This window comes from Candidatus Magnetobacterium casense, assembly GCF_000714715.1.
Lineage (GTDB): Bacteria > Nitrospirota > Thermodesulfovibrionia > Thermodesulfovibrionales > Magnetobacteriaceae > Magnetobacterium > Magnetobacterium casense.
Window position 1 is genome coordinate 1 of sequence record NZ_JMFO01000019.1, and the last position, 57,671, is coordinate 57,671.

At 50.8% G+C, this 57,671-nt stretch carries 53 protein-coding genes and 1 pseudogene (1 of these 54 running past the window's edge); 35 read left to right on the forward strand and 19 right to left on the reverse strand.

Features of this window, described 5'->3' with window-relative positions:
* Both Mcas_RS19240 and Mcas_RS16785 read left to right on the forward strand, forming a co-directional pair.
* The coding region (locus tag Mcas_RS19240; RefSeq protein ID WP_156033313.1) for a hypothetical protein at positions 1-120 on the forward strand (120 nt) is incomplete at its 5' end.
* A 16-nt stretch (positions 121-136) separates the two neighbouring features.
* Positions 137-2,827, forward strand: coding sequence for an InlB B-repeat-containing protein (locus Mcas_RS16785; protein ID WP_052567165.1), 2,691 nt, complete (start codon positions 137-139; stop codon positions 2,825-2,827).
* Between the two features lie 166 nt (positions 2,828-2,993).
* On the opposite strand, the gene Mcas_RS10495 is transcribed toward Mcas_RS16785, so the two are convergent.
* From Mcas_RS10495 to Mcas_RS10525, 7 genes are all read right to left on the reverse strand, one after another.
* Entirely contained in the window at positions 2,994-3,608 is a 615-nt protein-coding gene (locus Mcas_RS10495; RefSeq protein ID WP_040335499.1) for a UbiX family flavin prenyltransferase, read from the reverse strand.
* A 5-nt stretch (positions 3,609-3,613) separates the two neighbouring features.
* Complete coding sequence (locus tag Mcas_RS10500) at positions 3,614-3,844, reverse strand: FtsB family cell division protein (RefSeq protein ID WP_162176308.1); 231 nt, start codon at positions 3,842-3,844, stop codon at positions 3,614-3,616.
* Between the two features lie 288 nt (positions 3,845-4,132).
* A complete protein-coding gene (eno, locus tag Mcas_RS10505) occupies positions 4,133-5,416 on the reverse strand; it encodes a phosphopyruvate hydratase (protein WP_040335501.1) in 1,284 nt (427 codons plus the stop codon).
* Between the two features lie 262 nt (positions 5,417-5,678).
* Entirely contained in the window at positions 5,679-7,064 is a 1,386-nt protein-coding gene (gene lpdA, locus Mcas_RS10510) for a dihydrolipoyl dehydrogenase (protein ID WP_040335502.1), read from the reverse strand.
* Positions 7,061-7,447, reverse strand: a complete 387-nt coding sequence (gcvH, locus tag Mcas_RS10515) for a glycine cleavage system protein GcvH (RefSeq protein WP_040335503.1) — start codon at positions 7,445-7,447, stop codon at positions 7,061-7,063. Before gcvH ends, lpdA begins: the two co-directional genes overlap by 4 nt.
* 61 nt (positions 7,448-7,508) lie before the next feature.
* A complete protein-coding gene (gene glyS, locus Mcas_RS10520) occupies positions 7,509-9,647 on the reverse strand; it encodes a glycine--tRNA ligase subunit beta (RefSeq protein ID WP_040335504.1) in 2,139 nt (712 codons plus the stop codon).
* A gap of 2 nt (positions 9,648-9,649) precedes the next feature.
* Positions 9,650-10,513, reverse strand: coding sequence for a glycine--tRNA ligase subunit alpha (locus Mcas_RS10525; RefSeq protein ID WP_040335505.1), 864 nt, complete (start codon positions 10,511-10,513; stop codon positions 9,650-9,652).
* Positions 10,514-10,902: 389 nt separating this feature from the next.
* Here Mcas_RS10525 and Mcas_RS10530 point away from each other — a divergent pair, with 389 nt between their 5' ends.
* The 3 genes from Mcas_RS10530 (at position 10,903) to Mcas_RS16790 (ending at position 14,229) form a co-directional block, all read left to right on the forward strand.
* The gene (locus Mcas_RS10530) at positions 10,903-11,679 is read left to right on the forward strand and encodes a S8 family serine peptidase (protein ID WP_040335506.1); all 777 of its coding nucleotides are present in this window, start codon (positions 10,903-10,905) and stop codon (positions 11,677-11,679) included.
* The gene (locus Mcas_RS17700) at positions 11,657-12,016 is read left to right on the forward strand and encodes a S8 family serine peptidase (protein ID WP_162176309.1); all 360 of its coding nucleotides are present in this window, start codon (positions 11,657-11,659) and stop codon (positions 12,014-12,016) included. The genes Mcas_RS10530 and Mcas_RS17700 overlap by 23 nt, the downstream gene beginning before the upstream one ends.
* Before the next feature lie 155 nt (positions 12,017-12,171).
* Complete coding sequence (locus Mcas_RS16790; protein WP_435050991.1) at positions 12,172-14,229, forward strand: FG-GAP-like repeat-containing protein; 2,058 nt, start codon at positions 12,172-12,174, stop codon at positions 14,227-14,229.
* Positions 14,230-14,278: 49 nt separating this feature from the next.
* Here the strand turns inward: Mcas_RS16790 and Mcas_RS10550 are convergent, their stop codons facing one another.
* From Mcas_RS10550 to Mcas_RS10560, 3 genes are read right to left on the reverse strand one after another with little or no spacing between them, the layout of a single operon-like run.
* The gene (locus Mcas_RS10550; protein WP_052567169.1) at positions 14,279-16,057 is read right to left on the reverse strand and encodes a tetratricopeptide repeat protein; all 1,779 of its coding nucleotides are present in this window, start codon (positions 16,055-16,057) and stop codon (positions 14,279-14,281) included.
* 31 nt (positions 16,058-16,088) lie between these two features.
* The gene (locus tag Mcas_RS10555) at positions 16,089-16,811 is read right to left on the reverse strand and encodes a tetratricopeptide repeat protein (RefSeq protein WP_040335509.1); all 723 of its coding nucleotides are present in this window, start codon (positions 16,809-16,811) and stop codon (positions 16,089-16,091) included.
* A complete protein-coding gene (locus Mcas_RS10560; RefSeq protein WP_040335510.1) occupies positions 16,787-17,917 on the reverse strand; it encodes a glycosyltransferase family 39 protein in 1,131 nt (376 codons plus the stop codon). The genes Mcas_RS10555 and Mcas_RS10560 overlap by 25 nt, the downstream gene beginning before the upstream one ends.
* Positions 17,918-18,147: 230 nt before the next feature.
* On the opposite strand from Mcas_RS10560, the gene Mcas_RS10565 reads away from it, so the two are divergent.
* Positions 18,148-19,113, forward strand: coding sequence for a chemotaxis protein (locus Mcas_RS10565; protein WP_040335511.1), 966 nt, complete (start codon positions 18,148-18,150; stop codon positions 19,111-19,113).
* A 70-nt stretch (positions 19,114-19,183) separates the two neighbouring features.
* On the opposite strand, the gene Mcas_RS10570 is transcribed toward Mcas_RS10565, so the two are convergent.
* From Mcas_RS10570 to Mcas_RS10585, 4 genes are all read right to left on the reverse strand, one after another.
* Positions 19,184-21,565: a DNA internalization-related competence protein ComEC/Rec2 gene (locus Mcas_RS10570; protein WP_268748997.1), complete on the reverse strand. Its 2,382-nt coding sequence runs from the start codon at positions 21,563-21,565 to the stop codon at positions 19,184-19,186.
* A gap of 148 nt (positions 21,566-21,713) precedes the next feature.
* Positions 21,714-22,373 carry a hypothetical protein gene (locus tag Mcas_RS10575; RefSeq protein WP_040335513.1) on the reverse strand — a complete coding sequence of 220 codons (660 nt, stop codon included), beginning with the start codon at positions 22,371-22,373 and terminating at the stop codon, positions 21,714-21,716.
* Positions 22,374-22,517: 144 nt separating this feature from the next.
* The gene (gene cobU, locus Mcas_RS10580) at positions 22,518-23,039 is read right to left on the reverse strand and encodes a bifunctional adenosylcobinamide kinase/adenosylcobinamide-phosphate guanylyltransferase (RefSeq protein WP_040335514.1); all 522 of its coding nucleotides are present in this window, start codon (positions 23,037-23,039) and stop codon (positions 22,518-22,520) included.
* A 71-nt stretch (positions 23,040-23,110) separates the two neighbouring features.
* Positions 23,111-23,857, reverse strand: a complete 747-nt coding sequence (locus Mcas_RS10585; RefSeq protein ID WP_040335515.1) for a carbonic anhydrase — start codon at positions 23,855-23,857, stop codon at positions 23,111-23,113.
* Between the two features lie 114 nt (positions 23,858-23,971).
* On the opposite strand from Mcas_RS10585, the gene Mcas_RS16795 reads away from it, so the two are divergent.
* The 7 genes from Mcas_RS16795 to Mcas_RS10615 all read left to right on the forward strand — a co-directional run bounded on the left by Mcas_RS16795 (position 23,972) and on the right by Mcas_RS10615 (position 29,537).
* Positions 23,972-26,329, forward strand: a complete 2,358-nt coding sequence (locus Mcas_RS16795) for a PAS domain-containing sensor histidine kinase (RefSeq protein WP_052567171.1) — start codon at positions 23,972-23,974, stop codon at positions 26,327-26,329.
* Between the two features lie 12 nt (positions 26,330-26,341).
* Positions 26,342-26,674, forward strand: a complete 333-nt coding sequence (locus Mcas_RS10595; protein ID WP_040335516.1) for a hypothetical protein — start codon at positions 26,342-26,344, stop codon at positions 26,672-26,674.
* Positions 26,637-27,338 carry an ABC transporter ATP-binding protein gene (locus Mcas_RS10600; RefSeq protein ID WP_040335517.1) on the forward strand — a complete coding sequence of 234 codons (702 nt, stop codon included), beginning with the start codon at positions 26,637-26,639 and terminating at the stop codon, positions 27,336-27,338. The genes Mcas_RS10595 and Mcas_RS10600 overlap by 38 nt, the downstream gene beginning before the upstream one ends.
* A gap of 240 nt (positions 27,339-27,578) precedes the next feature.
* The gene (locus Mcas_RS10605; RefSeq protein WP_081853787.1) at positions 27,579-27,824 is read left to right on the forward strand and encodes an antitoxin AF2212-like protein; all 246 of its coding nucleotides are present in this window, start codon (positions 27,579-27,581) and stop codon (positions 27,822-27,824) included.
* A gap of 5 nt (positions 27,825-27,829) precedes the next feature.
* Positions 27,830-28,225, forward strand: coding sequence for a type II toxin-antitoxin system VapC family toxin (locus tag Mcas_RS19250; protein WP_353740389.1), 396 nt, complete (start codon positions 27,830-27,832; stop codon positions 28,223-28,225).
* A 138-nt stretch (positions 28,226-28,363) separates the two neighbouring features.
* Positions 28,364-28,705: a histidine triad nucleotide-binding protein gene (locus Mcas_RS10610; protein WP_040335519.1), complete on the forward strand. Its 342-nt coding sequence runs from the start codon at positions 28,364-28,366 to the stop codon at positions 28,703-28,705.
* Between the two features lie 7 nt (positions 28,706-28,712).
* Entirely contained in the window at positions 28,713-29,537 is an 825-nt protein-coding gene (locus tag Mcas_RS10615; RefSeq protein ID WP_040335520.1) for a 1,4-dihydroxy-6-naphtoate synthase, read from the forward strand.
* On the opposite strand, the gene Mcas_RS10620 is transcribed toward Mcas_RS10615, so the two are convergent.
* From Mcas_RS10620 to Mcas_RS10630, 3 genes are all read right to left on the reverse strand, one after another.
* Positions 29,534-30,301, reverse strand: coding sequence for an adenosylcobinamide-GDP ribazoletransferase (locus tag Mcas_RS10620; RefSeq protein ID WP_081853788.1), 768 nt, complete (start codon positions 30,299-30,301; stop codon positions 29,534-29,536). The genes Mcas_RS10615 and Mcas_RS10620 overlap by 4 nt on opposite strands.
* Positions 30,285-31,307, reverse strand: coding sequence for a nicotinate-nucleotide--dimethylbenzimidazole phosphoribosyltransferase (gene cobT / locus Mcas_RS10625; RefSeq protein ID WP_040335521.1), 1,023 nt, complete (start codon positions 31,305-31,307; stop codon positions 30,285-30,287). Before cobT ends, Mcas_RS10620 begins: the two co-directional genes overlap by 17 nt.
* A gap of 201 nt (positions 31,308-31,508) precedes the next feature.
* Positions 31,509-31,730 carry a DUF433 domain-containing protein gene (locus Mcas_RS10630; RefSeq protein WP_040335522.1) on the reverse strand — a complete coding sequence of 74 codons (222 nt, stop codon included), beginning with the start codon at positions 31,728-31,730 and terminating at the stop codon, positions 31,509-31,511.
* 152 nt (positions 31,731-31,882) lie between these two features.
* Between Mcas_RS10630 and Mcas_RS16800 the strand changes: the two genes are divergently transcribed.
* The 8 genes and pseudogenes from Mcas_RS16800 to Mcas_RS18220 all read left to right on the forward strand — a co-directional run.
* Positions 31,883-34,657 (forward strand): diguanylate cyclase, encoded by a 2,775-nt coding sequence (locus tag Mcas_RS16800; protein WP_052567175.1) that lies wholly within the window; start codon positions 31,883-31,885, stop codon positions 34,655-34,657.
* 106 nt (positions 34,658-34,763) lie between these two features.
* The gene (locus tag Mcas_RS10640; RefSeq protein ID WP_052567177.1) at positions 34,764-35,075 is read left to right on the forward strand and encodes a hypothetical protein; all 312 of its coding nucleotides are present in this window, start codon (positions 34,764-34,766) and stop codon (positions 35,073-35,075) included.
* The gene (locus Mcas_RS10645; RefSeq protein ID WP_156033315.1) at positions 35,014-35,487 is read left to right on the forward strand and encodes a PIN domain-containing protein; all 474 of its coding nucleotides are present in this window, start codon (positions 35,014-35,016) and stop codon (positions 35,485-35,487) included. The genes Mcas_RS10640 and Mcas_RS10645 overlap by 62 nt, the downstream gene beginning before the upstream one ends.
* Positions 35,488-35,506: 19 nt before the next feature.
* Positions 35,507-37,480 (forward strand): ferrous iron transport protein B, encoded by a 1,974-nt coding sequence (feoB, locus tag Mcas_RS10650; RefSeq protein ID WP_040335524.1) that lies wholly within the window; start codon positions 35,507-35,509, stop codon positions 37,478-37,480.
* 28 nt (positions 37,481-37,508) lie between these two features.
* Positions 37,509-39,458: a ferrous iron transport protein B gene (gene feoB / locus Mcas_RS10655; protein WP_040335525.1), complete on the forward strand. Its 1,950-nt coding sequence runs from the start codon at positions 37,509-37,511 to the stop codon at positions 39,456-39,458.
* Between the two features lie 56 nt (positions 39,459-39,514).
* Positions 39,515-40,246 (forward strand): 3-deoxy-manno-octulosonate cytidylyltransferase, encoded by a 732-nt coding sequence (gene kdsB / locus Mcas_RS10660; RefSeq protein WP_040335526.1) that lies wholly within the window; start codon positions 39,515-39,517, stop codon positions 40,244-40,246.
* Positions 40,247-40,255: 9 nt separating this feature from the next.
* The gene (locus Mcas_RS18835; protein WP_040335527.1) at positions 40,256-40,477 is read left to right on the forward strand and encodes a hypothetical protein; all 222 of its coding nucleotides are present in this window, start codon (positions 40,256-40,258) and stop codon (positions 40,475-40,477) included.
* A 24-nt stretch (positions 40,478-40,501) separates the two neighbouring features.
* Positions 40,502-40,624, forward strand: a pseudogene (locus Mcas_RS18220) (IS1 family transposase); the annotation flags it as partial.
* A 309-nt stretch (positions 40,625-40,933) separates the two neighbouring features.
* On the opposite strand, the gene Mcas_RS10670 reads toward Mcas_RS18220, so the two are convergent.
* Positions 40,934-43,507 (reverse strand): PEP/pyruvate-binding domain-containing protein, encoded by a 2,574-nt coding sequence (locus tag Mcas_RS10670; RefSeq protein ID WP_052567179.1) that lies wholly within the window; start codon positions 43,505-43,507, stop codon positions 40,934-40,936.
* 149 nt (positions 43,508-43,656) lie between these two features.
* Here Mcas_RS10670 and Mcas_RS10675 point away from each other — a divergent pair, with 149 nt between their 5' ends.
* The gene (locus Mcas_RS10675; RefSeq protein WP_052567182.1) at positions 43,657-44,328 is read left to right on the forward strand and encodes a Smr/MutS family protein; all 672 of its coding nucleotides are present in this window, start codon (positions 43,657-43,659) and stop codon (positions 44,326-44,328) included.
* A gap of 79 nt (positions 44,329-44,407) precedes the next feature.
* Here the strand turns inward: Mcas_RS10675 and Mcas_RS10680 are convergent, their stop codons facing one another.
* Complete coding sequence (locus Mcas_RS10680; protein ID WP_040335528.1) at positions 44,408-44,605, reverse strand: hypothetical protein; 198 nt, start codon at positions 44,603-44,605, stop codon at positions 44,408-44,410.
* 295 nt (positions 44,606-44,900) lie between these two features.
* Here Mcas_RS10680 and Mcas_RS10685 point away from each other — a divergent pair, with 295 nt between their 5' ends.
* The 13 genes from Mcas_RS10685 to Mcas_RS10740 form a co-directional block, all read left to right on the forward strand.
* Positions 44,901-45,278, forward strand: a complete 378-nt coding sequence (locus Mcas_RS10685; protein WP_052567184.1) for a NusG domain II-containing protein — start codon at positions 44,901-44,903, stop codon at positions 45,276-45,278.
* Positions 45,262-45,777 carry a Gx transporter family protein gene (locus tag Mcas_RS10690; RefSeq protein WP_052567186.1) on the forward strand — a complete coding sequence of 172 codons (516 nt, stop codon included), beginning with the start codon at positions 45,262-45,264 and terminating at the stop codon, positions 45,775-45,777. Before Mcas_RS10685 ends, Mcas_RS10690 begins: the two co-directional genes overlap by 17 nt.
* Positions 45,778-45,834: 57 nt before the next feature.
* Positions 45,835-46,011: a DNA gyrase inhibitor YacG gene (locus Mcas_RS19255; RefSeq protein WP_081853790.1), complete on the forward strand. Its 177-nt coding sequence runs from the start codon at positions 45,835-45,837 to the stop codon at positions 46,009-46,011.
* A 29-nt stretch (positions 46,012-46,040) separates the two neighbouring features.
* Complete coding sequence (gene dapB / locus Mcas_RS10695; protein WP_040335529.1) at positions 46,041-46,844, forward strand: 4-hydroxy-tetrahydrodipicolinate reductase; 804 nt, start codon at positions 46,041-46,043, stop codon at positions 46,842-46,844.
* A gap of 72 nt (positions 46,845-46,916) precedes the next feature.
* Positions 46,917-48,092, forward strand: a complete 1,176-nt coding sequence (locus Mcas_RS10700; protein WP_040335530.1) for a serine/threonine protein kinase — start codon at positions 46,917-46,919, stop codon at positions 48,090-48,092.
* On the forward strand, positions 48,089-48,823 hold the full coding sequence (locus Mcas_RS10705; protein ID WP_040335531.1) for an SH3 domain-containing protein: 735 nt from the start codon (positions 48,089-48,091) through the stop codon (positions 48,821-48,823). The genes Mcas_RS10700 and Mcas_RS10705 overlap by 4 nt, the downstream gene beginning before the upstream one ends.
* Positions 48,824-49,215: 392 nt before the next feature.
* Positions 49,216-50,508 carry an ammonium transporter gene (locus Mcas_RS10710; RefSeq protein ID WP_040335532.1) on the forward strand — a complete coding sequence of 431 codons (1,293 nt, stop codon included), beginning with the start codon at positions 49,216-49,218 and terminating at the stop codon, positions 50,506-50,508.
* A 215-nt stretch (positions 50,509-50,723) separates the two neighbouring features.
* Positions 50,724-52,310 (forward strand): DNA methyltransferase, encoded by a 1,587-nt coding sequence (locus Mcas_RS10715; RefSeq protein WP_040335533.1) that lies wholly within the window; start codon positions 50,724-50,726, stop codon positions 52,308-52,310.
* Positions 52,310-53,086 (forward strand): TdeIII family type II restriction endonuclease, encoded by a 777-nt coding sequence (locus Mcas_RS10720; protein ID WP_040335534.1) that lies wholly within the window; start codon positions 52,310-52,312, stop codon positions 53,084-53,086. Before Mcas_RS10715 ends, Mcas_RS10720 begins: the two co-directional genes overlap by 1 nt.
* A gap of 168 nt (positions 53,087-53,254) precedes the next feature.
* The gene (locus Mcas_RS10725; RefSeq protein ID WP_052567189.1) at positions 53,255-53,764 is read left to right on the forward strand and encodes an HDIG domain-containing metalloprotein; all 510 of its coding nucleotides are present in this window, start codon (positions 53,255-53,257) and stop codon (positions 53,762-53,764) included.
* Positions 53,749-55,443: an ABC transporter ATP-binding protein gene (locus Mcas_RS10730; RefSeq protein WP_156033316.1), complete on the forward strand. Its 1,695-nt coding sequence runs from the start codon at positions 53,749-53,751 to the stop codon at positions 55,441-55,443. Before Mcas_RS10725 ends, Mcas_RS10730 begins: the two co-directional genes overlap by 16 nt.
* A 321-nt stretch (positions 55,444-55,764) precedes the next feature.
* Positions 55,765-56,151 carry a cyclic nucleotide-binding domain-containing protein gene (locus Mcas_RS16805; protein WP_052567193.1) on the forward strand — a complete coding sequence of 129 codons (387 nt, stop codon included), beginning with the start codon at positions 55,765-55,767 and terminating at the stop codon, positions 56,149-56,151.
* 137 nt (positions 56,152-56,288) lie between these two features.
* Positions 56,289-57,671, forward strand: partial view of a HEAT repeat domain-containing protein gene (locus Mcas_RS10740; RefSeq protein ID WP_040335535.1) — the 5' portion only. Its footprint extends 903 nt past the window's final position; only the first 1,383 of its 2,286 coding nucleotides appear in the window; it begins with the start codon at positions 56,289-56,291; the stop codon falls past the right edge of the window.

The window sequence follows — 57,671 nt, forward strand, 5'->3', positions numbered from 1 at the left end:
GCCAAGCTAACCGCATCAGACGGCGCTAATAATGATTACTTAGGCAATTCCGTCTCCGTGAGTTCCGACGGTAGCACGATTGTGGCCGGGGCGTTATCAGGCAGACCCAGGAGGCAGTAACARAGGCGCTGCGTATGTGTTTGTCAAGCCCGGCGGGGGGTGGGCTAACGGTACCCAGACAGCCAAGCTGACCGCATCAGACGGCGCGAATAGTGACAACTTAGGCTATTCCGTCTCCGTGAGTTCCGACGGTAGCACGGTTGTGGCTGGGGCTTATCTGGCAGACCCAGGAGGCCTTGACGAAGGCGCTGCGTATGTGTTTGAAAAAGGTGTAGCATGGGCAGATGGTTCCGGTAATCAGACGGCCAAGCTGACCGCATCAGATGGTGCTATTATTGACAAATTAGGCAATTCCGTCTCCGTGAGTTCCGACGGTGGCACGGTTGTAGCCGGGGCTTCTGGGGCAGACCTAGGAGGCACTGACAAAGGCGCTGCGTATGTGTTTGTCAAGCCCGGCGGGGGGTGGACTAACGGTACCCAGACAGCCAAGCTAACCGCATCAGACGGCGCTAATAATGATTTCTTAGGCAATTCCGTCTCCGTGAGTTCCGACGGTAGCACGATTGTGGCCGGGGCTTATCAGGCAGACCCAGGAGGCAGTAACAGAGGTGCTGCGTATGTGTTTGTCAAGCCCGGCGGGGGGTGGGCTAACGGTACCGAGACAGCCAAGCTAACCGCATCAGATGGTGCTGATAGTGACAACTTAGGCTATTCCGTCTCCGTGAGTTCCGACGGTAGCACGGTTGTTGCCGGGGCTTATAAGGCAGCCGCAGGAGGCACTCAGCGAGGCGCAGTGTATACCTGGACAGCACCTACCCCAACGCCAACGCCAACGTCCACCCCAACGCCAACGCCACCACCGGACCCCGGTACTTATTACACCGTTACAATAACCAAGACAGGTACAGGTAGCGGCAACGTCACAGGTGCCCCCGTGCCGATAACCTGGTCAGACAACACAGGAGTTGTGAGTCGCCCCGAGTACTCTGTTGAGACCCTAACGGCAGCCGCATCGGCTGGGTCAGTCTTTGCGGGCTGGAGTGGGGACTGCTCAGGGACACTTGTAGGATGCACTATGTCTATGACAAAGAATTATAACGTAACGGCAACATTTAATCTGCCCTCAAAAACGCTCACTGTTTCCAGGTTGGGTACAGGCAACGGCAATGTAACGGTATCCCCCGGAGTGCTGACGTGGGTCGGCAATTCAACCACGGCAGAGTATCAAGACTCCACTGTGGTGACACTGACGGCAACCGCTCCTGATGATTCAACCTTTACCGGCTGGGGTGGGGACTGCAATGGGACGGAGACTACATGTACGGTAAAGATGACAACCAACCTGAGTATCACGGCAACGTTTACACTTAAACCAAGGACACTCACCGTGACAAAAACAGGCACGGGCGGTGGCACGGTAACGGTGTCCCCAGGAAATCTGCCGTGGTCTGGTGGTGCAACCACATCAGAAGTGGAGTACCCCGACGGTACGGAGGTAACCCTGACGGCGGGTGCATTTAACGGCTCGGTTTTTGGCGGTTGGAGCGGTGACTGTCAGGGTACAAACGCTACCTGCAAGGTAACGATGTCAAAGGATGTCAACGTCTCTGCCGATTTTGGTTTAACCAGGAAACTTACCATAAATATAACAGGCAAGGGCATGGTTACTGCCTCAAAAGGGATAATCCACTGGAACTTTAATACCGGTGTGGCATATTACGCCGATGGCACGGAGGAGACACTTACAGCAAAGGTTACACCGGATTCAGGTTCAACGTTCAAGGAATGGACGGGCTGCGACGCCACAGATGGCGCCAGGTGTATTGTAAAGATGACGGATTCAAAGACCGTTACCGCTAACTTTTCGCAGGGCGTCAAAAACGACTTTGACGCCGATGGCAAGAGTGACGTGTTCCTCCAAGACAGCTCTACTGGAGACACCGCTATCTGGCTTATCAATGGAATGAGTGTCTCATCTAAAGGCTATCCGGCCAAGGGGGTCTCCGGAGTCTGGCGCTTTCTGGCCAAGGGGGACTTTGACGGCGATGGCAAAACCGATGCCCTCTGGCAACACACCAACGGCGATGTTGTTGCATGGCTTATGAACGCCACCAAGATAGCGAAACAGGCTTATGTGACAAGGAAGCTGCCGGCAGAGTGGCTGTTTAAGGGCATTGGTGATTTCAACGGTGATGACAAGGCCGATATCCTCTGGCAACACACCAACGGCGATGTGAGCATCTGGCTTATGAACGGCGCAGGCATATCGACAAAGGACTATGTGGAAAAGGGCGTTCCTCCGGGGTGGCAGATCAAGGGTGTTGGAGATTTCGACGGTGATGGCAAGAACGATATCCTCTGGCAACACACCAACGGTGACGTGGCGGTCTGGTTCATGGCCGGTCTCAGCGTTAAGAGCAAGAGCGACATAAAAAAGGCAGTATCATCCAACTGGCAGATCAAGGGCGTTGGTGACTTCAACGGTGATGGTAAGACTGATATCATATGGCAGGACAGTTCAACCGGCGACGTGGTGGTATGGCTTATCGATGGAGCGACGGTAACGTCCAAGGGCGTTGTCTCTGCGGCATTGCCCGGCAACTGGAAGCTCAAGGACACAGGCGACTACGATGGAGATGGCAAGGACGATATCCTCTGGCAGGACTCCTCCACCGGTGACGTGGCGGTCTGGTTCATGGACGGTACAAGTATAGCCGGTAAAAGGGCTATCGAAAAAGCCCTCCCCGGCAACTGGATGATTAAGTAAATGGTAGAGAAGTGAAGAAAGAAGGGGGGAGGGTAGCACTCCATTCAAACGTGGACACATTGCTTAAGCATAACAACAGTGCCATATTATGTGGGTACAAAAATGGCTTAAATCCTGCTAACCGCGGTTGATTGTGGTGCTACCAGGGGGGTTGCTTTCGGGACGGTTAATCCCTGCCGTGGTGGCCGTTCCAGCGTTTGAAGAGGCTGTGCGGTATTGACATACAGTCCAGGAGCTTGCCTGTGATGAAGGCTATAACGTCGGCGAGGTCATTGGGTTGGCTGTAAAAGGCCGTAACGGGAGGGGCTATGACAACGCCAAGTCGTGACAGCTTAAGCATGTTCTCAAGGTGTATGGCGCTAAAGGGCATCTCACGCGGCGACAGCACCAGAGACCTGCCCTCCTTTATGACAACGTCGGCAGCCCTGATTATCAGGTTATCGGCATACCCGTTGGCTATCCCTGAGAGGGTCTTCATCGAACACGGCACCACGTACATGCCATCCGTTATGAACGAACCACTGGAGAGTGGACTGTGCAGACAATCGTCTTCATAGTAAAATAGCCGCTCCGTATTGAAATGCCGCCTCAATAGCTCCGTGCGATTAGTGTCGCTGCCTGTCCCTGTGGCCAAGTCTAACCCCGCCTCGTAAGCAATGATCGGTATCGCCTCCGAGGAGATGATCACATGCACCTCGGCAACCGTCACAAGCGCCTCGATCAATCTCAACGCAAACACTGAACCACTTGCCCCGGTGATTGCTACAACGTACTTTTTCAAGCGGATTACTTATCCTTATCCAACTTGTAGATGTACTCATCGGGCATTGCCAGACCCAGGTCTTCTCTGGCCTTTTTCTCGATATAGAAGGGGTCCGTTCCTATTGCCTTTATCTCATCCTTGACGGATGAGATTTCCATTTCAAGGCGGGCAATATCCTCCTCCATCCGCTGCTCCTCAGACTTCAGCCTGAAATAGTTAAACAGCCCCATCTCATCATAAAACAAATTGAACAATATTAGCACCAGCGCAAAAAAGAAAAAACACCACAAACAATCTCCCCCGATGCCTCCTCTCTTTGACTATCTGCTTCCTGAGAAGATTCCTCTTATCCATATTCGTTTGTCTTCATCTCTGGGATTTTGTTTATACTAAAATAGTGCAGTAACGATCCACGCTAAAAATCAAACTAAAGGCTACACAAGACAAAGAGCGCCTTGTGGTACCCAAGATGGGGGTCAAGGGGTCCGTGACCCCTTGCGGGGGGGGCTGGAGGGGGGGCAGGAGCCGCCCCCTTTTTTTTCCTACTTGAGGTTGTAGAATGTGTCACGTCCTTTGTATACGGCTACGGAGCCAAGCTCTTCTTCGATTCTCAGCAGCCTGTTGTACTTTGCGATGCGGTCAGACCTTGACGTTGAACCGGTCTTTATCTGTCCGGCGTTGAGCGCCACGGCTATGTCGGATATCGTGGTATCTTCCGTCTCACCGGAACGATGCGAAATGATGGCGGTGTACTTTGCCTTCTTTGCCATCTCAACGGCATCAAGCGTCTCTGTCAGAGAGCCGATCTGGTTGACCTTGACCAAGATGGCGTTGGCCAGACCCTTTTCGATACCCTCTTTGAGAATGGACGGATTGGTGACAAAGAGGTCATCGCCCACTAACTGCACCTTCTTGGAGAGTCTGTCTGTGAGCTTCTTCCAACCGTCCCAGTCATTTTCGCTCATGCCATCCTCAATGGATATGATCGGATACTTGCCGGTCAAGTACTCGTAGTAGTTGACGAGTTCTTCGGGGGTAAGCGTCTTTCCCTCACCCTCAAAGATGTACTTGCCGTCCTTGAACAGCTCCGACGATGCGACATCGAGTGCAAGCAGGAAGTCACTTCCGGCCTTGTATCCGGCAGCGGCAATGGCCTCCATGATCTCCACCAGGGCGTCTTCGTTGGACTTGAGGTTGGGAGCAAAACCGCCCTCATCGCCCACGGCCGTTGACAGGCCCTTCTTGTGGAGGGTCTTCTTGAGGCTATGAAACACCTCGGCAGACATGCGCAGCGCATCGGCAAAGCAACGCGCCCCTACCGGCATAATCATAAACTCCTGGATGTCAACGTTATTGTCGGCATGTGCCCCACCATTGACAATGTTCAGCATCGGCACGGGTAACTCCTTGCCATTGACCCCGCCCAGGTACTTGTACAGGGACAACTCCGACTCATCGGCTGCGGCCTTGGCAACCGCCAGCGATACGCCCAGGATTGCGTTTGCTCCAAGCCTTGACTTGTTGTGCGTGCCATCAAGCTCGATCATGACGCCATCAATCAGCGCCTGCGATGTTGCCTCCAGACCGATGACCTTGTCCGCGATGACGGTGTTGACGTTTTCTACGGCCTTTTTTACACCCTTGCCCAGATACCTGGCCTTGTCGCCATCTCTGAGTTCTACGGCCTCCCTCTCACCCGTTGAGGCGCCACTGGGGACGGCTGCCCTGCCCGCAGCTCCGCTTTCCAGTATGACGTCTACCTCAATGGTCGGATTGCCTCTGGAATCCATTATCTCTCTTGCGTGAACAACTTCGATTCTAGACATTATGCCCCTCCTTAAATTCTTCATATTAAAATATACCAACAGGTAAAGTTTAAACTAACCTTACCAAATAAGTCTATAGCACTGCCTTGCAGGGTGTATAAGTTTTTCATGGGAAGGCATGGATACGGGGTCAAGGGGGTCCGTGACCCCTTGTGGGTTGGTCTGAGGGAGGGGTCGGCGACCCCCTGCATAAAAGGGGCAAAGCCCTCCATTCTTTTCTTTGACGAGGCTACCCATGAGTGTATTATGCACCTGTCTGGCATTATTTCTTTGGGGAATGAATCGCCTCGCCGAAGACGTCCTCGGCTGCCTCCATCAAGCCTTCGGCCAGGGTCGGATGGGCGTGGATTGTCTCAGCGAGTGCCTTAACGCTCAACCCTGCCTTGATTGCGACCGCCGCCTCGTGGATTATGTCCGAGGCATTGTGACCCACTATGTGTACACCGAGGATCGCCTTGCCAGCCTCATCGGAGAGGACCTTGAACATGCCGGTGATTTCCCCCATGGCATGTGCCTTGCCCAGTGCCCTGTAGAGGAATTGTCCCTTTCTGTACTTGACCCCGCGCTCTTGTAGTTGGTGCTCACGCATCCCCACCGAGCCGATCTCCGGAGACGTAAATATCCCCCCCGGCACACAGGTGTAGTCCATCTCTTCCTTGTGTCCCATGATGTTTTTGACGGCTACCATGCCCTCCGTGGAGGCCACGTGCGCAAGGAGCATACCGCCTACTACATCACCAATGGCATAGACGTCGGGGTTGCTCGTCTGCATCATGGCATTGACCGATATAACGCCACCCTTGCCGGGGGTCACGCCGACCTTGTCCAACCCTATACCATCGGAGTTAAACGCCCGCCCTATGGTGACAAGGAGTTTTTCGGCCTTGAGTTCCTTGCCGTTGGAGAGAAACGCCCTGACGCCGTCGCCCTCAACGCTCACACGGTCTACCTTTACATCCGTGATGAGCTTTATTTTTTTCTTTTTGAGTTCCCGCTCCAGTATCTGTGACACCTCGGGGTCTTCCGTGGTCAGGGCGCGGGGCATCAGCTCTACCATCGTCACTTCGGTGCCAAAACTCTGGTATATGCACGCAAACTCACAACCCATCACACCGGCGCCTATGATTATCATCGAACTGGGAATGCCATCCATGTTCAGGGCATCGGAGCTGGAGATAATCCGCTTGCCGTCAAAGGGGAACGTCGGGATTTCGGCAGGACGGGAACCCGTGGCGATAATAAACTTATCACCGCTTATGACCTCCTCCTGGCCACTGCCACTTACTACCCTGACCTCTTTTTCCGAGATGAAGCTGCCCCTGCCCTCTTTGAGCTTCACCCCCCAGCTCTTAAACAACGCCCGTATCCCCTTGACCTGCGTGGAGATGACACCGTTTTTGCGAGCCATCAGCTTTTGCACATTGGGGGTGAGACTGCCGCTGAAGTCTATTCCGTATGAGTCACAGTGCAGGGCCGTGACATAGGCCTCCGCCGATGCTATGAGTGTCTTTGTGGGTATACAGCCTTCGTTGAGGCAGGTACCACCAACCTCTTTGCCCTCAATCACCGTGACATCGGCACCCATCTGCGCACCCTTGAGGGCCGCCACATAGCCCCCGGGGCCGGCACCAAGGATTACTATCTTCATCCAGCTTCCTCTTCGATGTACTTTTCGTAGTCTGAGACGTCCATCAACTCCTCAAGCTCGGACTCATCCGCCACCTCTATCACGGCTATCCAGCCCTTGCCGTAGGGGTCCTCATTGATTATCTCGGGGGCATCTTCCAACTCCTCATTTACACTCAACACCGTGCCGCTAATCGGAGCGATTACCGAAGAGGTCGCCTTGGTGGATTCAATCTCTGACATCTCAGTATTTGCCTCTACCTCTGCGCCTACCTCCAGTATGTCCAGATACACTATATCACCCAACTGTTCCTGCGCATAGTCTGTTATGCCTATAGTGGCCTTCTTGCCTGACAGACTTACCCAGGTATGTTCCTTATGATATCGTAATTCTTCAGGGTTCATGATTACCTCCGATGGTTTCTTTTCATCCGTTAAACAGATGTTTCTTTCTCTTTAGATTTTTTCATACATTTTTTGCTTTTGTCAAGTCCTGACTCTCCTGCATCCTGGACAGGTCGGCCACGGTCGCCGCTGCACTCAATATGTCCCTCAACAGGGCTAACCTGTTGACCCTCTGAGCCTCGTCCTTGTCCATGACCAACACCTTGTCAAAGAACTCGTTTATTGGCGCCACCAACTCCGTCAATAACTCCAGGGCTCGCCTGAACTCTCCGCCTGCAACAGCAGCCTCAACCCCCTGTCGTATCCGCCCAAGGGCATCGTACAACCCCCTTTCGGCAATACCCTGCATCAGATGGACGTTTACGACGTATGTGCCGTCCATCCCACGTGGTGCTATATTATATATGCGTTTAAACGCAATCAAAAACTCGTTGTATCCCTGCTGTCCCTTTAACCTCCTCAGGGCATCCATCCGTCCGACCAGGTAGTTGAGTTGCACGCACTGAAACCGCTCCATCACCGCCTGGATGACGTCGTGGGAGTATCCCATGGTCGAAAACAGCGCCTGTAGTCTCTGCCTGAAAAACGCATACAGGTCATCCAGGACAGTTACCGGTCTTTTCAGGACATCAGCTACTCCCGTGAGGATATCCTCAACCGTAACCCCAAGGCTACCCTGCAGCAGCACAGCGATCACGCCGATTGCCTGTCGCCTCAGGCCATAGGGGTCCTCCGACCCCGTGGGCGTCTGACCTATGGAGAAAAATGATACCAGATTGTCTAGTTTATCTGCAAGGCTTACGATCATGGCAAGTTTTGTTGACGGTATTTTATCCCCGGCAAAGGCCGGCAGATAGTGTTCGACGATGGCCTGGGCGACTTCCGGTTCATGGCCGTTTTTGAGGGCATAGTACTTGCCCATGACCCCCTGTAGCTCCGGAAACTGGCGTACCACTCCGGTGGTCAGGTCGGCCTTACAGAGGCGGATAGCCATCAGCAGTTGTTCTCTGTCGATTTCGATCGGGTCAAAGAGTCGCAGTCGCAGGAAGTCGCCTATGGCAGCGAGCCTCTCTACCTTGTCAAACACCGATCCGAGGGCATCCTGAAACACGATCCCTTTTAAGTGCTCCAGGCGCTGTATCAGGGGGAGCTTTAGGTCTTCGTCGTAGTAGAACCTGGCGTCTTCCAGGCGTGCCCGTATTACCCGTTGGGCACCGATGCGTACTACGTCGGCGTTGTCTGCAACCGTGTTACTGACCACGATGAAGCGGTTTAACAACCGTCCGTCCTGCGTCTCTATGGCAAAGCAGCGCTGGTGGTCCCGCATGACGGTTATCAACAATTCCCGTGGCAGGCCGAGGTAGACCTCTTCAAACTCCCCCGCTACGGCATGGGGATATTCAACCAGGTGTGTTACCTGTTGCAGCAGGGCGTCATCGGCAACGGGCAGCGCCCCAAATTCACTGGCGGCCTGTTGGCACTGTGCCCATATCAGTTGTCGGCGCTTGTCCTGATCAATAATGACGTAGTTGGCTTCCAGGGTATCGTGATACTGTGCGGCGTCGGAGACCTCAATGGCCACGTTGGCCAGGAATCGGTGGCCGTGTGTGACGTTGGAGCTTTTCACCCCGGCAAACTCAAACTCCACCGCAGCACCGTCACAGAGCGCCAGGAGCCATCTCACCGGACGGACAAACCTCGTGTCAAGGTCAGCCCAGCGCATGGCCTTTGGAAAGTGCAGCGACGTCACTATCTTCGTAAACAACGATGCGGCTATCTCTCCGATGGCACGCCCCTCTGTCCTGATGACTGCCACGACGTACTGTCCGCCCTTCTGCTTATTTTTTCCTGACTGGTTGTGTTCGGTCTTTTGTTTTATTATCAAGTCCTCTACTGCTATGCCATGCAGTTGTGCAAAGCTGATTGCAGCCCTGGTGGGTTTGCCGTCGTCGGAGAATGCTGCCTTTTGAGGTGGGCCAAAGTGTTCGGTGATGCGGTTTTTTTGATGCCCGCTGACTCCGGTTGCTATGACGGTAAGGCGTCGGGGGGTTGCGTAGGCCCTGACGTCGGAGAACTCTACCCCGTTGTCGGAGAGCACGCCTTCGGTGACGTCCTTGAGCTGTCCGATGGCGGCAGGCAGGAAGGTGGCCGGTATCTCCTCAACACCGATCTCCAGGAGAAGCGTAATGTCGTTGGCCATCTCTATAGTGCCTCCTTTTGCGTATCGGTCTGGGCTTGTATATAGGCCTCGGCACAGGGCCTGGCCAGTGCCCGCACACGGGCTATGTAGGCGGTGCGTTCGGCTACGGAGATGGCGCCTCTGGCATCAAGGATGTTAAAGACGTGTGAGCACTTGAGGCAGAACTCATAGGCCGGCCCCACCAATCCCTCCCGCAACAGGGTGGTGCACTGTTGCTCGAAGTCCTCAAACAACTGTTTGTGCAATCTGACATCCGCCCTGTCGAAGTTGAAGTGCGAAAACTCGACCTCATCCCTGTGATGTATGTCGCCGTAGGAGAAGTCCTTGTTCCAGCGCAGTGTGTAGACGTTGTCGATCCCCTGCAGGTACATGGCGATCCTCTCAAGACCGTAGGTGATTTCTACGGAGACTGGTTTAAGGTCGATGCCCCCAACCTGCTGGAAGTACGTAAACTGTGTGACCTCCATGCCGTCGAGCCAGACCTCCCAGCCCAGTCCCCAGGCGCCAAGCGTCGGGGATTCCCAGTCGTCCTCGACAAAGCGTATGTCGTGTCTGCGGGGGTCTATGCCCAGGCAGGTGAGGCTTTCCAGGTACAGCTCCTGGGACTCCACCGGTGAGGGCTTGAGGATGACCTGGTACTGGTAGTAGTGCTGGAGACGGTTGGGATTGTCGCCGTATCTACCGTCGGTGGGTCTGCGGGAGGGTTGGACGTAGGCGGTCTTCCAGTGTTTGTGGCCGAGCACCCTGAAAAACGTTGCCGGGTGGAACGTCCCCGCACCTACCTCTATGTCGTATGGCTGAAGGATAACACAGTCCTTCGCCGCCCAAAAATCCTGTAGCCTCAATATAAGTTGTTGAAAATCCAATGAACCTTCCTTTTTACAATTTATCTTTTTTTTAACAGCTTCAAAAGAAGAATAAAAAAGTTATGCAGGTTTTGTCAAATATTAAAAAAACCTTAGTCGTATATTACCTGCTCAATCGGGTAGTGCCGCAATTAATCCCGGGAACCAAGATTCAAGCCATTTTAGGTCTGATATAATACGGCATCATCACTACGCCTGTGTAATGTGATCATGCTTCGATAGTGGGGTGTTCCCCCATTTGTTGAGCTTACTACATTGGAAGTTTTTTGTCAAGTTTTTTGCCACTGAGGACAATGTGGAACTTGACAATTATGTGTGGCTAAATGCTATTATTCCCTTACCTGTTTTACAGGTCAGTGTAACTCACAAGAAGTAACATTGGAGGGTGTATGTTTGGGGAAGCCAACAATCAAGGGATGAGGTATCTCCAACTTGGTAATACGCTTGGTGTAAGGGTGTTGTTTATGCTGGCGCTATTGTTACTGCTTAACCACGTGGAGTCAGGGTTTGCCGGTGAGCCGCTTGTGCCGTTTAGCAAGGTATCAACCCCTGGTGGGTATGAACATCTGGCATCTAAGGCACAAAGCGATGGTTCGGTGAGGGTCATAGTCAAGATCAGCGGTCCATCACAGCCAATGGGGGAACTGTCCCATACAGAGGCCGCATCGCAGGTGAACATGATCGCACATGCCCAGGACAAGGTGCTGGAGCTATTATCGGGATACCGTATCAATAACTCCCACAAATACAAGTACATCCCCTACATCGCAATGACGGTTGACAAGTCTGCCCTCGATGCCATGCTTGCTATTGCTGAGATAGAAAATGTAGAAGAGGACATGCTTGTGTCCTACTACTTTGAATGGAATATGACCAAGATAGGTGCGCCTAACGTCTGGTCAACGGGCTATGATGGCTCCGGCTACACGGTGGCCATACTCGATACGGGTGTTGATAAAGACCATCCCTTTCTGGCAGGAGCCGTAGTGTCGGAGGCCTGTTATTCCACTAGTGATGCAGCCGAGAAGGCCTCCTCCCTCTGCCCTGGCGGTGTAACAAGCTCTACGGCGGCCGATTCGGCAATGCCATACGCCGGTAATTGTCCAGTCGAAAAATGTGACCACGGCACTCACGTGGCCGGCATTGCGGCAGGACGAAATAACTGATTCTTCAGATAATGTCTCAAATTTTTCAAATAGCGCCGGTTTTCTTAGTTTACTGGCTCCAGGTTCTTCCATAAACTCGTCTGTACCTGGAGGTGGTTATGATACATGGAATGGGACCTCAATGGCAGCCCCGCATGTGGCTGGAGCGTGGGTAATCCTCAAACAGTTAACCCCCTCTGCCACTGTTACAGATATCCTCAATATATTGGTAAGCACTGGTGTAACCATTACTGATGCTCGTAATGGTATCAGCAAGCCACGTATTCAAATAGACAGAGCTGATTTAACCTACACCTATGGTTTCGCACTTTCTGGATTCCTGCTTACGCAGGAATGACATAGAACAACCGAAATCGCCATTTACTGTCATTCCCGTGAAAACGGGAATCCATTTTAAAGAACTGCATAAAAGGCTGGTTTATAAAAAAGTGCGAAAGTATAGCCTACACAAAATCAGGGACTGGTTCCGGTACGGTATCGGATGGTACGGATATATGGCCTGTATCTGCCACAAAGACATATACCGTAGGAACAACCATAACCCTGACCGCAACGGCTGACCACGGTTTTACCTTTGCAGGCTGGAGTGGCGACTGTTCAGGGACGAATTCTACCTGCACGTTGACAATGTCGGCAGCAAAGAATGTGACAGCTACGTTTTCCAATCCTGTCATCATAAATCCTGGTAATAATCATTCGTATCAAAGAATTGACAAGCAAGTGGTATGGTCCACCGCAGCGGGAGATTGTAGGCAACTTGGCGGATATTTGGCAACTGTAACATCGGCTGATGAAAACACATTTCTTGTCAATAACTTATTACCGGCAAACTTTTTTAATGATACATATGATCACACCGGCAATCGAGGCAATTGTTGGATTGGGGCAAGTGATACAGAGACCGCCGGAGTCTGGAAATGGGTAACCGGTGAAGACTGGCAATTTACGGCATGGGCTGCCAGTCAACCTGATAATAAAGAAAACGATGAACATTGTCTGGCGTTTTCTGGTTCCTTCGGCTATACAAGCAATGCGTGGGATGATATTTTTTGTGCTCATCATTCGTATACCATGCTGGATTACAACCCTCTTTGCTTCATTTGCGAATGGGACCCGGTGGTGCAGCAATACACCCTCACCGTCTCCAGGTCCGGCACAGGTTTCGGCACTGTAACCGCATCACCTGGCACACTTTCCTGGCGACGCGATACCGGCACTGCATCGTACAACACAGGCACCTCCGTAACCCTGACTGCAACGGCGGATGATACTTCAACTTTTGCAGGCTGGAGCGGTGATTGCTTTGGCTCAAGTCCAACCTGCACGGTAATGATGTCTGCGGCAAGGAATGTAACGGCTACGTTTAACGAACAATCCTGCAGCTTTACGATAACCCCACAGAGTAAAAACTTTGCATCCTCCAGCGGCAGTGACAGCGTAAGCGTATCGGCTAACACCGACTGCTCCTGGACGGCAACAAGCAACACCACCTGGATAACGATCAGCGCAGGCAGTTTTGGCAGTGGTAATGGGACGGTATCGTACTCCGTATCAGCAAACACGGGCACTGCACGCACAGGCACAATGACTATCGCGCAGCAGTTGTTCACCGTAACACAGGATGCTGCCTACTCAGGCAAGGGGCACCCTAAATACGATTTTGACGGTGATGGCAACAGTGATGTGTTGTGGAAAAACGCTATAACCGGAGATGTCTATATCTGGCTGATGAGTGGGAAGTCCATAATCGGCGGTGATTATGTTGTCAGAGGCGCAGGCACGGATTGGGACATAAAGGTCGCAGGGGACTTTAACGGTGATGGTAAGGCCGACATCCTCTGGCAGCACAAGGACAAGGGCGACGTCTATGTCTATTTGATGGCCGGGACAAAGATATCCATTGAAGGTGACGCCATGCAGGGAGTACCCAGGGTGTGGGAGTTCAAGAAGGCCGGTGATTTTGATGGCGATGCCAAGACGGACATACTATGGCAAAACACCGAAACTGGAGATGTAGCCGTATGGTTGATGGACGGTAAGGACGTCAAGAGCGTGGCGTTTATCGTCAAAGGTATGAGACCGGAGTGGATGCTCAGGGCAGTGGCCGATCTCAATGGCGACGAAAAAGCCGATATCCTCTGGCAAAACGCCGACAATGGCGACGTGGTTGTCTGGTTAATGGACGGTGCGACAATCTCAAAGATGGACTATGCCTCCCGTGGTATCCCCGGCAACTGGCAGATAAAGGCGGTAGTTGACTTTGACGGTGATGGCAAGGCCGACATCCTCTGGCAGGACATTACATCAGGGGACGTTGCCATGTGGCTGATGGACGGGGTCACGATAAAGACAGGCGACTTTGCAGGTCGTGCAATACCCCTCATCTGGCAGATCATAGCAGCAGCGGATTACAACGGCGACGGTAAGGCCGACATCCTCTGGAAGAACACCACCTCCGGTGATGTCTATATCTGGCTTATGGATGGGACAGACAGGGTTGGGGAGGGCTTTGCTGCCAATGGTATACCAGCCCAATGGGAAACCCGGTAGACGTTAAGCAAGAGAGCATAAACCTGTATAGCTACTTATACTCTTCTGCTTAATAGCTTGAGTTAAGTTTTAAGATACTGCGGACGTCTTTGGAGTTGGGGTTTAGGGCGAGGGATTTTTCGAAACTTTCTCTGGCCTCTTTTTCTCTGCCCATCTTTTTGAGGATCAACCCTCTGTGGAAATACAGTTCCCAAGGGTTATTGGCCACCTTGATGCCGCTGGTGAAGTACTCAAGGGCCTCTTCAAACCTGCCCTCGGCGCTCAGGGTAAGACCCAGATAATCATAGACGACGGCATCCGTGGGGTCAAGACGCAGGGACTTCTGTAAGTACTCATAGGCCAGGGCATACTTCTTCTGCCGCATCAGGGCGTGCGAAAGCATCTTGTAAACGACGGCTTCACCGGCGTTTTGCCAAAACGGTCTGGCCCGTAAAAAGTACGGCTGTGCCTCCGTCCCCCTTCCCTCAAAGACGAGGGCGCTCCATAGGTTGAAGTTCAGGTGCGGGTTATCGGGCATCACCTCAAGCCCCCTGGAGAACTGCACAATGGCCTCCTGTACCCTGCCCTCCTTCATGAGATACATGCCATAGTCGTTGTTGGCGACATAGTTGCCGTCGGTCACCTCAACGGCGTGCTTAAAGAGCGTTCCGGAGTTTTTCCAGTATCCCACCTGCTGACGCGTCAAGAGACAGAGTACTACTAACACACACCCTGCAGTGATGGCTGTAAATATCCTGCCAAGAGGTCTGTGTTGTAACTCGCCCAATCCGTAGACCAACGCAATGAATACCCCGATCAGTGGCACATAGGCATAGCGGTCGGCCATCGGAGAGGCGCTTACCTGTACCAGTTGAAGCACGGGTACAAGTGTTACAAGATACCACAGCCAACCCACAAACAGATACGGCATCCGACGCCTCTTGTAAACAGCAACGGCAGTTACTCCAACGATGCAGACCAGAAATAGTAAAGTATGAGCGAGTTGTATGCTACCCGAATACGGATAAAAAACCGTCAATCCCTTTGGCCAGAACATCAGCTTTACGTAACCAACGTAGGAGTGTACGACGCTGTGGAGACGGAGATTTAGCGGGGCTACGGCAAAGGAGATAAGCGCCTGCTGCTGGGCAAAGATGGTCACTACGCCGGAGAGGAGCGATATGATAAAGAGCGGGATTTTTTCTATAACCAGGTCAATGAATCGTCTTGAGTTAAACCTCTGAAGCGGCCAGTAATCCAGCAACAGCAAGACAACCGGCAAGGTCACCAGCATGGGCTTTGCCATCAGCCCCAGGACAAAGCTCAGGAGGGTCAGTGCGTACCACTTGGCCCTGGGCTGTTGCACGTATCTGAGATAGGCCATCATCGTCAGTATCCACAAGAGTGTGGAGAGGACGTTTTTGCGCTCCGATGCCCAGGCCACGGATTCCACGTTGACCGGATGCAGGGCAAACAGTGCTGCCACCATGGCGCTCTGCCAGGGCAGTTGCGTCATGCGGGTCAGGCATGTGAACAGGAACATTACGCTTGCCATGTGAAACAGGAGGTTGATGAGGTGGAACCCCTTGGGGTTTAACCCAAACATGGAGACGTCCGCCAGGTATGACAGCCAGGTAAGCGGATGCCAATTGGCAAAGTAAAAGGTCTTAAACGCCCACGCTATGCTATCGGGCGTCAAACCATTCTGGATGGCGGGGTTACCGGTGAGGTAGTGGTCATCGTCAAAGCTGACAAAGTCGTTGTCGTCAATGGGTGAGTAGGCAAGCACCGTCAGTAACGTAAGAGTCAGCATGAACCACAGTGTCATTGAATTTGCGGTTTTGGTCATATATGTACGTTTTCCTTTGTCAACGCTGATGTCACCTGGACTTCATGGCATTGTGCAGGTTGTTCAGGGCGATTTTTATCTGTTGGGAATCAGGGTTGAGGGCGAGGGCCTTTTTGAATTCCGCTTGGGCCTCATCGTATCGGCTGAGTTCTTTTAAAACGAGGCCCTTGTGGTAGTAGGGCTGCCACCTGGTGGCATCAAGGGAGATGCTCTTTGACAGGGAGACGAGCGCCTGATCATACTTCTTCAGCGCACTGAGGGCGACCCCAAGTTCCTTGAATACCTCGGCGTCTTTATTGTTTTCACGGGCCGACAAGAGGAAATAGTCAACGGCTTCCCTGTAGTTCTTTTGGTTTAGAAGGTCTATGGCCATGTGCTTATACAGGGCGGCCTTGTCACCGCCAAACCACAGGGAGGCGGACTTCAACAGATAACGATTGGCCTCCTGTATCTTTCCCTGTCTGCTCAGGGCCAGCCACATGTTGTAGTTGATCTCCTCACTGAGGGGCATGACCTTGAGTCCCTCGGAGAAGTGGACGATGGCCTCATCGAGCAGGCCCGCCTTCATCAGTGCCTGACCATAGTTGTTGTGTGCCACGTAGTTGTACTGTGTGACGTTGAGTGCGTGCTCATAGAGCGTAAAGGAATCCCTCCAGTAACTGGCCTGTCTCCACGTATACATGGCAAAGGTTATGCTTACCACCACCGCAGCGGCAATAAAGACCGACCTCAGAGAACACCACTTCTCTGACAACTCCGCCCCCCCCAGGCCACGATAACAAACAACCCTATGATGGGCACATACATATATCTGTCGGCCATTGGGGCAACCCCCACCTGCACCACCTGGATGACCGGTACCAGCGTCCCCAAAAACCAGCACCAACCCATCAGGATGTATGGGGCGGTCTTTCGGTACAACACGGCAAACACCGTTACCGTCAACAGCAAAAGCACCGAAACTATCAACTCCCACGCCGGATGATTAAGATATGGATAAAATGCCGCCAGATCGGTTGGCCACACCGTCTTTCTCAGATAGCCAGCATACGAAGTAAACACGTTTAACAGCCGGGTCGTAAGCGACAACGAATTTAACGACACCACTGCCCCACCTTCCTTCTGGGCGAGGACGGTTATAACGCTCGATGCGATTGTCATGAGAAAAAACGGCAACTTCTCTACGATCAGTCTGACATAGATTGCCCATGCAGGTTTGGAGTCATCGGTCTTGAGACGTCCCAGTGGCCAGTAGTCCAGCAACAGTAGTGTAAAGGGCAACGTCACAATCATGGGTTTGGACATAATGCCAAGGGCAAAGGTCAGGATCACGGCCACGTAGCTCCAGGGATTAGGGCGACGAACGTAGGAGAGATAGCTCAACAAAGCCAGAAGCCAAAACAATGTCACCAGCAGGTTCTTGCGCTCCGACACCCAGGCCACGGATTCCACCCCAAGGGGATGCAGGGCAAACAGCAACGCAACAAAGCCACTCTGCCAGGGCATGGTCGTTGCCCTGTAGAGAAACAGATACAACAACAGCACGTTTAAGGTGTGTATAATCACGTTGGTAACGTGGTGCCCGCGGGGGTTCATCCCGTGTAGTTGGACGTCGAGCAGGTGTGACAGCCACGTGAGCGGGTGCCAATTTGAAAAGTACGTTGTCGTAAATGCCCACTTGACACTCCTAAGACTAACTCCCCCCGCTATGTCGCGATTTTCGGTGACATATTTATGGTCGTCGTAGCTTACAAAGCCATTGTCCCTAATGTTATGGTACACGGACAGGGTCGATAACATCAGTATGGCAACGATACACAGATGCAGGCGTTGCTTATCTTTTAGTAGCTGAATCCTCATAAAATATCAAGTGTTTTTATTATAGCTTATTTATGTTAATTTTTACTGACGGCTAAATTTTTGCTTTAGGGCAATTGCATTTGGTCTGAGGGGGGACAAAGTCCCCCATTCTTTTTTTTCTTCCGGTCAAATGCGATTACCCTGAAGTAGCGGTGTATATGAATTTTTTGCAACTAAGTTTTATAATAAACCAGTGTATTTTTATTTAACTATTTTGTGTGGAGGTTTATATGGCGCAGGGTATCGGTAAACTGCCGGAAGTATTGAAGGTGGGAGCAAACGAGCTGGAGCTTGTGGTGTTTAAGATGTACTGTCAGCTTCATGAAGGGGTTCAGGAGACAAGAAATTATGGCGTTAACGTGGCCAAGGTGCGAGAGATTATCCCGATGCCTCAGTTGACAACGGTACCGGATATGCCGGCCTACGCCGACTCCCTGGCAGAGGTCAGGGGAGAAGTTATACCAATAGTTGACCTCGGCCAGTGGATGAAGCTGACTGTACCGGAGGGCATCGACATAAGACATAAGGTGATCGTCCTGGAGATGCTCGGCACCACGGTGGGAATGATCGTCCATGATGTTGAGCGAATCAGGAGGATCAAGTGGGACAAGATAAAGCCACCGCCTCCTCTGCTACAGACCAAACACGGCGGTAAGATAACCGGCGTTACAAAAATCGACGATGGCAACGACCTCTTGCTCATCCTCGACCTTGAGAGCGTTATCCAGGACATAGGCGCACTTATCCCCAAAAAGACCGCTTCACTGGACGACATAAAGATGATTACCAAAAAGAAGCTCGCCGGCAATGTCCTTATCGTAGACGACTCCTCTGTGGCCAGGAAGATATTAAAGGACATCCTCGAAAACGTAGGTCTCACTGTCCTTGAGGCCGTTGATGGCAAGCAAGCACTTGCCGTACTAAACGACTTTCAGAGCAAGATCGGTGAGAAGTCGATCACTCAATTCATTCAACTGGTGATCAGTGACGTTGAGATGCCCGAAATGGACGGCCTTACATTTACAAAGACGGTAAAGAACAACCTCAAGCTAAAGGTCATCCCGATCATTGTAAATACATCTCTCAGTGGCGAGGAAAACAAGGAAAAGGCCAAAAGCGTCGGAGCCGACGGCTATCTCGTAAAATTTGACGTAAACAACCTCCTCAGTGAGGTCAACAGATTATTGATAAAATGATCCTCTAAAGATACCTTATTTCGCACAGATAGAGTCAACAGGCATTACCGTCTCCGTTGCCCTTTTTTACTCATGGGGGGTGCGCCTGGCAGACTGCAAACAGATACCGGAGGTTATCCGGTTCGTCTTTCAGGGAGCTGACCTTTTTGAGGTTGCAGTTTGCGTAGGTATTAACCCGTAGTCCTTGTCTTGTCTCCCTGATGAGTATGGCGCCGTCACGGTCGGTGCGGTAGAGCATTGTTCCCCTGAGCCTTGCTATTACGTCCTGATGCGGCATACCGTATTGATTGTCTCTGCCCACACTTATGATGCTCACCTTTGGCGCAACCAGTTGCAGAAACTTTATCGATGCAGAGCTGATACTGCCATGGTGAGGGACCTTCAAGACATCTGCCCTGAGTGCCCCACCCACAGCGAGCAGGTCTTCCTCGCCCCTGCGTTGCACATCTCCCGTAAAGAGAAACGACGCATACCTCCCGCTGACCTTCAGTACCAATGAGGCATCGTTGACCGTGGCAGCAGTGTCATCGTAGGGATGAAGCACTTTAAAGGACACGCCGTCTATCGTAAAAATATCCCCCCTGAGGAGATGTCTGACGTCGATGACTCCGTCGTAGTCGTACCGGACGTGGCCGTTGTCAAAAACTCTGTGGACTTTGAACTTGTCAAGCAGTCTGAAAAATCCGCCGGCGTGGTCGTTGTCGCCATGACTTAAGACGATGGCATCTATCTCACCCTTACCCCTGTGTCTCAGATAGCCCTCTACCTCACGGCCAGTCCTGCCAGTGTCAATTACCACAACACGCCCTGCCGGGGTCTCAACAACGGCTGCATCCCCGTCTCCAACGTCGATAAAGGCAACCTGCATCTCACCCCTTGCCGTAAAGACGAACTGTCCTGCAAGGAGCGCCGCCACTGTCAACATCGGCACACACGCAATCCTTTTGTCCCTGATGCGGTAACACAGAAACACCGACAGATAGATCAGCACCAGAAACACCGGGGCAAACGCCCCAACGCTTATCGAGGCAAAAGGCAAATCCGCCATCGCCCCTATGAACTCCAACATGATGAGCGTTGTCCGGTTGATGATGTCAACCAGTATAAACCTCCCGGACAGGGCAAAGACCACACTACTGCACAACACCAGCGGCATGATGACAAACCCCGTGTAGGGAACAACGAGCATATTGGCCAGGACAGTGACAACCGAAAAGGAGTAAAAGTAGTACATAACAATGGGCATCGTCCCAATCGAGGCAGCTACGGATACGAGCAGACTCTCCCTGAGTGTTGTCAGGAGTCGTCCTGCAACTGTTGGTACCGGTTGATTTGCCGATTTGTCTGCCGTGTCGGATTCGTTGTTGCCCGGACGATGCACCACAAGGCCAATAAAAAACACTGCCCCAAAGGACAACTGAAATGACACGGTAAGTATGGCCTCCGGTTGGACAAGTGCAACGACAAAGGCAGCAAACAGGATCGTGTTTACCCACTGCCCTTTCCGTCCAAGCAGCAATCCAAGCAGGAACACACCGGTCATTATAAACGACCTCAGCGCCGGCACACTCAGCCCCGATACAAGCAGGTACAGTCCTATAACCGGCAGCGTGCAGATGGCCGCCACCTCGGAGGTGGTCACATACAGGGTCATCTTCAGCAACACCTTCACGGGAAGGCTGTGCAGCAGGGTACGCAGGACAACAAACACCAGCGTAAAGAGCATCCCAAAGTGTGTCCCCGATATACTCAACAGGTGACTGAGGCCGGTTCTCCTGAATGCTTCGTTGACACCATCTGTCAGACCGCTCGTATCGCCAATGGTGATGGAACGCAGAAAACCGCTGACGTTGTTATCAAAGACGTCCTGCATTGTATTGGTTGTAGTGTATCGGAGGGCCTCAAAGAACAAAAGTCCATCCGTCAGTGAAAGTTCAGATTTGGGGTGCTGCACTGTGATGGCCTGGGCATCCTGTATGATTGCATTGAGTTGGGGTTCAAAGACATAGGAGCCGGGGTTCATGGTGGTGGTGCTGAGTTTGACTCTCATGGGGGCGCTTATCGTGGTGCCGGGTCTCAGAGGAGGGCCGGTGTAGAAGACGTTGATTGGGTCTCTCATGAGGCTGCCGTCAAAAGTGGGCGTTTCGGCGGGGGTATAGATGGTCTTTATCAGGATGGTCTGTTTAAAGCCGCTCTGAGTCTTCCGGGGAATGGATATGAGTGTCCCCTCAACAACTAGTGGTCGGCGGATAATATTGGCATACCTGTCGGGGTCCAAGGGCGGATGGTAGCGCAGGTACGCATAGAGTATCCCGAGGACAAAGAAAAGCAAAAGAATGTAAGAGAGGTGGCGTGACGGTCTTTTCTGTTGATGTCGTGGGGTAGTGTCCCACGGTATATAGCTTTTTAGCATTAACGCTGCAAGTACAAGGCTCAGGGTACAGATGGTCACTGGGAAATATTGGCTTGCGTAGAAGAAAAGTACACCGCATATGAATGTCAGAAATGGGGTTGGGTGGGTGTATTTCAAGTAAACGCTACCTCTTTTGTCTCCATGCCGTATTTATGATATCCTAAAAACCGGGACAAAACAGGCTATTTCAACTCGTCTTTACCTCGTTGAAGTTGAGTATGTCCAGGTACTCCCATTGCCTGTATGCAACGACGTAGAGGCCCTCTATGGTTGCGAATTTGATAATCTCATCCTCAACGACGACACTGGCAAGCATGGGGATTACCTGTCTGCCTGTGCACTCGTCGAAAAAGGTCGGCAGTGTTTTTGTCTTGGCTAGTATCTTCATGACATCTCGCTCATCCGGTTTGGATTTTACCTCTATAACAAAGACCCTGTCCTGACAGGTGAGCATTATATCGACCTCACAATTACTGCCTCCTATCCTTTTCTTGTATCTCAGACAAAAAGAGTCAGGGTCGCAGTTAAAGTATTGTTTTATCAAGGCAACTGTACCAGGGGCTATTATGTCTTCAACGAGCGTGCCCAGTTGTTTGGCAATTTCAGCCCTTTGCTGCCGAGCCTCACGCTCCATTGCCGCCATCTTTAGCCTAAAGGCCTCATGTTCCTCCTTGTTCTTCCGATCGCTCTCCTCCATTCTCCGGTCACGTTCCTCTTGCCTCCGGTCACGTTCCTCTTGCCTCTGCTCTCGTTCCTCGGCCTCGATCTTCGCAACCCTGTGAAGCTCGATCAACTCCGCCATAGCAATCTCTAACCGGTCAACCCTCGATTCCAATAACATCTGCATCGCCCTTACCTCCTTTAATCTTTGCTTTCACTCTCTACTTTCTATGGTAGCATGTCTGTCAGTCCTCTGGCAATGGCGACTACTCCTGATACACAAGAAATTCCAATGGCAGTGGTGCCCGAAAGCCTGAATCTGCTGCATGGCTCACTTAAGTCGCAATGACAGACCGCTGACTATCAGGTACGCCTGCTCGCACACCGCCGCCACCTTCTGATTGAGCAACCCCGCACGATCACGAAAACGCCTTGAAAGCTCACCTTCCGGCACTATGCCCATGCCAATCTCATTAGAAACTACAAGGATGTCCATACTCCCCTTTATCTGCCTCAAGCCCTCTGCAAGACCAATGATGCCCTCCTTAACACGACGCTCCTCCCAGGCAAGCATTATATTGGTCAGCCATATGGTCAGACAATCCACCACTACAACATCATACATCCCCTTGACTTGCTCAATAACACCGCCCAGGTTATAAGGCTCCTCTACCGTATCCCACTGCGGCCCACGCTCCCTCTTGTGCGCCTCAATCCGTTGCCTCATTTCGTCGTCTATGGCAAGCGCCGTTGCAATAAACACCTTCCTGCCCTCCAACGACTCGGCCCTTTCTCTGGCAAAGGTACTCTTGCCACTCTTTGACCCGCCCGTTACAAATATGGAAGTTTTCACTTGCCTGTCTATACGGATTTCCTTAAGTCAGCGGTAAGTCTGAGGGGTGGCAGAACCACCCCCCTTTTTTTTTACTCGATGGTGCGTTCGTTGACTGGCTGGACTGGACGGGCGTTTCTGCCAACTATAGACAGGAACTTCTCTGTTTGCTCCTTTGAGACCTCAATGTTGGCCTTGAGCACATTCCAGCTTACCTTTTCACTGCACGGCGGAGTTGTCAGCGAACCGCTGTAGCGATACAGGGTGTAGTCTGCCGGGAGCAGGTCTGCCGGGTTGATGGTAAAACCTTTCACGGCTTTTTCCTCTCCGACCTTGTCCGGGAGGTTGGCCCATATGGCCTTGACAAGCGGATTCTCCTTGCCTTCCTTCATAAACACGCCCACCACGGCCAGCTCACCCTTATCGTTTTTGTGTACGAGGTGAACCTCCATCTCGTAGGGGGTTCCGCCTACCACGTGTTCGCTTGGGCTGTGGAAGTGAAATTGCAGGAGGTTGTACTTCTTGCCATCAACGGTTACGGTGCTGCCAGGGGAGACGTTGACCTGGATTGTGTGGCCATTGTTGAGGGTCTTGATGGGACCAGTTCTGTAGTTGAACCCGATGCTCTTGGTTGAGGTCTTCAGCTCTTTTGGAAGGTCTATGGGGGATTGACTCTTACCCGTTTTGCAGACCTCATAAGACTTGGAGATGTCTCCCCAGTGCTCGGGGCCTTCCTTGCCTTCGTAGCTCCAGTGGGCTGCGTGATCTCCAGCATAGCCGAAGGTGCCTGCACATAACAAAAATACTACTGCCAATGCTACCGTCGTAAATCGTTTCATGTGTTGCTTTCTCCTTTTGTTTGTTTTTTGAGTGATTAATCTTAACAATTTTTTCAAAAATATTTCAATGTGATGTTGTAAAATATAAATGCGATGAATAAGAAGAGGATGTATATGCTGATTATAGCATTGTCGATATTTGTTGTCTTACCACTGGCGGACGTTTTTTTAGTCTACCCGGCGTTTATAAACCTGATGGTCAAGAATACGGAAGATGAGGCGGTGCGTGTTGCAAGACACATGTCGGTCATGTTGTCCCTTAAGGAACATGAGGGCGAAGGTGATTTGCTGCCGGATAACTTTTCCGACCAGGTTCGGGAGCTTATGAATGACTTCAACATCGTCAAGGTAAAGCTGTTTTCAACAGAAGGCAAGGTTCTGTTCTCTACAGCTATTGAGGACGTCGGCAAGATAAACAAAGCAGACTACTTTAGGGACATCGTCTTACGTGGAAGAGCCTACACCAAGTTAGTCAAAAAAGGCAACAAATCCATGGAGAGCCAGAGGTACAGCTCTGACGTGATTGAGACATACGTGCCGGTTTTAATGGACGGTAAGGTCATCGGGGCATTTGAGATATACTATGACGTTACAAACAGAAAGGCCGCCATCGATCGCCTCCTTAACAGATCACACGTGATGTTCTTTGTAATGGTCTTTGTCTACATATTGACGATTATAGCCATCGGTCTGAGGTCAAAGGCACAAGAAGAGACACAAATGGGTGCCGCCCGGGAAGAGCAATCGGTTGCCAGACTGATAACAATTATGGTTGTTGCCCTGTTTGCCACGGAGATATCGATCATGCTGCTTTTACACTATGCCCTGCCTCCGTTGCCTGGCTTGATGGGTAGTTTTGTAGACGGTATACTGCTGGTAATCATCGTAAATCCGCTGCTGTACGTTTTCTGCTTCAGACCAATGCTGGCACAGATAGGTGTTCGTCAGCGGGCAGAGCAAATGAGTCGGGAGAAGTCCATCTATCTCGACTGCATACTCAACTCCTCCACGGATATGGGGATAATTGCAACCGACATAGACCTGTATATAAAGTATTACAACCAGGAGGCAGAACGGTTGTTGGGGTTCAAGAAAGACGAGGTACTGGGCAAGACCGTCACACAGATGCACGAGCTGGCAAATGTAGCCCCGCCACGTTTTGGCTCAACACTGGAGAGACTTAAAAAAACAGAGACTCACAGCTTTGCCATTCAACTGAAAAGAGACGATGGTGTCTGTTTTGTCGAGGCCAGGGTCAGCGGTATATGGGATGAACAGACGACCCTGGTTGGTTACGTAATGATGATCAAGGATGTCACACGTCAGAGGGCCGAGCAGGAACGGATGCGCCGCCTTATCCGGAGCGTTGAGTCAGCGGGCGAGTCCGTTGTCATAACGGATACCTCCGGTGTGGTTGAATATGTAAATCCGTCATTTACCAAATTAACCGGCTATGAGGCAACCGAGGTCGTCGGCAGAAAATCGAATCTACTAAAGAGTGGACTCACCAGCGACGACCTCTACAAGGACCTCTGGTATACCATCCTCGGCGGTGAGATATGGAATGGCGAGGTCTCGGACAAGCGCAAGGATGGCTCATTGTATGACGTCCATCTCACCGTTGCCCCTGTCTTTGAGGACAGCGGCAAAAAAATCGAGGGATTTATCACAATTCAGAGAGACATATCCGAGCTAAAGGCACTGTATAAGTCTATGGAAATGAAGATTGAAGACGGAGTCAGAAAAAACCAGGAGCAACAGCAGATGTTGGTTCAACAGTCCAAGATGGCCGCTATGGGAGAGATGATCGGGGCAATAGCACACCAATGGCGTCAACCCCTCAACAGCCTCGGGGTAATGATCCAGGACGTTATTGACGCCTACGAATATGGTGAACTGAACAAGGACTACCTCGACAACTTCACCAACGATGCGCTGAAACAGATATCCTTCATGTCACACACGATAGATGACTTCAGGAACTTCTTTAGGCCCTCAAAGGAAAAGACGGAATTCAGCGTTGTCGGGATAATCAGAAAGGTTATAGATATTGTGCGGGCGTTGCTGTATACCAATAACATAAACCTCCAACTCACGGGTGAGGAGAATATAACCATTGTCGGCTACCAGAATGAGTTCATGCAGGTAATCCTCAACCTCATAAACAATGCACGAGACGCCATCTTACAAAGCAGAGAGCAGAGGGATACGCAACAGGAAGGGACAATCTCAATAACTATCAGCAGAGACAGTGCCGTTGTAAGGATAGAGATCAAAGATAACGGCGGTGGCATCCCTGATGACATCAGGAACAAGCTGTTTGAACCCTATTTTACAACCAAGGGGGAAGGACACGGCACCGGTATTGGTCTGCATCTGTCCCGTGTCATAATAGAGAGAAACATGGGCGGAAGGCTCTACGTTGACAACGATGCAGAGGGCGCCGTGTTTACAATAGAGATCAGCAAGTAATGGGATAAGGCTATGTTCAGGCTCATAAGGCGGGTGATATCGGCAATTATCCTGGGTAGTATAGCGTTTCTTGTGATAGCGTTATACTACGGCGGGGATAAGTTCTTGTGGTTTGGAACGAAGGCGCAGGAGGTTGGTCAGGAGGTCAAACAGTTGAGCGAAAAGGCGGCTGAAAAGGCTGATGAGATAAATGTCCGCAAGGATTCCCTGAGCGACCTATATAAACGAGCCGTGGCAGTATATCACGGCTTTTTGGGCGTCAAATCCAAGCCCGCAGACAAAAACACCACCAACAGGAAAGACAACGATGAAGGCAAAGACAAACGAGTTAATCAGGATAACTAATCTCAGGAAGTCCTACGTCACGGAGGCCGGGGAGATACCGGTCTTAAGGGGACTAACTATGAGCGTGGAGCGTGGCGAGGTGATATCGATTATGGGGTCATCGGGGGTGGGCAAGAGCACGTTTTTGCACTGCCTTGGCACGCTTGACAGGCCAACCTCCGGGGAGGTGCTGTATGAGGGCATGGATGCCTTCAAGCTCAACAACAGTGCCCTTGCCTCTTTCAGGAACAAGACGATAGGGTTTGTATTTCAGTTTCATCACCTGTTGTCGGAGTTCAGCGCCCTGGAAAATGCGATGATGCCCGGCCTCATAGCTGGTCTGGGCAGGGACGAGGTCAAAGACCGTGCAACGGTACTGTTGAAGGAGCTTGGGTTGGGGCATCGACTCAGGCACACGCCCGGGGAACTTTCCGGTGGCGAGCAGCAACGCGTGGCCATGGCACGGGCACTTATCGCGGAGCCGTTGGTGATCCTGGCCGATGAGCCAACAGGTAACCTCGATACCAAAACCGGCGAGGCTCTCATAGACCTCATACACGAAATAAACACCAAAAAGTCAACCACCTTTGTCATAGTCACACACAACATGCTCTTTGCACACAAGAGCAACAAGATATACTACATGGTCGATGGCACCATAGCCGATACGGAGATCAGACGATAAAAATTCTTCCTGTAAATACTTCTCTGGGGTGCCTCACCGCCAAGTTATAGCAGGTACTTATCATAATCATCACAAGATTTTTTTACGGCAAGAAAAATCTTGACATCAAAACGGTGTAATGTTACAATAAAACTCATATAGAGAGAATAAGGAGGTAGATGTTGTGGTTAAGAGTAATACAAATATAGCCAGTTATTTTAAGAATTGTAACCGTAGACAAAAGCAAAAGTCAGGGAGGGTATGAAAATGAGCACACTTATTAAAGCCAGGTTTACTCATGGGATAATTGAACCGTTGGAGACAATCGACTTACCAGAGGGGATGGAATTTACTATCAACGTGCCAAGTGAGCTGTGTAAAGCAGATAAGGAAGACCGGTTCTTAAAAGCTGCCGGAAGCTGGAACGGATTGATAGATGCAGAGGAATTAATACAAAACATCTACGCTGCTCGCAGGGTTTCCTGTCGGTCAGAGGTAAAGCTATAAAATATCTGGTTGATACAGACTGGATTATTCATTACCTGAATGGTAATAAAGAGGTAATCTCTATATTAGCCTCTTTCAAACAAGCGGGGTTAGCGATAAGCCTGCTCTCTCTGGCAGAAGTATATGAGGGAGTTTACTACTCACTTGATCCAGTCAGAAGCGAGGAGGGTTTTAAAGGTTTTGTAGAGGGGGTAACAGTTTTAAATCTAAGCGATGAAATTTGTAAGATTTTTGCCAAAGAACGAGGTAGATTACGACAAAAAGGTCAGTTTAAAGGTCAGTTCACAGATAACATTGATTTTTTAATCGCGTCCACTGCTCTTTATTACCGGTTAATAATTTTAACCAATAACCGCAAGGATTTTGAGAAAATAGAAGGGGTGCAAATTATCTCTGTTTAGCATCACCATGAGATTGTTTTAGTATCCTCTTAAAAAAGCATGGTAAGCTTCTATAAGCTAAGGTGCTACCCCCTGCGTTTTTTATTCTTGACCGGACGATGCTGTAGGCTGTATAATTTATGTCTTTAGGAGGTAGCTATGGATTGCATATTCTGTAAGGTAGCAAACAAAGAAATAAGGGCAACGGTTGTGTATGAGGACGACCAGGTGGTGGCCTTTGAGGACCTCAACCCACAGGCGCCTGTACATGTGCTCGTCATCCCCAGGAAACACATCCCCACAATACTGGATATGACCAGTGAGGACACCGCAGTCGTTGGACATATGTTTGAGGTGGCCGGTCGTATCGCCAGGGACAGGGAGGTGGCACAACGAGGGTTTCGGATGGTCATCAATTGCAACGCCGAGGCCGGTCAGAGTGTCTACCACATCCACATGCACGTAATCGGTGGCAGGGCCATGCACTGGCCACCCGGATAAGGCGCACTTGAACAATCACCTTACCCTGGGGTTTTCGCCATGCCCCAATGACACGTACATGTTCTATGCCCTCGTCCATAACATGGTGGATACCGGCGCCCTGAGATTTACCCCGGACATCCGGGACATCGAGGCCCTGAACCTTGCAGCCCTTGCCGGTGAATTGGATGTCACCAAGGTATCGTTTCATGCCTATGGACTGCTGAGGGATACGTACAGGCTGCTTCGTAGTGGGGCGGCTATGGGACGGGGCTGCGGGCCGCTTGTGGTCAGCCTCAGACCAACCTCCATGACAGAGCTGGTCGGCAAGAAAATTGCCATCCCGGGCAGGTATACCACGGCATACCTGCTGTTGCAGTTGTATGACCCTGCCCTTAGTCGCAATGTCGTAGAGATGCCGTTTCACGCAATCCTTGATACCGTCAGGGATGGCCAGGCCGATGCCGGATTGATCATACACGAGAGCCGCTTTACGTATGCCGATAATGGCCTGACTCTGGTGGCAGACCTTGGTCAGTGGTGGGAGCAAACATACGGTTTACCGATACCACTGGGGTGCATCGTGGCAAGGCGGCAGAGCGTGGATGAGTCACTGGCACGGAGGGTCAGCACTGCCATCAGGGAATCAATCCTTTATGCTAATAACCATCCACAGGAGACCCTTGAGTACATACGGGACTACTGTCGTGAGCTGTCCGAGGGGTGCATCCGCGGGCACATCGGCCTGTACGTCAACGACTTCTCCCTGGATATGGGGCAAGAGGGTGAAAGGGCGGTTGCAGTCATGTTGCAATTGGCTCAAGAGAGAGGTATCTTAAAGATGAACAGTTAAAAGAAATCACACATAAATCCTTGTAGCACATTTAAAATCAGTAAAAACAGCAGTTCGTTTAACTCTATCAATGCCCCAAGTGTGTCTCCGTTTAATCCGCCAAGCAGTTTGCCAAACGCCATGACGCACAGGTGGGTAAAGGCGTAGCACGCAGGTAAAATTGCCAGGTACCGGATGCCAAATGCGGCCATGATCGATATTGCCGTCAGGAGGGACAAGAGAAATATCCATGGCGTTGTATTTTCAATGAACACCCTGCCGAGGCCGTCTTTCATTGCGCTCTTACCCGCATACATGGCATAGACACAGCACGAACGGCCAACCACAGGGCAGAGCACCAAAGCGTAGGCATTGGTTCCCAGGGGTGTTTTCAACAGCAGGTATTTCAGCATTATGCAAAACACTATGGCAGCCACGCCAAATGGGCCTACCGTAGGGCTTTTCATGATGCCGAGTTTTTCGGCTATCGATTTTCTGGCTGCGATAGCGTCAAACGTATCAGCGATGGCATCCAGGTGTAACCCACCCGCGATTACAGTCAGTACCAGGACAATCAAAAAGACTGCCACCTCCACGGGCAGATACCTGCTGCTCAACGCCCAACATCCCCACAGACAGCCCCCTATCAACAACCCGACAAGCGGGAAGGAGGCGGCACTCCTGGCCACGTCCCTGTCGCTGAGTACCTCAAAACGCCACGGCAACGGCAGTATCGTGAGAAACCCTACGGCAAAGACAAACGATGCCCTAAGACTTTTCAGAATCGCTTACGCCCGCCTGTTGAAAGGTTGCCATTTCGTTGTATATCTTGATAGCGGCATCGAGGATTGTCATGGCCAGGGCAGCACCCGTCCCCTCACCCAGACGCAGATCGAGGTCGAGCATCGGAGTGGAGTCCATGAACTCCAGGATGGCCTTGTGTCCGACCTCCTGGGACATGTGCGCAAAGAACATATAATCCTTTACGGTGTTGTCCATGCAGTAGGCAATCAGCGCCCCGGCGCCGGATATAAAGCCGTCCACGACAACGGGCAACGACCTCTGAGCCGCCCCCAGGGCCATGCCCGCTATGGCCGCAATCTCTGCCCCACCCACCTTGGCAAGGACGTCTATGGGGTCGGAGCGGTCCGGCTTGTTTGTGGCAATGGCACGTTCGATGACGTCTATCTTTCTCTTGTGGGCATCGGCGTCAATACCGGTACCCCTTCCCGTGACCGTGGCAACAGGCCTTGACGTAATCACGGAGGTTATTGCTGCAGAGGCGGTTGTGTTGGCTATGCCCATCTCACCGGTAGCAAACATCCCAAACCCCATATCGGCATACCGGGCTACCAGCTCTCTGCCAACCTCCATGCACTGTAGAGCTTGTTCGCGGCTCATGGCCGGCTCCTTTGTCATGTTGCGGGTACCGTGGACGACCTTGCCGTGGACCAATCCCTCCAGGCCCTTAAAATCGTAGTTGACGCCCACGTCTACGACCACGACCTCGGCCCCGGCATGACGCGCAAGGACGTTTATCCCGGCCCCGCCAGCCAGAAAGTTAAAAACCATCTGCGGTGTGACCTCCGCCGGAAAAGCCGATACCCCCTCCGCTGCAACACCGTGGTCGGCGGCAAAGACAAAAACTACCTTCTTGGGAATCTCTATCGTCTGAGTCTCATAGATGCCGGCAAGACGAGCGGCATACTGCTCAAGTCGTCCGAGGCTGCCCCGGGGCTTGGTGAGATTATCAAGGTGCTTCTGTGCCAACTCAAGATACTTCTTGTTCATAATGTCTCCTGATTACGTGATTTTTATTACCCTGAAAAATGATATCTTTTATTCTATAACGCGTTTCGATTGCATGCGATACAAAGAAAGAAAGGGGCGGCTCCGCCCCCCTTCAGAACCCCCTGCAAGGGGACCAGTCCCCTTGACCCCGTAAAAATGCCACGAAACACCCATATCAGCCAAAAATCGCATTCTTGAAGTTTATACGGTATGGACTTCTTCCTGTGCAAGCCAAGCGGCATATTCAATGGCCTGGCGGATATCGTGAGGTTCAAGGTCGGGATGGTCGGCCAGCACTTCATCGTATGTTGCACCGTGGGCAATCTGGCCTACAATAACTGAAACAGGAATACGCATTCCTCTTATACAGGCCCTCCCACCCATAATCCTGGAATCAAAGGTAATACGGTCAAAATCCGGCATACCCAAATATCTCCTTCATCACAGAAATATTCACAGTAACAATTTATTACTGTCTCCTACTTCTTATAGTATATCATCACAGATTTTTTTACAGCAAGGATTTTTTTTATACAGGATTGTATATAATATTTGACATATAGGTGTATATCAGAATGAAATTTGTAACAAAGCTTACGTTGATGTTTTCACTCATAGGGATGGCCTTTATTATACTGGTATCTTACAGCAACTATGTCTCAAACATGAGGATATTAGAGATGCAGATAAGACACAACCTCGAAGAACGGGCATCCCATGCCATCGACAAGATAGACAGGATGCTCTATGAAAAATACATCGATATCAGGCGCCTCTCAACCGACCCCGTGGTAAGCTCCAGGAACTCAACGCTTGCACATGTCAACGAACGCCTGATGGAGTACGCCGGCAATGATCAAAAGTATTCGTCGATATCCTTTTACGATCTCAACAGGGTACGCCTCCTTGACACATCGGGTGAAAACATCGGGATACAAGACCCCGTCAACGACTATTGGAGTAAAATTACCAGTGGCAGCGATTTTGCGATGGACACGGCCATGTCGGTAACACTTCAACAGGTAGCCTTTCGCTTTGCCCACGTAGTTAAAGACAAGACTGCAACACCGTTTGCCGTGGTAACCTCCAGGGTGTTGGTGGAACACCTGTACAACATAGCCAGGCAGGCCACCAGTACCGGGGTTACCGATACGGAGTTTGAGGTAGAGCTGATCGATAAAAATGGCCTGATTCTATACTCCAACTACCACAAAGACAAGATGTTGCACGAGAAATCAAGTCACTGGGAAGTCATCAGACAGATGGTTTCAGAGGGCAAGAGTGTCAGCAGCATGAAACACAGCCATTCCGATAAGGACATTGAGGAACTCCTTGCATTTGCGCAGGAGGCCGGTTATCTGAACTTTCAGGGCAACGACTGGACGCTGATTATATATGCCCCGGCCAGGCTGGTCTATACCTCTGCCGTGTCGCTGAGAAACATATCAATAGTCGTGTCCCTGCTTATAGGGGCGTTTGCTACGTTAATCATCTACCTTCTGTCGCGCAATGTCTCCGTTCCGATAAAGAGGCTCGCCCTGGCTGCTGCCGAGGTTGGCAAGGGTAACCTTGACATCACGGTCAATGTGACCTCCGGTGACGAAATGGGTCAACTATCAGGACTGTTTAACAACATGGTAGCAGACCTCAGGCAGTACCAGGACAAATTGGTGTCCTACAGCACAGAGCTTGAACATAAGGTGTCTCAGCGCACGGCAACGCTGATCAACCTCAACAGACGTCTGAACATCCTGAGCAGGTGCAATCATGCCCTGGCACATGCCGCAAGTGAAGCGGTCCTGACCCATGACATATGCCGCATCGTCGTTGAAGATGGCGGCTACAGTCTGGCATGGATAGGCATGTTGCATGATAGCAGGGACGTCCTTGTTGTCGCTCAGGCAGGTTACGAAAAGGACTACATAGAGTCTTTAAAGCTAACGGCTATCGAGGATGACACTCTTCACTCACGGGCAATCCTCATGGGCAAGCCTGTTATCTCAAACGATATAGCGGCAGACCCTGACACCCATTATCTGCGCACAGAGGCTTCCAGATACGCCTATGCATCCACCATATCTCTGCCCCTGTTGCATCAGGACAGCGTTATCGGGGTGTTGACCATCTGTGCTGCCAACACTGATGCCTTTGATGCACAAGAGGTTGGATTGCTGGTGGAGTTGACCGAAGACCTGTCCTTTGGCATTGACTCGCTGCGCCTGCATGACGAGCACAAACGTATGCAGGCAGAGCTACTTACGGCAAAAGATGACCTCCAGGATAGGGTTGCACAGCGCACGGCACAACTGGAGCTTGCAAACAAGGGACTCTCAGAAAGGGCAGCAGTCCTGCAGCAGCGCGACAGCGAAAACAAACACCTCAGCAAGATGAGTGAACTCCTCCTGGCCTGTGCTACGGTGGAAGAGGCCTGTGCCATTATTGTCCAGACTGCCTCGGAGCTGTTTGTCAGTGACAGCGGGGCGTTGTATGCCTTCAGCTCCTCACACAATATCCTTGAGAGCAGGGCTGCCTGGGGGGATATGTCACCTGAGTCGGATATGTTTAAGCCCGATGAGTGTTGGGCACTGCGGCGGGGGCGACCACATACGATCATGTATGCCCAGAGCGTGATGAGGTGTCAACACGTTGGAAGCTCACAGAATGCCTACATCTGCGTACCAATGATGGCGCAGGGGGAGATACTTGGACTGTTACACCTGCAGGTTGCCCCGGTATTAAGTACACAGAACGATTCCCAGGCGCTTAAGGCAAAGGAGCAACTGGCCACCGTCATTGCAGAAAACTCCGCCATGGCCATAGCCAATCTAAAACTCCGCCAGACCCTGCAACACCTCTCCACTCGTGACCCGCTGACCGGTCTGTACAATCGCCGCTACATGGAAGATGCCTTCGAGCTGGAGCGCAGCCGCGCCATCAGAAGAGGAACCACGGTGGGTGTCATCATGGTTGACATCGACCACTTCAAGCGCTTCAACGACACCTTTGGACATGAGGCCGGTGATGCCGTCTTACGTGAATTGGGCATATTCCTCAAGAAAAACATCCGCAGTGGCGACATCGCCTGCCGCTACGGGGGGGAGGAGTTCGCTCTGATCATGCCCGATGCCTCTCTTGACGTGGCCCTGCAACGTGCCGATATCCTGCGGGAGGGCATTAAGCATATTAACGTTGTCTTTGAGCGTCAGTCGCTTGGTGCGATCACGCTTTCACTGGGGGTTGCCGTCTTGCCTGAGCACGGCGTTGAGACACAGACCATCTTTCAGGCAGCAGACAGCGCCCTATACAGCGCCAAGCACCAGGGGCGAGACCGCGTCTGCATCGCCGTGTAAGAATAAGGGCGGCGTAACTTATGATGATTGACAACGTCTTTGGCTTTATCTTATTATAGTTTATCCTGCATATAGTAGTGTAAAAGTATAGATTAGGAGGCGTTTAATGAAAGAACGTATCTGGATGACGTTTGATTTATCAGTCTATGGTGATTATGAAGGTCTGTACTATTGGCTGGATACTATGAAAGCCAAGGAGTGTGGCTATAACTCTGCCACCTTTAATTTTGAGTATAATAGTGATCTGATAAAAGAGCTTACCGAAGCTATTAAAGATAATGTAAAACTGGAGAAAAAAGACAGAATCTATGTAATCTTTATGACCGACAAAGGAACATTGAATGGTAAGTTTATTTGTGGAAAAAGAAAGCATGCCCTGTGGGCAGAGCTTTCCTCAGAAAATGAAGATGATGTCTAATAAGAGCAATAAAAATGTAATCATAGACAGTTGCATTTGGTTTGCACTATTCAATAAATCTGACGGAGATCATAAAAACGCCGTTGACATCATAGAAAATATTGATAATCATAATATCTTGTGCCCTTGGCCAATATTCTTTGAGACTTTAAATACAAGATTTGTCGAAAATACAAAAAATCCTAGCAACTTTAACTCAAGACTTAATCAATTTACGTTAATTGATGATTATCACTACCGGGAACAAGCACTGAAGGCTACTTTAGCAGGCAAAAGGCCAATAAGTCTTGTGGATATGATTATCAGGGGTGTCTTGGAAGATGAAAAATATTTGATAAGCTATTTCGCTACTTTTAACATAAAAGATTTCTTCGATGTATGTGAAAAACGAGAAATCACTATACTACAATAGCAGACATAATATAGTATAGATGTCAGAAAAATCAGAAGGCCACTTAAAGACACAAACCCGCAAGAAGATCGCCCCCGGAAAAAAGATAGCCATCGTCGGCCTGCCCAACACGGGCAAGAGCCAGGTCTTTAATAACCTCACGGGCAAGTACACGATCGTAGCCAACTATCCCCACTCCACTGTGGAGGTACAGAGGGTCGTATGTAAGGTGGATGAGCTTGTCTATGAGTTCTTTGACACCCCGGGTATACACAGCCTCTATCCCAACTCCGAAGAAGAGCTGCTGGTCAGGGACATGCTCATGACCGAGCATCCCGATATAATCATCCAGTGCATCGATGCAAATCAACTCAAGCAGTCGCTGACGCTAACCTCGGACCTCATAGAGCTTGGCATCCCTATGCTCATCTCCCTGAACTCAATCGATGAGACCGTAAAGAAGGGCATATATGTTGATTCAAAGGGACTATCCAGATTCATCGGGGTTCCCGTGGTGGAGTCCATCGCCGTTGACGGCATCGGCACTGCCGAACTGGTGCAAAACATCGCACGGGCAAAAAAGGGCAGACATGACCTCCGATACGGCGATATCATAGACAACGGTATCGCAGAAATAGAGGCCATGCTCCCTGATGCAATCTCCTACCGTCGAAAGATAGCCACCCTCATGCTCGCCTCCGACAGCGCCATCGAAGAACATCTCAAGGCCCTCGTCGATGAGGACATCGTTGTACGTCTGAAACAGGATGTCGAGGGCGTGAGGCAGCAGTTTAATCTCAGCGTCCATCGCGTCATCAACGACAAGCGCAACCGCTGGATCGACAACGTGGTCGGCAGCGTCATCAAAAAACAACACGTCCTGCCACGCGACATTTCGCAGATCATTGCACGCCTGAGCCGAAACATTTATACCGGCATCCCAATATTGATAGCAATCATCGTCTTTATGTACTTCATGGTCGTTGACGTAGCCAATAAGGTTGCCGAGTTTATGAAGGATACAATCTGGATGCCCATAGAGGGCGCAATAAATGCCATCGTCCCACCGGGTATCTGGCACGACTTCCTGTTGGGTGAGTATGGTGTGTTATCGCTGGGGGTTGCAAATGCCTTTTTGACAATTCTGCCAATTCTTACCATGTTTTTCCTGGTCTACGGGACACTGGAGGATGTTGGCTACATGCCAAACCTGAGCGTGCTGACCAGGCGGGTGTTTGAGAAGGTTGGCATGAGTGGTGCGGCCATCATGCCCATAGTGCTCGGGTTTAGCTGCCGGACGGTGGCTACGCTTACCACGAGATGCCTTTATACCAAAAAGGAAAAGTATATAGCCATCGTCCTGATTGGCTTTGCCCTGCCGTGTTCCTCACAGATGGGGCTTAACGTCATCGTGTTGGGCAAAATGGGTGTCAAGGCATTTGCTACGGCCTTTCTGGCGCTGCTCATGATAGAGATTATCGCCGGAATTATCCTCAACAGACTCATAAAGGAAGAGACCTCACGGGGGTTTATACAGGAACTGCCTCTGATAAGACTGCCAAATCCAAAGGACATCATCAAGAAGACCTACTATCGCCTCTATTGGTTTATCGAGGAGGCCGGACCGGTGTTTATTGGTGCGGCGTTGCTGCTCTTTGCCGCTGATAAGGCGGGGCTGCTTGGAGTCATAAAGGACTTGCTCGCTCCGGTTGTCAAGGGATTTTTGGGGTTTCCTATCAAGATGGTTGACGTCATACTGCTCAACGTTGCAAGTCGTGCTGTATCGGCTGGGTTGTTTATCGACCTCATAGAGACGGGACAGATTAACTATGTCCAGGGGGTTGTGGCGGTGGTCTTTACGGGGATGTTCATCCCGTGTTTTGCAAACATCGGGGCAATGATAAAGGAGCTTGGCGCAAAATTGGCCATATACACTGTTATTGGCATGAGCGTAAGCGCCGTATTAATTGCCGGTGCGTTGAACTGGGTACTGTTATATATACTTAAAACGTAAATGGAGTAATTTAAATAAACTTAAACGTATGAAAGAAAAATCAAATGGTCTCTCAGAGGTAGTATCCAGGAAGAAGATTGCTATTGTTGGCCTGCCCAACACGGGCAAGAGTCAGGTCTTTAATAATCTCACGGGCAAGTACACAATTGTAGCCAACTATCCCCACTCCACCGTTGAGGTCAACAGGACGGTCTGTAAGAAGGATGACCGTGTGTATGAGTTCCTTGACACCCCGGGCATACACAGCCTCTATCCAAACTCCGAAGAAGAGCTGCTGGTCAGGGACATGCTCATGAGCGAGCATCCCGATATAATCATCCAGTGCATCGACGCAAATCAGCTCAAGCAGTCGCTGACGCTGACCTCGGACCTCATAGAGCTTGGCATCCCCTTGCTTATCTCCCTTAACTCAATCGATGAGACCGTAAAGAAGGGCATCTATGTAGACTCTCAGGGATTGTCCAACTTCCTGGGCGTCCCCGTTGTGGAGTCCATTGCCGTTGATGGCATCGGCAATACCGAGTTGGTGGAAAGCATCACGCGCGCAAAAAAGGGCAAACACGACCTCCGATACGGTGATATCATAGACAACGGTATCACGGAAATAGAAAACTTGCTCCCCGATGAATTGCCCTATCGGCGAAAGATAGCCATACTGATGCTCACCTCCGATGCCGCCATCGAGGAACACCTCAAGGACTTTGCCGATGAGGACATCGTTGCGCGCCTGAAGCAGGATGTCGAGGGCGTGAGACAGCAGTTTAATCTCAGCGTCCACCGTGTTATCAACGACAAGCGCAATCGCTGGATCGACAACGTGGTCGCCAGTGTCATCAAAAAGCAACGCGTCCTGCCTCGGGACATATCACAGACAATTGCACGCCTCAGTCGCAACTTCTATACCGGTGTCCCTATTTTGCTAATAATCATTGCGTTTATGTACTTCATGGTCGTTGACGTAGCCAGTGCGATATCAGGTTTGCTGGCAAATAAACTCTGGGTGCCGGTAGAGACGGCGATAAACGGCGTGGTACCCCCGGGGTTTTGGCATGACTTCCTGCTGGGTGAGTATGGCGTGTTGTCGTTGGGGGTTGCAAATGCCTTCCTGACGATACTGCCGATTCTCTCCGTGTTTTTCCTGGTCTATGGGATACTGGAAGACGTTGGCTACATACCAAACCTAAGTGTTCTGACAAGACGGATATTTGAGAAGTTTGGTCTCAGCGGTGCGGCCATCATGCCCATAGTGCTTGGCTTTAGCTGCAAGACTATGGCCACGCTTACCACAAAAAGCCTCCATACCAAAAAGGAAAAGTATATAGCCATTTTTCTGATTGGTTTTGCCATGCCCTGTTCGGCACAAATGGGCATTGACGTAAGCATACTGGGCAGGATGGGGTTCAAGTCCTTTGTCATAGCGTTTTCCGTGCTGTTTGCTATTGAAGTTGCCGCTGGTCTGATTCTCAACAGGTTTATAAAGGAGGAGGGCTCACGTGTGTTTATCCAGGAGTTGCCACTGATAAGACTGCCCAGTCCCAGGGAGGTTATCAGGAAGACCTATTACCGGCTCTATTGGTTTATAAAGGAGGCCGGTCCGGTGTTTCTTGCTGCGGCGTTGTTGCTGTTTGTCTCTGACAAGACGGGGTTGCTGGATATCGTAAGGGGCTTGTTGTCTCCGATAGTCAAGGGGGTGTTGGGATTTCCCATCAAGATGGTGGACGTGATCCTGCTTACGGTTGCAAGGCGCGAGGTGGCAGCGGGGGTGTTTATTGACCTAATCGAAAAGGGACAGATTAACTATGTCCAGTGTATAGTGGCGGTGGTCTTTACGGGGATGTTTATCCCGTGTTTTGCAAACATCGGGGCAATGATAAAGGAGCTTGGTGCAAAGTTGGCCATATACACGGTTGTTGGCATGAGTGTAAGTGCCGTATTGCTTGCCGGTGCATTGAACTGGGTACTGGTGCGTATATTATAAAGCGTATCGGAGAAACATGAGGCACAAGAGATCGTGACAAAGGTCTGTTTAGCGTGATGACTACGGTAGCAATAATCCCTGCAAGGTATGAGTCGAGCCGCTTTCCGGGTAAACCACTGGCGCTTATCCATGGCAGACCCATGATTGAGCACGTCTACGATGGCGTATCGAGGGCCGTGAGCCTTGATGCTGTCATTGTCGCCACCGATGATGAGCGGATCAGGCAGGCGGTGGAGGGTTTTGGTGGAAAGGCAGTTATGACGGCTAAAGAACATTCATCCGGCACCGACAGGATTGCGGAGGTTGCACAGGGGCTTGATGCCGACATCATCGTAAACGTCCAGGGCGATGAGCCAATGGTTAGGGCAGAGATGATCGACCAGTGTGTGGGGCTTATGGACGATGGGCGTGCCGGCATGGCAACCCTGAAAATGCTGATTAGCAACAAAAATGAGATAAACGATACAAATATCGTAAAGGTCGTCACTGATGCAGAGGGGTTTGCCTTGTATTTCTCACGGCTACCGATACCCTTTTGCAGGGATGCGGTGGACGATCAACAGTATTATAAGCACATAGGGATTTATGTCTATCGCAGGGATGTGCTCCTGGCACTCAGGCAACACCCCCGGTGCATGACTGAGGCAACCGAAAGCCTGGAACAACTCCGTGCGTTGCACTATGGCTACAGGATAAAGGTTATCGAAACAACGCTGCAAACACACGCCGTTGACACCCCTGAGGACATAGAAAAGGTAGAGCAGCAGTGGCTAAATACATATCCCTAACAGGCGGGGGTGTCTAAAAAACTGCCATTTACGTTAAAAAGCGAAGTCGCCAAAGACGTCATTGACGTCTACTTCCAACCCTTCAATGACCTTGGACTTAACGATCCCCTCTCCCTCGGCTACGGAAAAAAGCTCGTATGTGCCTCCTTCAATTGTAAATACCTCGATGGTCTCAAACTCAGGTATGACTATCCAGAATTCGGTAGTCCTGCAGAAGTAGTGATGGTATGATTTTTATTTTTAGTGTCATGTTTGCTGAGACAAAGAATATCCAGGTTAGTCAGGAAAGCTCTTTCTTTTTCTAAAAAAATAGAAAACCATATTGGAGCGGTATGGTATTTTATACATCACTATAATGCTTCTCTGGTTAGCGCATGAACCTGTATCACTATCTTTACAGGACTACCAAATTTACTTTTGAAAAGTTTACTTCACATTCCCAAGTCCTTATATGCAAGACATGGTAAAACAACACAACCGACGATGTTCATCCTCACCTTTGAACAGTTGATGGATTATGGTTTCCGGCCCGAATAGCCCGATCAAATCGGATAAAAAAACGCTATCACTTCTGTGCAGACTCGACGATGACAATGTTACGATAAAGAGGATTCTTGCCAAATTTAACCGGTTAAAACCCAGAGAAGGGAATAACGGAGACTGAGAGTTGTTCTCTTATCTCTTTCTTTATGGCTCTATGTGGTCTTGCACGAAATCTTCTATGTAGGAGTCTGTGATGGTGTCGTTGTACATGACCATATCGAGTTGTTTGGTGTAGACGGTCAGCTTGCCGAGCATCGTCAGTCGTTTCTCTATTGACGACTTCTTGTACTTCAGGACCGTAGCATCTATGACGTCCTCCCTCACCCGTACAGAGTCAAAGTGCAGGTGTCTGAGGATTTCTGATATAAGTCTGACGCGTCGCAGTCTCCTGTCCGTGGTTGACCCGCCCCCCTTGAAGTGGAACCTGATATAGTTGTCGTTGATATGGTCCCCGGCAAAGGCCTCAACGGTTGACAGGTGATAGCCCAGACGGATAGAAAAGTTCATGTAGTTTGCCGATACGAATGCAAAGCTCCTCTTGGCGATTTCGTCGTAGTCGGCCTCGGACATGGATGCGCTGTGGGCAACCATACCCATGAATCCCTTCATGTCAAAGGGACGCGCTTGGGGCCACCTCATCGAAAGCATACCCTTGAAGAAGGCGTTAAACGGCTCCGAGGTAATGTGCTCCGGGGCAATGGCCTTGGTTGTGGCGCTGATGCCGCCGCCCAGATCAATGGCGTACAGGTCTATGGGGATGCCGGCCACCACCCGCACGGCACCAAAACTGTCCTGCAGGGAGGGCAGCTCCGTCATGGAAAACATTGCCAGCATCGCCTTTTCATGCGCAAAGCGTGTTATATCGTGGAACGTCTTACAGTGCTCTGCCGTGAAGTCCTCCGCATCGGGATTGACTAGGTTGAGCATGACTATGTGCTTGAGCACCCTTGACAGGGTCTTAAAGAGATGTGTGCTTTTAAAGGGGTCGTGTTTCTGTTCGAGGTTTGTTATCAGTTCGGTGACGTAGCCTTCGTATATGTTTCCGTTTATGGCATCCACGGTTATTTCGGAGTCGTGTTTTATGGTCATCGTTGCTACTTCGGTATCAAGGATCGTGGGGATTTGGAACTCTCTGGCAAGTGAGGCCATATGTCCGGTGGTACCGCCGACGTCGGTGACAATGGCGCGGACCTTGTTCATAACGGTCACGAACTTTGGAGAGGTGTTGCGCGCTATAAGGACTACACCTTCGGGGACATGTATCAGGTCATCCTCGCTTCTGAGGATGTAGGCCCTGCCATGTCCCACGCCCTTGCAGGCAATGATCCCCTTGTCCAGGAGCACCTTGTGACCTTCTATACGTATAGGGCGTGATTTTTGTTCCTCCTTTGCGGTGACCACCAGGGGTCTGCTTTGTAATATCAGCAGGCGGTCGTTGTTGTCTATGACCCATTCGATGTCCTGTGCTGTGCCGAAGTGGTTCTCCAGGAGTTTTGCATACCGTGCAAGCTCTGTTATCTGACTATCCTTCAGGCATGGCGTCTCCTCCGCCTCATCAGGCAGCGGAACCTCCTTCAATGACCCCACGGAGGTACAGACGACCATTGTAACCTGCTCAGTTGGTGTTGTCTGTATGACCCTTGTGAGATCGTCTTTTGGCACTACATACGTCTCAGGCGTCACCATGCCGTCCACCAGACACATGCCAAGCCCCCAGATGGCGTTTATGATGATCCTGTTACTGCCCGGCTCATTGGGGTCGTCGGAGAATATGACTCCGCTTACCCTGGAGTCAACCATCTCCAGGATGCCCACGGCCATGGCCAACTCGTTTTCCGTAAACCCCTTGGTCTTGTAGTAAAAGATAGCCCGCGGTGAAAAGAGGCTGGCCAGTACCTCCTTGTACCTCTGAAGCACATGTTGCGGTTTGACGTTGAGAAAGGTGGCATACTGACCGGCAAAGCTGAAATCGCTGTCTTCCTCGATGGCGCTGCTGCGGATGGAGAGGTCGAAGGAATCGTTGTTACACAGCCCGGCGGTGGATGCAAGGATGGCCTCGGCCATATCGCCGGGTATCTCCCCGGCCAGGATATCTCCCTGACACTGGGCACTTACACGGTTGAGTTCTTCCATGTTGCTTACGGAGAGCGTTGCAAGGCGGTCGTGAATCTTTTCAAGCATACCGTTGTGTTCCATGAACCGCTTATAGGCATGGGCCGTTATGGCAAAACCGGCAGGGATGGGGACGTTAAGGAGATTTTTTATCTCACCGAGGTTGGCGTTTTTACCGCCGACGCTGTTGACTTTCTCCTTGGTTATCTCATCCAGTGACAGGGTGTAGCCCTCAGTGGGGATATCTCTTTTGGTATTCAGGATGCCTTCTATTTCCATGCTTATATGGTTAAAACGGTCATAGAGTAGCGTATACCTGTTATGTGTGATGTCGTTGAGTTTGTCGATCAGCTCTCTAAGGTGTTCTGTCATGGTTAGCAGGCTGTGGACTATGTATTGTCTGTCAAACAGGTATTCGCCGGAGAGTTTTTCCTCCATGTCTGCCATGATACCAAGTATGCCGTTGTTACAGTGCAGGAGGGCCTTGAAAGACTCGTACCTTGCGGCTAATATATCCCTCTCAGACTCTACGGACGTCTCCCCGGAGTGCTGCGTGCGTACTCCGATCTTTTGCAATATGCCCTTGAGCGCTTCCTTATATTTCATCTGCAATCACGTGCTGATAACCTAACATTTATGTTGATTAAAAAGCAAGACAACAGTATGTGGTTTGGTGGGCTGGACTATTTGGGGTATAAATAGTGGTGTTGCTTGTGTTACAATATTAAGAAAAGGGCAATTAAAAGGAGGGGTGCATGTCGGAGGAGTTCACGCATCGTCCATTTGAGGGGCTTGGTGGGTTACTCAAGGGTAAGATGGCACTCCACGAGCAGAAGAAACCAAAGAAGGTGCCTAAGGCAGCCGTGGAAACAACCGCACCGGAGATGACCGACGAGGAGTTATTCAGAGAGGCAATGCTCAATGTGAGAGAGATCAAGGAATTTACGCAAATCCCATACAGCCGGGGTAAGCTGAGGCCACCCCCCTGCAAAGATGACAATGACGATTACGGCGACAAGGAGTGCCTGGACACCCTCCGGGCGATCAGAGATGGCAAGCGTCCCATCGACATCAGAAAAACCCAGGAGTATATCGAATGGAACAACCCGGCCCACAGAAACGTCTTCACGATGCACCTTCACGAGGGCAGATATTCGGTGCAGGACTTCCTGGACCTGCACGGCAGTACGCTGGCAGAGGCAGAACTGATAATCACCGAATTCATCAAGGAATCCGTCAGGAAAGGCCACCGCTGTGTAAAGATAATCCATGGACGGGGGCTGCGTTCACCCAATGGTCCGGTGCTTAAAAACGCCATTACCGGTTGGCTCTCCGGTCGTATGCGCAAACATGTCATGGCCTTTGCCACAGCGCCACAGTACGATGGTGGCCTCGGCGCACTGTACATACTCCTTAAGAAGGGATGAGGCACCCCCCCAGGGCATCAATCGGTCAATACACCCTGGGGCACAGGGTGAGTATTAGCCCTCACTTTTTCTTTGACGTTTAGTAGTTGCATGCGAGCAGGGTCTCCATGTTCAGACGTTTGAGCACGTCCTTGATGAAGGATTCCGTGCCTTTTAGCCCCCTGCGGAAGTCCATCTGCTCGGTGCCGCATATCTCCATCCTGAGATCGGAGAGGTAGCTTTGCAGGATTTTGCCTAATGCCCTTGCCTCGTCGTCGGTAAGTTCGAGCGTAACCATGATCGCCCTCCTTAGTGTTGTGTTTGTTGTCTGTTGCAGCAGGAGAATCAGTCAATCCAGTCTCAGCTCGTCTTGGTCTTCTGCATGGATGACAGCGCGATATGGAAGCCTTATTAAATATAACAGTATTGCCCCTGAAATGTCAATAACGTTTGCATGCAGGGCACGGTTAATTTGTTCTGCGGTGCTATTGACCGTGTGTAACCCCGACGGTTATACTTAACAATGAGTGCAACAATGTCAGCAGAAGGAGTAAAGAGTATTTTTAAGACCGTTTCGGCAGTGAAGACCGGATTTGAACCTGCGACTACTCATTAAGCACGCCACGACAGCCGACCTTGTCTTGCTGTGCATCCTGCTGTCGATAACTGCCGCTGCAACCGTTTTTGTCTCTGCCGTGATGCCCAGGGGGGCTGAGGTTACCATCGAGGTCAACAACAAGGTTGTCTACAGGTTATCCCTGGACACGGACAGGGAGTTGCACATCGGGGCTGTGACGGTGGAGATAAAGGCTTCCAGGGTGCGAGTTAAAGACGCAGATTGTCCCAACAAGCTCTGCGTGCGGCAGGGGTGGATAGACAGAGGTACCATCATATGTCTGCCCAACAGGGTGGTGATATCCGTCCATGAGCGCATGCACAGAAAGCAGGAGATCGATGCAACAACGGGATAAGTACAGGATAGCCCTGCTTGCCGCCTATGCCCTGGCGCTGCATGGATTTGAACGCCTGATACCAACACCGTTGCCCTGGTTGAGGTTTGGGCTTGCCAACATCATAACCCTTGTTGCAATGCTCATGTACGGATTCAGGGTGGCCTTGATGGTAACGATCATCAGGGTCACGGTGGGTTCGTTTGTGATTGGGACGTTTCTGGGACCGGCCTTTGTCCTGAGTCTTTCCGGGGGGGTGTTAAGTGTGTTGTCCATGGGGATGGTGTACAGGGCTGCGCCAGGGACATTTAGTCCGCTTGGATTGAGCCTGATAGGGGCCTTCTTCCATAATGCAGGGCAGATTGTTATTGCGTATGCACTGTTTATCCCCAACATGCACTCCATGCTGGTTATTGCACCGTTGATCCTGTTTTTGGGTACAATAACCGGATGCGTAAACGGCTTGTTTTGCATCTTTGTCCTGGAACACCTGAAAACAAAGTCTGTTCTGCACGGCTAGGTTACCTGCTCATCAGGACTACCAAAAAAAACCCCGAAAGAAGTACAATACTATGATATGGATGTAAAGTGCCCTATTTGTGGCAAACAAGAAAAGTGGGAAGGTAACCCTCATCGACCGTTTTGTTCAAAGCGATGCAGGCTCTTAGACCTGGCCTCGTGGGTTGATGGGTCATACAGGATACCAGGAAAGCCCGTAAACAACAGCGAAGAGGATAGCGATTCAGAGGACTAAATCCTTTATCAATAAAAAACGGAGGAATTATGCTTAAGGTAGTGGTGGTTGGAGCTGCGGGTAAGATGGGCCAGAGGATCGGTGTGTTGGCCCTGCAGCATCAGCAGGTAGAGTTGGTTGGAGCCCTTGAGATGGGTGGACACGGTGCCGTGGGGAGGAATTTTGGCGAGGTGTCCGGGGTGTCCGGGGCGGCAGTTGTAATATCGGACAACGTTGGGGATAGTATATCGCTGGCCGGGGTGGTAATCGATTTCACATCTCCGGAGGCGACATTGGAGCATGTAAGGGCGTGTGTTGCGGCAAAGAAGCCCATAGTCATCGGCACCACGGGGTTGACCGATGACCAGGTGCGGCAGATACGGGAGCTAAGTGTCAGTATCCCCATTGTCCTGTCGCCCAACATGTCGGTGGGAGTGAATCTGCTATTGAAGGTGTTAGCTGATGTAGCACCGATACTGGCCGATGACTACGATATAGAGATAGTTGAGGCACACCATCGTCTCAAAAAGGATGCCCCCAGTGGTACCGCCCTGAAGATGGCCGGTGTTATCGCGCAGGCCATTGACAGGAACCTTGCCGAGGTGGCAGTGTATGCCCGGCAGGGGATGATTGGTGAGCGAACGAGAGACAAGATCGGCATACAGACCGTCAGGGCAGGAGACATAGTGGGCGAACACACCGTGCTCTTTGGCACCATCGGGGAACGGATAGAGTTCACGCACAAGGCCTCCAGTCGCGACACCTTTGCCGCCGGAGCGCTCAGGGCTGCCCTGTGGCTTCAGGACAAACCAGCGGGATTGTACGACATGCAGGACGTCCTCGGTTTGAAATAACGAAGGGACTTTTGTGGCGTCTGCATGTTTAAAATCAAGCCTGCGTAATAAGGGTAAAGGACTTTTTATGATGTGAAGATCAGGGACTATGAGTTACACGATAACCCAATAGGCGCCGGTGGTATGGGGTACGTCTATAAGGCGCATCATATCAACCTGGGGGTATATCGTGCCGTTAAGGAACTCAGGACGGATACCTCTGCCCCTGTTGAGATGGTCAGGAGATTTCTCCAGGAGGCACGGATACAGGTGCAGTTAAAACACCCAAACATTGTGGAGGTCTTTGACTGTTTTGAGGAGGCCGGCAGGTTCTATATCGTCATGGAGTTTATTGACGGCATAACCCTAAAGGCCCTGATAGGGAGTCATCACAAGATTAAGGCACATAGTGATATTTCCCCCGGCTTTGAGGGGGTTGCATTAGATATGGACACCTGTAGCGATATAATCTCACAGGCCCTGGATGCCCTGCACTATGCACACTGCCACAACACCGTACATCGTGACATAAAGCCGGCAAATATCTTGCTGACAATGGGAGCCGATAACAGCCTGCACGTAAAGCTGGCAGACTTTGGCATAGCGAAGTTCTTTCACCCCGACGAGGAGAAACTGACCAAGACGGGGATTGCCCTTGGCACGGTCCACTACATGGCACCTGAGCAGATATCCCCGGAGGACTTTGGCCCCTTTGACCACAGGGCGGATATCTATGCCATGGGGGTCATGGTGTTTGAGCTTTTAACCGGCACCTATCCATTCGGAGACCGTGGCACCAGTGAAATAAAGGTGTTGACCAACAAGATAGGTGATGTCATGCCAAACATGCTTAAATACCGTGATGCCATCCCCGATGGTTACTACGATTGCATAAGCAAGGCAATGAAGTGTAATCCATCTGAGAGGTTTCAGGATGCACGACAATTTAAGGAGGCTTTCCTGTCCCTGAGGCACAACATAGCTGCATCTGAGGCCACCGTGGAGCACACAGAGACGCAACCCATAAGTAACAATGTCTCCGCCCCTGAGCAAACAAGCAGGATGGATGTAGTTTCGCCTGATAAATCAACACTGTCGCTAAGGCAAGGGAATAAAAAGCGCAATGTAATATCAGCAGTTGTGCTTATTTGTATTGTTGTAGTCCTGCTGTGTATGATCGTATATACGCAAATCGCTAAAAACACACCAAAAGCCAAAACATCTTCATATGTAACCCCGGCAGGAGAGGAGATTATTAAGAGAAAATGACAACAAAACGTTTTGTCGTATTAATCTTTATGCTTGTATTCATTTCATGCTCAACCAAGGGTAGACCACCAGGAGGAGTGCCATCCGGGGCAGTGTCATCACACAAGCAACAGCTTGCTACCCCCGGAGAGTGCGTAAACAACGGCGGTTTTTGGATACGTGCAAAGGGAGCAGGTGAGGGTAGCCCGTGCCGGTCTGAGCCGGGTAGCATCTCCGTGGGGGTTCTGAACACAGCATCGGGGTTACGCAAGTTGCCTCAAAATAATGCCGGTGTGGTTGCGGTGTTGCAGAAAGGGGAAGAGGTGTTTGTACTGGAATCAGCCAAGGACAACTGGACTAAGGTCAAAACCGTCTGTGCGGTAGAGGGCTGGGTTTTGAACAAGTATTTGGCCGTTACAAGGGTTAAGCCTCCACATGCCATCCAGGGGGTTGATATCAAGGCCGGCAATAGCGTCAGGAGGGGGCAGAAACTCAATATCGAAGTTGATTTTGTCACCACTGAACCCAAAGAGGGTGCTCAGTTGTTTTTCTGTCTGCATCCGCTAAACGAAGAACCTTCCGAACACATGAAAGGCAACGCCGAGTTTACCGACAAGGGGCAATGGACCTACGCCAAGTCTTTCAACATAAATCAAAATGCCCCGTTGGGAGACTGGGTAGCCCACATAGCCATTTACTACAAAACCGGTTGGCTCGATGCCGCCGAAGTGAGGTTTAAGGTCATGCAATAGACAAGGCAGCAGAGCCATGTATACCTGCCTGTAATTGAAAAATTTATACATCCCCCTTGAAATTGTTTATTGACAGTAAATGATAGTTTGTGCTTTAATTATCTTTAATTTTATATAGTAAATGAATGAGGGAGACATAGCTGATGAACATTTTTTTGAGTAATATATCAATCAAAAAAAAATCACGATATACTGAAGTGACACATGTTTTTTCAGGCATGATAATTGAATGTGAAATAATGGGGTCAAGGGGACTGGTCCCCTTGGCGGGGGGTTCTGAAGGGGGGCGGAGCCGCCCCTTTCTTTCTTGTATGCAAGCAATTTTGATACCCGAAAAAACTCGAATCCGATCAGTATATAACTTAAAATTACGGATAGTATAAGGAGATAGTATGACAGTTTTTTTTGTCGTGTTACTGTTTATGATATATTCGACGCCTGTTTTTGCAGCGGATATACCACAAGTGGACAAGGGGGATACGGCCTGGATGCTGGTATCGGCGGCAATGGTGATGCTGATGACGCCTGGATTGGCCATGTTCTATGGTGGGATGGTGAGGAGGAAGAATGTCCTTGCCACGTTTATGCACAGCTTTATTGCCATTGCCGTGGTCAGCGTGCAGTGGTTTCTGGTAGGGTATAGCCTGTCCTTTGGGCCGGACATCCACGGGTTGATCGGCGGACTGGACTGGATCGGACTGAGCGGTGTTGGAGTCGAGCCAAATGCCGACTATGCCCCAACGGTACCACACCTGGCCTTTATGATCTACCAGGGCATGTTTGCCGTCATTACGCCGGCACTGATCAGCGGTGCATTTGCCGAGCGGATGAAGTTTTCATCGTTTTTGGTCTTCACCCTCACATGGACGACGCTGGTCTATAATCCGGTTGCCCACTGGGTGTGGGGTAAGGGCGGGTGGCTGGCCGGTCTTGGGGTCCTTGACTTTGCCGGGGGAATTGTTGTACATGTTACATCGGGATTCTCCGCCCTTGCGGCAGCCCTGGTGATAGGTAAGAGAAAGGGCTTTCCGCATGAGTCCATGCCTCCCCACAACCTGCCACTAACCGTTATCGGGACGGGCATTCTGTGGTTTGGATGGTTTGGTTTTAACGGGGGAAGTGCCTTATCCAGCGGGCAACTCAGCGTAATGGCCTTTGTCACCTCACACACGGCGGCAGTGGCGGCGATGGTCGTATGGCTGGCCATTGAGTGGATTCATCGCGGGCAGCCCACGATGTTTGGCTCCGCAACGGCATCTATTGCAGGGTTGGCAACGGTGACTCCGGCGGCAGGTTTTGTATCGCCCATGTCTGCCTTTGCCATCGGGATGTTGGCCGGGGCGGTATGTTACTTCTCTCTGAACATAAAATCACGCATAGGATACGACGACTCCCTTGACGCCTTTGGTGTTCACGGCGTGGGTGGGACTATCGGCTCAATAAGTGTGGGTGTCTTTGCCTCACTGGCAATCAATGACCACGGTGCCAATGGCCTGATCTACGGACAACACCGTCTGTTGCTTGTCCAGCTTGGTGCCGTTGCCATCGTTGCGCTGTACTCATTTGTGTTGACATTTGTCATCTTCAAGGCAATAAACGCCACCATGGGACTGAGGGTTCAGCACGATCAGGAGATCGAAGGCCTCGACGTTACTCAGCACGGTGAAAGCGGATACTACATGTGAAGACAAGAAGGGAGGCGGCTCCGCCCCCTCCTCAGACCCACCCCGCAAGGGGAGGGGTGAGGCACGATTTTATCGCAGCGGATCGCACCCGCCCCGGCCACGAAGAAGTCCCCCTTTTATGGGGGGGCGCTGACCCCTTCTTATGCGATTGCCCTGCCTTAATCCTTGACATCCGGCAACAGGCTATGTCAAAGTAGACAGATAAGATTTTGACGATGACAGACACCGACGATCTTCTCAACATAAAAGAGGCCAGCGAATGGGCAACGGCACACCTGGGTAAGGCTGTAACCACCTCAAACATCTCTTACCTGATCCAGTATGGACTGCTCAGGAAGCTCGGAGAAAACGGGACGACTAAGGTATCCAGGCAGGAGTTGGCAGACTACTACAGGTCGTACAACGGCGGCAGAGAGCTTTCCTGGAATGACCAACTCGGTGGAGACCTCAACTGGGCATTATCCTTTGACAAGTACAAGGAGGCCGAAACAACCAAACACGTTCACCGCCTGCATCCCTACAAGGGTAAGTTTATCCCGCAGCTTGTGGAGTACTTCCTGGACAGTCACACGGACAGCTTTAAGAGAGAGGCGGCATTCCAAAGAGGCGACATCGTGCTTGACCCCTTCTGCGGCAGCGGGACGACATTGGTACAGGCCTGCGAACTTGGTCTGCACGCAATTGGCATAGACGTCTCTGCCTTCAACGCACTGATTGCCAACTGCAAGCTCATCAGATACGACATAGAAGGTGTCAGGGGCGAAATTGACAGGATAACCACGGCGTTTAAGGGCTTCCTCTCCAACTCGCACACACTTGAGTTTGATGAAAAGCTGACGCAGGTGCTCTGTGAGTTTAACAACAGGTATTTCCCTGTCCCGGATTACAAGTATCGGGTAAAGCGTGGGGATATCAACGAGGCGCTGTATGGGGCAGAGAGAGAGAAGAAGTTTCTGCCGATTTTTCAGAGCCTAGCAGCGGATTACAACATAAAGCTCAGACAAGACCATGCAGAAACATTCCTCGACAAGTGGTACTTGCAGCACGTCAGAGACGAAATAAAGTTTGTCTCTGCTAAGATCAGGGAGATAAGAGACCCCGCTGTAAAGAACATTATAAGCGTCATTATGAGCAGGACTATGCGTTCCTGCAGATCTACGACCCATGCAGACCTTGCAACCTTAGTTGAACCGATAGCGGCAACCTATTACTGTGCCAAACACGGCAAGATATGTAAACCGCTCTTTTCAATCCTCAAGTGGTGGCAGACATACACCAAAGACACCATTAACCGCCTGTTGCAATTTGACAGACTGAGGACAAACACCTTCCAAGTTTGCCTGACGGGTGACAGCAGGACAATGGATATCCTTGGAGAATTAAGAAGGCAAGCCCCTTCTTTTTCGGAATTGGCAAGCAGGCAAAAGCTCAGGGGGATTTTCTCCAGCCCCCCCTACGTTGGACTGATCGATTATCATCAACAACATGCCTACGCCTATGAGCTGTTTGGCTTTGAGAGGAAAGACGACCTCGAGATCGGCCCCCTCTTCAAGGGGCAAGGCAGGCAGGCAAAGCAGGATTATATAAAGGGCATAATTGATGTGTTACTCAACTGCAAGAGGTTTCTGACAGAAGGCTATGACATCTTTCTCGTGGCAAACGATAAATACAACATGTATCCCACAATTGCTGATGGTGCCGGAATGGAAATCGTAAACAGATACAAACGTCCGGTATTAAACCGCACCGAAAAAGATAGGGGTGCGTACTCAGAGACAATCTTCCACTTGAAAAAGAAGTGATGGTTTTATCTAACGAACAACAAGTAAGCGTTGAAAATGTTTTGCGCAGTAGCTTAAGAAGCAAGTTTAAAAGCTACAACCCTGAGCCTGCAAAAATGCCATTTCATACAAGATTGCTTGGCAAGGACAGAATGGCTCTATTTTCTTTCATACATTCCCTGAACACAAACTTTGGTACAAGTATTTTTGAACCTGTGGCATTAGCACTTGCATCATCAAGATTTAAATGTGTTGAAAAACACCAGAAAGCCGCAACATATATTTCATCGGAGGCTCAAATAGTCATCCAAGATATTATGAATGGCTTATCGGCGGCTAAACGATCTCCTAACAAGTCAGAGGAAATCAGTGCAATAAGGGCAGTTTGCCAACATGGAGAGATGAAAACCGTAAAAACAACTAACATTGATATTAAGCTTATTGATCCAACCGATAGAATCTACCTGTTTGACCTTAAGACAGCAAAACCTAATGCTGGAGCTTTTAAAGAATTTAAACGAACGCTTTTAGAATGGATTGCTGTTACACTGGCAACTGACCCAAATGCAAGTGTTCAATCTATAATCGCAATTCCCTACAACCCTTATGAACCAGAACCGTACAATCGCTGGACAATGAGAGGTATGTTAGACCTTAAAGACGAGTTGAAGGTTGCAGAGGAATTTTGGGATTTTCTTGGAGGTACAGGTACATATCAGGATTTGCTCGATATCTTTGAACGGATAGGAATTGAGCTAAGAGCAGAAATTGACGAATATTTTGAAAGGTACAAATAATTTAATTTGAGTATTAGCATTGGACATTACGGGGTCAATGGGGCAGCGATCCCCGGCATAAAAGGGGTTAGTGACCCCTTGCGGGGGAGGTCTGAGGAGGGGGCAGAGGGGGTGGGGCACCCCTGCCACGAACCGCACTCCTTCTTTCTTTTCCCTTCTTCATAGCGTATGGATAACATAGACGACATAGAGATTGCGCTGCTGAGTGCGGCTGGATGTGCCCGAAACGTGATTGAGCACTGCTTGGCGGTCAAGGGGCTTGCCACAACGATCGCCCGAGGGATTGACGGGATAGACTCAGGGCTTGTCAGACGTGGTGCACTGCTTCACGACATCGGCAGGAGCAAGACCCACACCATCACTCATGCCGTTGAGGGCGTGAGGATCGCCACGAGTATGGGCATAGAGCAACCCGTCATAGACATCATCGAACGACACATCGGCAGCGGAATCTCACAACAGGAGGCACGGGAGCTTGGCCTGCCCGTCAAGGACTACTTCCCCATAACCCGCGAGGAAAAGCTCATCTCCTGCGCCGATTCTCTGATAAGCGGCACACGCATCATGAGCTTTGAGGAGACCATCGCACACATCAGGCGGATACTTGGAGCCGACCACCCCGCAGTGGAACGCTTCAGAACGCTGCATCAAGAGATACGGTCGTGGATAAGACCGTAATCCGGCGCCTGATATCCCTCACACGACCCTACTGGTCAACGGTGATCCTGGCGCTCTTGTGCGGCCTGCTGGCATCTGCCGTGATGGCTGCCATCGCCTGGCTGGTCAAACCGGCCATGGACATCATCTTCATGGATAAGAAGTACCAGTACCTGAAACTGCTTCCATTTGCCGTCATCCTGCTGTTTGCGACAAAGGGGTTTTTGCACTTCTGCCAACAGTACCTAATCCAGTCTGCCGGTCTGTCGCTCATCAGGGACACGCAGAGCAGGCTGCACAACCATATAATCTACATGCCCGTTGAGTATTTTGATAAGGAAACATCCGGGATGCTGATATCGAGGGTCCTCAATGACGTCACGCTTATCAACAAGGTCATCTCCGAGGTCATCAGGGCAACGGTTGTCGAAATACCGAAGATTTTCATTCTCCTGGGGATCGCCTTTTACCGGAAGTGGGACCTGACGCTGTTAAGCCTGCTCCTGGTGCCAGGGCTCGGCATCAGCGCAAAGAAACTCGGCAAAAAGGTAAAACAAAAAGTTGCAGCGGCACAGAAAAACATGTCCCTTCTGACCCACAAACTATCGGAATCCATAACCGGCGTGAGGGTCATCAAGGTATTTAACCGCGAGGTCTACCGAAATGAACGCTTTATCGGGGCTGCCATGGACGTCTACAAGGACAACATCAAGGCCATAAAGTACAAGGAACTCAACAAACTGGTTGTGGACTTCATGACCGGTCTGGCCATTGGCTCGGTGTTGTTCTATGGCGGGATGCAGGTGGTGTCGGGCAAGATCACGCCCGGAGACTTTGCCTCCATCCTGACGGCCATATACCTTGTCTTTAGTCCCGCCAAGCTGATTGGCGAGGCGTACACCACTCTTCAGGGGATCAGGGCGGCCCTTGAGCGGATTGATCACGTGCTGGAGACTCCCGTGGAAGACACGGGCAAGGTTGAGATCACTCAGTTTAACGATTGCATCAGCCTTGAGTCGGTGACGTTTCGCTACAATCCCGATGACCCGCCCGTGTTAAGCGACATAAACCTTACGATCAAAAAGGGCGAGGTATTGGCCATCATTGGCCCCAGTGGCACCGGCAAGAGTACGTTGGTCAACCTGCTGCCACGGTTCTACATCCCCAGTGCAGGCAGCATAAAGCTCGATGGCATTGACATCAGGGAGCTTGACATCCAATCCCTCAGAGGGCTGATAGCCACGGTCAGTCAGGACATCGTCCTGTTTAACGACACAATAAGGGAAAACATCGCCTTTGGCAATGCCCGGTGCAACTTTGAGCAGATACAGTGGGCGGCGGAGATGGCCTATGCAACAGAGTTTATCGAGCGTCTGCCCGAGGGCTTTGACACCATTGTTGGCGAACGGGGTCTGTCGCTCTCCGGGGGGCAGAGGCAGCGGATTGCCATAGCCAGGGCGCTGCTTAAAAACCCCCCAATCCTGATCCTCGATGAGGCTACATCATCGCTCGACAACGCCTCAGAAGCACTCGTACAAAAGGCACTGGAGGGGCTTATGAAAGACAGAACAACCATTATCATCGCTCACAGACTTTCAACCATCAGCAACGCCGACAGGATCATCGCCATAGAAAATGCCACTGTACGCACGGTGACAAGTCCCTCAGACCCGTTTTTACAGCAAGTACACAATTTGTAACCCGATCTTCCCCCTCCCTCAGCCCAATCGCATTTGACCGTAAGAGAAAAGAAAGGGGCGGCTCCGCTTCTTTTTCGCTCCAGGGGGTGAGGCACCCCTGCCATAAAAGTCGCACCTGGCCCCTTCAGAACCCCCCGCAAGGGGAGGGGTGAGCCACCCCGGGCACAAAGAAGTCCCCTTGACCCCATTATTTCACACTCAATTATCATGCCTGAAAAAAACTGTGTCACATTTCAGTATACCCGTTTTATTTTTACTCATTCATTATGCTATCATACTATGAAAGATATGTATATCATATTTATATTTAAGGATTAAGAGATGAGAAGGATTGTGGTTAAACAGAGCTATAAAGATGGCCAGGTTATACTGAAAGAGGGTTCGTTTGGTGAAGGTACGTATCTGATCCTTGAAGGTAAGGTGCGCATTATAAAAACCATCCAGGGTGAACTTGTCGAAATCGCCCATCTTGAAAAGGGTGACTACTTTGGCGAAATGAGCTTTCTGGACAGACAACCACGCTCGGCCTCAGCCGTGGCCGAAGGCAACGTCGTGCTGGGTATCATCGACAAAGACTTCCTGGAGGAAGAGATAAGCAAGACCTCCGAGGAGTTTCGCTTGCTCCTCTATACCCTGGTGGAACGTCTGAGGCAGACAACCTCTGCCCTGGTGAGTCTCAGGGCGGAGAACCATATTCTCAAGAAGTAACCTTTGTCACCCCCGGTACGGTATCATATGTCTCATTCAGGGCATGGTGAGCTTAGAGGGGGGATAGGGTGTGAGTTGCGTTTTGGCAAAGAACGGGTTGGTGATGGGTAGTAAATACAAGGTGTCATAGGGGTTGAATGTTATTTGAAGGTATAAAAATAAAGAAACTCCTCAACAGTCTGGAGGAAGCAAGTGGAGAGAGTGAAGAGAAACGGCTGTATACAGAGATAGCAGCCTATGGCCGTAAGGCCTTTCCACGTGTGATCGACGCCTTTAAAAACAATCATATGCGTATCCATAAGGTGAAGGGTCTGCTGGATGTCCTGTGTACAAAGGAGCTTATTGCCGACGTAATGCCCCTGTTGGGTGACCCTCAGGAGATTGTGCGGGTAGCCGCCAAGGACATCATAAACAGGAAGTGGAGGGCCGACTCCATCCCCTACCTGGTTGAATACCTGCGTGGGGCAAACCCCATCTTACGCAGCAGTGCGCTTGAGTTGCTGCTTGCGTTTAAAAACCCTGCCTGTGTACCAAAGCTCCTGTCGATGTATGCAGATGGCGATGTTGAGTTCAAGCGAAGCTGTCTGAGCATACTGGGAGAGATAGGCGGAGATGCCGCACTGAAACTGATCAGGGAGGCCGTCAAAGACAAGTCTTTAAACATTCGGATTACGGCAATGCGTATGCTGGGCGTGATGAAGGACACGGCAAGTCTTGATTTATTTATACATAAGCTCCTGGAGGAGGACGCATATACGAGGAAGGCCGCCCTGGAAGCCATTGGCATCATGGGAGACAAGAGGGCCGCACCCCACATCATAGAACTCCTCAAGGACGTCGATATCTTAATCAGACAGGCAGCAATGGATATCCTCATCCGCATCGGGGATGCCTCGATAGTGCCCAACCTGATCCAACTGATGAAGGAGCGTGATGTAAACGTCAGGCGCTGTGCCGTTGGCGTGCTCAATGGCATAAAGGACCCCAAGACCATCGATGTACTCATTGCTGCCATGAGGGACTCCGACTGGTGGGTCAAGCAGATTGCCACGGATGCGTTGTCGGAGATACGGGGCGAAAACATTGTCAAGTTCTTCATAGCGATGATAACCGATCAGGATGAGAATCTACGCAGGTGTTCGGTGGAGTTCTTCATCAAGGTACCGGACAAGCTGGCCTTGGAGGCGCTGATCTTTGCCCTGGACGATACTGACTGGTGGGTCAGGGAGAAGGCCATAATATCACTGGGGTTGATAAAGGACCCGCGTGCCGTTGCCCCGTTGTATGCAAAGATGGACGACGACTACGTAAACTGGCACATTCCACGAGCACTTGGCACTATTGGTACCCCCAACGTGGTACGCCCACTGGTAGCGATATTGGGACACCCGAAAAAACAAATCCGCCTGGAGGCCCTGAGGGCCTTTGGACAGATAAAAATGGTTGAGTCCCTGACAAATAACCCCGATGCCCTCAAAGACGCCACCGAAGAAGAGGTCAGGAAAGAGTCGCTGAAACTG

Coding starts and splice junctions, on each gene's coding strand:
- Mcas_RS16795 (WP_052567171.1), top strand. CDS start 23,972: ATGCTGATTATAGCATTGTCGATATTTGTTGTCTTACCACTGGCGGAC.
- Mcas_RS10710 (WP_040335532.1), top strand. CDS start 49,216: ATGACAGTTTTTTTTGTCGTGTTACTGTTTATGATATATTCGACGCCT.
- dapB (WP_040335529.1), top strand. CDS start 46,041: ATGCTTAAGGTAGTGGTGGTTGGAGCTGCGGGTAAGATGGGCCAGAGG.
- Mcas_RS10670 (WP_052567179.1), bottom strand. CDS start 43,507: ATGAAATATAAGGAAGCGCTCAAGGGCATATTGCAAAAGATCGGAGTA.
- Mcas_RS10675 (WP_052567182.1), top strand. CDS start 43,657: ATGTCGGAGGAGTTCACGCATCGTCCATTTGAGGGGCTTGGTGGGTTA.
- Mcas_RS10585 (WP_040335515.1), bottom strand. CDS start 23,857: ATGAAACGATTTACGACGGTAGCATTGGCAGTAGTATTTTTGTTATGT.
- Mcas_RS10605 (WP_081853787.1), top strand. CDS start 27,579: ATGAAAATGAGCACACTTATTAAAGCCAGGTTTACTCATGGGATAATT.
- Mcas_RS10530 (WP_040335506.1), top strand. CDS start 10,903: ATGTTTGGGGAAGCCAACAATCAAGGGATGAGGTATCTCCAACTTGGT.
- gcvH (WP_040335503.1), bottom strand. CDS start 7,447: ATGAACCCTGAAGAATTACGATATCATAAGGAACATACCTGGGTAAGT.
- Mcas_RS10550 (WP_052567169.1), bottom strand. CDS start 16,057: ATGACCAAAACCGCAAATTCAATGACACTGTGGTTCATGCTGACTCTT.
- Mcas_RS10630 (WP_040335522.1), bottom strand. CDS start 31,730: ATGCCGGATTTTGACCGTATTACCTTTGATTCCAGGATTATGGGTGGG.
- cobT (WP_040335521.1), bottom strand. CDS start 31,307: ATGAACAAGAAGTATCTTGAGTTGGCACAGAAGCACCTTGATAATCTC.
- glyS (WP_040335504.1), bottom strand. CDS start 9,647: ATGGCCAACGACATTACGCTTCTCCTGGAGATCGGTGTTGAGGAGATA.
- feoB (WP_040335524.1), top strand. CDS start 35,507: ATGTCAGAAAAATCAGAAGGCCACTTAAAGACACAAACCCGCAAGAAG.
- Mcas_RS10690 (WP_052567186.1), top strand. CDS start 45,262: ATGCAACAACGGGATAAGTACAGGATAGCCCTGCTTGCCGCCTATGCC.
- Mcas_RS19255 (WP_081853790.1), top strand. CDS start 45,835: ATGGATGTAAAGTGCCCTATTTGTGGCAAACAAGAAAAGTGGGAAGGT.
- Mcas_RS10565 (WP_040335511.1), top strand. CDS start 18,148: ATGGCGCAGGGTATCGGTAAACTGCCGGAAGTATTGAAGGTGGGAGCA.
- Mcas_RS10595 (WP_040335516.1), top strand. CDS start 26,342: ATGTTCAGGCTCATAAGGCGGGTGATATCGGCAATTATCCTGGGTAGT.
- kdsB (WP_040335526.1), top strand. CDS start 39,515: ATGACTACGGTAGCAATAATCCCTGCAAGGTATGAGTCGAGCCGCTTT.
- Mcas_RS10705 (WP_040335531.1), top strand. CDS start 48,089: ATGACAACAAAACGTTTTGTCGTATTAATCTTTATGCTTGTATTCATT.
- Mcas_RS10715 (WP_040335533.1), top strand. CDS start 50,724: ATGACAGACACCGACGATCTTCTCAACATAAAAGAGGCCAGCGAATGG.
- Mcas_RS10575 (WP_040335513.1), bottom strand. CDS start 22,373: ATGCAGATGTTATTGGAATCGAGGGTTGACCGGTTAGAGATTGCTATG.
- Mcas_RS16805 (WP_052567193.1), top strand. CDS start 55,765: ATGAGAAGGATTGTGGTTAAACAGAGCTATAAAGATGGCCAGGTTATA.
- Mcas_RS10640 (WP_052567177.1), top strand. CDS start 34,764: ATGAAAGAACGTATCTGGATGACGTTTGATTTATCAGTCTATGGTGAT.
- Mcas_RS10610 (WP_040335519.1), top strand. CDS start 28,364: ATGGATTGCATATTCTGTAAGGTAGCAAACAAAGAAATAAGGGCAACG.
- Mcas_RS10600 (WP_040335517.1), top strand. CDS start 26,637: ATGAAGGCAAAGACAAACGAGTTAATCAGGATAACTAATCTCAGGAAG.
- Mcas_RS16800 (WP_052567175.1), top strand. CDS start 31,883: ATGAAATTTGTAACAAAGCTTACGTTGATGTTTTCACTCATAGGGATG.
- Mcas_RS10725 (WP_052567189.1), top strand. CDS start 53,255: ATGGATAACATAGACGACATAGAGATTGCGCTGCTGAGTGCGGCTGGA.
- Mcas_RS10720 (WP_040335534.1), top strand. CDS start 52,310: ATGGTTTTATCTAACGAACAACAAGTAAGCGTTGAAAATGTTTTGCGC.
- Mcas_RS10680 (WP_040335528.1), bottom strand. CDS start 44,605: ATGGTTACGCTCGAACTTACCGACGACGAGGCAAGGGCATTAGGCAAA.
- feoB (WP_040335525.1), top strand. CDS start 37,509: ATGAAAGAAAAATCAAATGGTCTCTCAGAGGTAGTATCCAGGAAGAAG.
- eno (WP_040335501.1), bottom strand. CDS start 5,416: ATGTCTAGAATCGAAGTTGTTCACGCAAGAGAGATAATGGATTCCAGA.
- lpdA (WP_040335502.1), bottom strand. CDS start 7,064: ATGAAGATAGTAATCCTTGGTGCCGGCCCCGGGGGCTATGTGGCGGCC.
- Mcas_RS10560 (WP_040335510.1), bottom strand. CDS start 17,917: ATGAGGATTCAGCTACTAAAAGATAAGCAACGCCTGCATCTGTGTATC.